This window comes from Stenotrophomonas riyadhensis, from assembly GCF_040256885.1.
GTDB lineage: Bacteria > Pseudomonadota > Gammaproteobacteria > Xanthomonadales > Xanthomonadaceae > Stenotrophomonas > Stenotrophomonas riyadhensis.
Genome location: NZ_CP155568.1, coordinates 895,611 through 951,609 on the forward strand (window position 1 = coordinate 895,611; position 55,999 = coordinate 951,609).

43 protein-coding genes, 12 tRNA genes, 1 other RNA gene and 1 pseudogene (1 of these 57 running past the window's edge) are annotated in these 55,999 nt (G+C 65.2%); 41 read left to right on the forward strand and 16 right to left on the reverse strand.

Annotation, left to right across the window (positions count from 1 at the left end):
* The 5 genes from ppx to SriyCCGPB3_RS04130 all read right to left on the reverse strand — a co-directional run.
* On the reverse strand, positions 1 to 1,045 hold the 5' portion of the coding sequence (gene ppx / locus SriyCCGPB3_RS04110) for an exopolyphosphatase (RefSeq protein ID WP_110711208.1). It extends 482 nt beyond the left edge of the window; 1,045 of the gene's 1,527 nt are visible here — the first part of the coding sequence; the start codon lies at positions 1,043 to 1,045; its stop codon lies beyond the left edge, outside the window.
* 413 nt (positions 1,046 to 1,458) lie between these two features.
* Positions 1,459 to 3,546 (reverse strand): polyphosphate kinase 1, encoded by a 2,088-nt coding sequence (ppk1, locus tag SriyCCGPB3_RS04115; protein ID WP_153856557.1) that lies wholly within the window; start codon positions 3,544 to 3,546, stop codon positions 1,459 to 1,461.
* Between the two features lie 4 nt (positions 3,547 to 3,550).
* The gene (gene phoR, locus SriyCCGPB3_RS04120) at positions 3,551 to 4,882 is read right to left on the reverse strand and encodes a phosphate regulon sensor histidine kinase PhoR (protein ID WP_005412369.1); all 1,332 of its coding nucleotides are present in this window, start codon (positions 4,880 to 4,882) and stop codon (positions 3,551 to 3,553) included.
* Positions 4,883 to 4,988: 106 nt separating this feature from the next.
* Positions 4,989 to 5,678: a phosphate regulon transcriptional regulator PhoB gene (phoB, locus tag SriyCCGPB3_RS04125; RefSeq protein ID WP_005408258.1), complete on the reverse strand. Its 690-nt coding sequence runs from the start codon at positions 5,676 to 5,678 to the stop codon at positions 4,989 to 4,991.
* Between the two features lie 116 nt (positions 5,679 to 5,794).
* Positions 5,795 to 7,495 (reverse strand): M48 family metalloprotease, encoded by a 1,701-nt coding sequence (locus SriyCCGPB3_RS04130; RefSeq protein WP_194936657.1) that lies wholly within the window; start codon positions 7,493 to 7,495, stop codon positions 5,795 to 5,797.
* 88 nt (positions 7,496 to 7,583) lie between these two features.
* Here SriyCCGPB3_RS04130 and grxC point away from each other — a divergent pair, with 88 nt between their 5' ends.
* The 6 genes from grxC (at position 7,584) to SriyCCGPB3_RS04160 (ending at position 12,326) form a co-directional block, all read left to right on the forward strand.
* Positions 7,584 to 7,874: a glutaredoxin 3 gene (grxC, locus tag SriyCCGPB3_RS04135; RefSeq protein ID WP_004154541.1), complete on the forward strand. Its 291-nt coding sequence runs from the start codon at positions 7,584 to 7,586 to the stop codon at positions 7,872 to 7,874.
* On the forward strand, positions 7,871 to 8,263 hold the full coding sequence (locus SriyCCGPB3_RS04140) for a carboxymuconolactone decarboxylase family protein (RefSeq protein ID WP_032129080.1): 393 nt from the start codon (positions 7,871 to 7,873) through the stop codon (positions 8,261 to 8,263). The genes grxC and SriyCCGPB3_RS04140 overlap by 4 nt, the downstream gene beginning before the upstream one ends.
* A gap of 323 nt (positions 8,264 to 8,586) precedes the next feature.
* Entirely contained in the window at positions 8,587 to 9,591 is a 1,005-nt protein-coding gene (locus SriyCCGPB3_RS04145) for an isocitrate dehydrogenase (protein ID WP_014036138.1), read from the forward strand.
* Between the two features lie 254 nt (positions 9,592 to 9,845).
* Positions 9,846 to 10,589, forward strand: a complete 744-nt coding sequence (locus SriyCCGPB3_RS04150) for a cysteine hydrolase family protein (protein ID WP_049400917.1) — start codon at positions 9,846 to 9,848, stop codon at positions 10,587 to 10,589.
* A gap of 53 nt (positions 10,590 to 10,642) precedes the next feature.
* The gene (locus SriyCCGPB3_RS04155) at positions 10,643 to 11,551 is read left to right on the forward strand and encodes a LysR family transcriptional regulator (RefSeq protein WP_153856555.1); all 909 of its coding nucleotides are present in this window, start codon (positions 10,643 to 10,645) and stop codon (positions 11,549 to 11,551) included.
* 25 nt (positions 11,552 to 11,576) lie between these two features.
* The gene (locus SriyCCGPB3_RS04160) at positions 11,577 to 12,326 is read left to right on the forward strand and encodes a sulfite exporter TauE/SafE family protein (RefSeq protein WP_153856554.1); all 750 of its coding nucleotides are present in this window, start codon (positions 11,577 to 11,579) and stop codon (positions 12,324 to 12,326) included.
* Between the two features lie 59 nt (positions 12,327 to 12,385).
* Here the strand turns inward: SriyCCGPB3_RS04160 and SriyCCGPB3_RS04165 are convergent, their stop codons facing one another.
* On the reverse strand, positions 12,386 to 13,144 hold the full coding sequence (locus SriyCCGPB3_RS04165) for a Bax inhibitor-1/YccA family protein (protein ID WP_110711220.1): 759 nt from the start codon (positions 13,142 to 13,144) through the stop codon (positions 12,386 to 12,388).
* Positions 13,145 to 13,324: 180 nt separating this feature from the next.
* Here SriyCCGPB3_RS04165 and SriyCCGPB3_RS04170 point away from each other — a divergent pair.
* The 18 genes from SriyCCGPB3_RS04170 to SriyCCGPB3_RS04255 all read left to right on the forward strand — a co-directional run bounded on the left by SriyCCGPB3_RS04170 (position 13,325) and on the right by SriyCCGPB3_RS04255 (position 24,932).
* Positions 13,325 to 13,401: transfer RNA gene (locus tag SriyCCGPB3_RS04170), tRNA-Pro, on the forward strand.
* A gap of 39 nt (positions 13,402 to 13,440) precedes the next feature.
* Positions 13,441 to 13,517 (forward strand) — tRNA-Arg (locus SriyCCGPB3_RS04175).
* A 173-nt stretch (positions 13,518 to 13,690) separates the two neighbouring features.
* Positions 13,691 to 13,767: transfer RNA gene (locus SriyCCGPB3_RS04180), tRNA-His, on the forward strand.
* A gap of 79 nt (positions 13,768 to 13,846) precedes the next feature.
* Positions 13,847 to 13,922: transfer RNA gene (locus SriyCCGPB3_RS04185), tRNA-Lys, on the forward strand.
* Between the two features lie 196 nt (positions 13,923 to 14,118).
* A tRNA-Lys gene (locus SriyCCGPB3_RS04190) sits at positions 14,119 to 14,194 on the forward strand.
* A 612-nt stretch (positions 14,195 to 14,806) separates the two neighbouring features.
* Complete coding sequence (locus tag SriyCCGPB3_RS04195) at positions 14,807 to 15,175, forward strand: hypothetical protein (protein WP_350260355.1); 369 nt, start codon at positions 14,807 to 14,809, stop codon at positions 15,173 to 15,175.
* 139 nt (positions 15,176 to 15,314) lie between these two features.
* Positions 15,315 to 15,399, forward strand: a tRNA-Leu gene (locus SriyCCGPB3_RS04200).
* Positions 15,400 to 15,588: 189 nt separating this feature from the next.
* Positions 15,589 to 16,884 carry a trigger factor gene (tig, locus tag SriyCCGPB3_RS04205; RefSeq protein WP_049400909.1) on the forward strand — a complete coding sequence of 432 codons (1,296 nt, stop codon included), beginning with the start codon at positions 15,589 to 15,591 and terminating at the stop codon, positions 16,882 to 16,884.
* 76 nt (positions 16,885 to 16,960) lie between these two features.
* Complete coding sequence (clpP, locus tag SriyCCGPB3_RS04210; protein WP_004146318.1) at positions 16,961 to 17,587, forward strand: ATP-dependent Clp endopeptidase proteolytic subunit ClpP; 627 nt, start codon at positions 16,961 to 16,963, stop codon at positions 17,585 to 17,587.
* 126 nt (positions 17,588 to 17,713) lie between these two features.
* Positions 17,714 to 19,003 carry an ATP-dependent Clp protease ATP-binding subunit ClpX gene (clpX, locus tag SriyCCGPB3_RS04215; protein ID WP_004154600.1) on the forward strand — a complete coding sequence of 430 codons (1,290 nt, stop codon included), beginning with the start codon at positions 17,714 to 17,716 and terminating at the stop codon, positions 19,001 to 19,003.
* A 142-nt stretch (positions 19,004 to 19,145) separates the two neighbouring features.
* Positions 19,146 to 21,596, forward strand: a complete 2,451-nt coding sequence (gene lon, locus SriyCCGPB3_RS04220) for an endopeptidase La (RefSeq protein WP_049422624.1) — start codon at positions 19,146 to 19,148, stop codon at positions 21,594 to 21,596.
* 217 nt (positions 21,597 to 21,813) lie between these two features.
* Entirely contained in the window at positions 21,814 to 22,086 is a 273-nt protein-coding gene (locus SriyCCGPB3_RS04225) for an HU family DNA-binding protein (RefSeq protein WP_004146343.1), read from the forward strand.
* Positions 22,087 to 22,097: 11 nt separating this feature from the next.
* Positions 22,098 to 22,172, forward strand: a tRNA-Val gene (locus tag SriyCCGPB3_RS04230).
* A gap of 26 nt (positions 22,173 to 22,198) precedes the next feature.
* Positions 22,199 to 22,275: transfer RNA gene (locus SriyCCGPB3_RS04235), tRNA-Asp, on the forward strand.
* An 83-nt stretch (positions 22,276 to 22,358) separates the two neighbouring features.
* Positions 22,359 to 22,435 (forward strand) — tRNA-Asp (locus SriyCCGPB3_RS04240).
* Positions 22,436 to 22,522: 87 nt separating this feature from the next.
* Positions 22,523 to 22,599: transfer RNA gene (locus SriyCCGPB3_RS04245), tRNA-Asp, on the forward strand.
* Positions 22,600 to 22,705: 106 nt separating this feature from the next.
* Positions 22,706 to 22,782: transfer RNA gene (locus SriyCCGPB3_RS04250), tRNA-Asp, on the forward strand.
* Positions 22,783 to 22,976: 194 nt separating this feature from the next.
* Positions 22,977 to 24,932, forward strand: coding sequence for a peptidyl-prolyl cis-trans isomerase (locus tag SriyCCGPB3_RS04255; protein ID WP_350259893.1), 1,956 nt, complete (start codon positions 22,977 to 22,979; stop codon positions 24,930 to 24,932).
* A gap of 210 nt (positions 24,933 to 25,142) precedes the next feature.
* Here SriyCCGPB3_RS04255 and SriyCCGPB3_RS04260 read toward each other — a convergent pair whose 3' ends face one another.
* Positions 25,143 to 26,342 carry a lytic transglycosylase domain-containing protein gene (locus SriyCCGPB3_RS04260; protein WP_110711227.1) on the reverse strand — a complete coding sequence of 400 codons (1,200 nt, stop codon included), beginning with the start codon at positions 26,340 to 26,342 and terminating at the stop codon, positions 25,143 to 25,145.
* A complete protein-coding gene (gene gloB / locus SriyCCGPB3_RS04265; RefSeq protein ID WP_005412427.1) occupies positions 26,339 to 27,103 on the reverse strand; it encodes a hydroxyacylglutathione hydrolase in 765 nt (254 codons plus the stop codon). The genes SriyCCGPB3_RS04260 and gloB overlap by 4 nt, the downstream gene beginning before the upstream one ends.
* A gap of 11 nt (positions 27,104 to 27,114) precedes the next feature.
* Between gloB and SriyCCGPB3_RS04270 the strand changes: the two genes are divergently transcribed.
* The 3 genes from SriyCCGPB3_RS04270 to dnaQ are packed head-to-tail and all read left to right on the forward strand — an operon-like array spanning position 27,115 to position 28,960.
* Complete coding sequence (locus SriyCCGPB3_RS04270) at positions 27,115 to 27,759, forward strand: methyltransferase domain-containing protein (RefSeq protein WP_153856517.1); 645 nt, start codon at positions 27,115 to 27,117, stop codon at positions 27,757 to 27,759.
* A 12-nt stretch (positions 27,760 to 27,771) separates the two neighbouring features.
* On the forward strand, positions 27,772 to 28,224 hold the full coding sequence (rnhA, locus tag SriyCCGPB3_RS04275; protein WP_005408275.1) for a ribonuclease HI: 453 nt from the start codon (positions 27,772 to 27,774) through the stop codon (positions 28,222 to 28,224).
* Positions 28,225 to 28,228: 4 nt separating this feature from the next.
* Positions 28,229 to 28,960 (forward strand): DNA polymerase III subunit epsilon, encoded by a 732-nt coding sequence (gene dnaQ, locus SriyCCGPB3_RS04280; protein ID WP_110711231.1) that lies wholly within the window; start codon positions 28,229 to 28,231, stop codon positions 28,958 to 28,960.
* Between the two features lie 69 nt (positions 28,961 to 29,029).
* Here the strand turns inward: dnaQ and SriyCCGPB3_RS04285 are convergent, their stop codons facing one another.
* Positions 29,030 to 29,734: a PP2C family protein-serine/threonine phosphatase gene (locus SriyCCGPB3_RS04285; RefSeq protein WP_005408277.1), complete on the reverse strand. Its 705-nt coding sequence runs from the start codon at positions 29,732 to 29,734 to the stop codon at positions 29,030 to 29,032.
* A gap of 164 nt (positions 29,735 to 29,898) precedes the next feature.
* Here SriyCCGPB3_RS04285 and SriyCCGPB3_RS04290 point away from each other — a divergent pair.
* Both SriyCCGPB3_RS04290 and SriyCCGPB3_RS04295 read left to right on the forward strand, forming a co-directional pair.
* Positions 29,899 to 29,989: transfer RNA gene (locus SriyCCGPB3_RS04290), tRNA-Ser, on the forward strand.
* Positions 29,990 to 30,270: 281 nt separating this feature from the next.
* Positions 30,271 to 30,675, forward strand: coding sequence for a DUF6165 family protein (locus tag SriyCCGPB3_RS04295; RefSeq protein ID WP_010483869.1), 405 nt, complete (start codon positions 30,271 to 30,273; stop codon positions 30,673 to 30,675).
* A gap of 48 nt (positions 30,676 to 30,723) precedes the next feature.
* On the opposite strand, the gene SriyCCGPB3_RS04300 is transcribed toward SriyCCGPB3_RS04295, so the two are convergent.
* Positions 30,724 to 31,770, reverse strand: a complete 1,047-nt coding sequence (locus tag SriyCCGPB3_RS04300) for a glycosyltransferase family 9 protein (RefSeq protein WP_032127782.1) — start codon at positions 31,768 to 31,770, stop codon at positions 30,724 to 30,726.
* 20 nt (positions 31,771 to 31,790) lie between these two features.
* Between SriyCCGPB3_RS04300 and SriyCCGPB3_RS04305 the strand changes: the two genes are divergently transcribed.
* From SriyCCGPB3_RS04305 to SriyCCGPB3_RS04315, 3 genes are read left to right on the forward strand one after another with little or no spacing between them, the layout of a single operon-like run.
* Positions 31,791 to 32,540 carry a 3-deoxy-D-manno-octulosonic acid kinase gene (locus SriyCCGPB3_RS04305; RefSeq protein WP_110711233.1) on the forward strand — a complete coding sequence of 250 codons (750 nt, stop codon included), beginning with the start codon at positions 31,791 to 31,793 and terminating at the stop codon, positions 32,538 to 32,540.
* A complete protein-coding gene (locus SriyCCGPB3_RS04310; RefSeq protein WP_110711235.1) occupies positions 32,540 to 33,307 on the forward strand; it encodes an MBL fold metallo-hydrolase in 768 nt (255 codons plus the stop codon). The genes SriyCCGPB3_RS04305 and SriyCCGPB3_RS04310 overlap by 1 nt, the downstream gene beginning before the upstream one ends.
* Positions 33,304 to 33,693 (forward strand): DUF4440 domain-containing protein, encoded by a 390-nt coding sequence (locus SriyCCGPB3_RS04315; protein WP_164162447.1) that lies wholly within the window; start codon positions 33,304 to 33,306, stop codon positions 33,691 to 33,693. Before SriyCCGPB3_RS04310 ends, SriyCCGPB3_RS04315 begins: the two co-directional genes overlap by 4 nt.
* 93 nt (positions 33,694 to 33,786) lie before the next feature.
* Here the strand turns inward: SriyCCGPB3_RS04315 and ffs are convergent.
* An RNA gene (gene ffs / locus SriyCCGPB3_RS04320) (signal recognition particle sRNA small type) lies at positions 33,787 to 33,877 on the reverse strand.
* A gap of 302 nt (positions 33,878 to 34,179) precedes the next feature.
* Between ffs and SriyCCGPB3_RS04325 the strand changes: the two genes are divergently transcribed.
* Positions 34,180 to 34,497: a DMT family transporter gene (locus tag SriyCCGPB3_RS04325; RefSeq protein WP_005415486.1), complete on the forward strand. Its 318-nt coding sequence runs from the start codon at positions 34,180 to 34,182 to the stop codon at positions 34,495 to 34,497.
* 357 nt (positions 34,498 to 34,854) lie between these two features.
* Positions 34,855 to 45,759 carry an autotransporter-associated beta strand repeat-containing protein gene (locus SriyCCGPB3_RS04330; RefSeq protein ID WP_350259894.1) on the forward strand — a complete coding sequence of 3,635 codons (10,905 nt, stop codon included), beginning with the start codon at positions 34,855 to 34,857 and terminating at the stop codon, positions 45,757 to 45,759.
* A gap of 56 nt (positions 45,760 to 45,815) precedes the next feature.
* Here the strand turns inward: SriyCCGPB3_RS04330 and SriyCCGPB3_RS04335 are convergent, their stop codons facing one another.
* Positions 45,816 to 46,259, reverse strand: a complete 444-nt coding sequence (locus SriyCCGPB3_RS04335) for a GNAT family N-acetyltransferase (protein WP_153856516.1) — start codon at positions 46,257 to 46,259, stop codon at positions 45,816 to 45,818.
* 163 nt (positions 46,260 to 46,422) lie between these two features.
* Here SriyCCGPB3_RS04335 and SriyCCGPB3_RS04340 point away from each other — a divergent pair, with 163 nt between their 5' ends.
* Positions 46,423 to 46,797 (forward strand): DUF3592 domain-containing protein, encoded by a 375-nt coding sequence (locus SriyCCGPB3_RS04340; protein ID WP_350259895.1) that lies wholly within the window; start codon positions 46,423 to 46,425, stop codon positions 46,795 to 46,797.
* A 59-nt stretch (positions 46,798 to 46,856) separates the two neighbouring features.
* Here the strand turns inward: SriyCCGPB3_RS04340 and SriyCCGPB3_RS04345 are convergent, their stop codons facing one another.
* Positions 46,857 to 47,963: a DUF3667 domain-containing protein gene (locus tag SriyCCGPB3_RS04345; protein WP_164162444.1), complete on the reverse strand. Its 1,107-nt coding sequence runs from the start codon at positions 47,961 to 47,963 to the stop codon at positions 46,857 to 46,859.
* 1,156 nt (positions 47,964 to 49,119) lie between these two features.
* Here SriyCCGPB3_RS04345 and SriyCCGPB3_RS04350 point away from each other — a divergent pair.
* Together SriyCCGPB3_RS04350 and SriyCCGPB3_RS04355 are read left to right on the forward strand one after the other, a co-directional pair.
* Positions 49,120 to 50,082, forward strand: coding sequence for an RHS repeat domain-containing protein (locus SriyCCGPB3_RS04350; RefSeq protein WP_350259897.1), 963 nt, complete (start codon positions 49,120 to 49,122; stop codon positions 50,080 to 50,082).
* Positions 50,082 to 50,687: a hypothetical protein gene (locus SriyCCGPB3_RS04355; protein WP_350259898.1), complete on the forward strand. Its 606-nt coding sequence runs from the start codon at positions 50,082 to 50,084 to the stop codon at positions 50,685 to 50,687. Before SriyCCGPB3_RS04350 ends, SriyCCGPB3_RS04355 begins: the two co-directional genes overlap by 1 nt.
* On the opposite strand, the gene SriyCCGPB3_RS04360 is transcribed toward SriyCCGPB3_RS04355, so the two are convergent.
* A complete protein-coding gene (locus tag SriyCCGPB3_RS04360) occupies positions 50,681 to 51,844 on the reverse strand; it encodes an integrase (RefSeq protein ID WP_350259899.1) in 1,164 nt (387 codons plus the stop codon). The two genes, SriyCCGPB3_RS04355 and SriyCCGPB3_RS04360, sit on opposite strands and share 7 nt — an antisense overlap.
* 87 nt (positions 51,845 to 51,931) lie before the next feature.
* Between SriyCCGPB3_RS04360 and SriyCCGPB3_RS04365 the strand changes: the two genes are divergently transcribed.
* The 4 genes and pseudogenes from SriyCCGPB3_RS04365 to SriyCCGPB3_RS04380 all read left to right on the forward strand — a co-directional run.
* Positions 51,932 to 52,225 carry a transposase gene (locus SriyCCGPB3_RS04365; protein ID WP_110710651.1) on the forward strand — a complete coding sequence of 98 codons (294 nt, stop codon included), beginning with the start codon at positions 51,932 to 51,934 and terminating at the stop codon, positions 52,223 to 52,225.
* On the forward strand, positions 52,222 to 52,923 hold the full coding sequence (locus SriyCCGPB3_RS04370) for an IS3 family transposase (protein WP_350259900.1): 702 nt from the start codon (positions 52,222 to 52,224) through the stop codon (positions 52,921 to 52,923). The genes SriyCCGPB3_RS04365 and SriyCCGPB3_RS04370 overlap by 4 nt, the downstream gene beginning before the upstream one ends.
* Positions 52,895 to 53,113 (forward strand): integrase core domain-containing protein, encoded by a 219-nt coding sequence (locus SriyCCGPB3_RS04375; protein ID WP_350259901.1) that lies wholly within the window; start codon positions 52,895 to 52,897, stop codon positions 53,111 to 53,113. The genes SriyCCGPB3_RS04370 and SriyCCGPB3_RS04375 overlap by 29 nt, the downstream gene beginning before the upstream one ends.
* Positions 53,114 to 53,147: 34 nt before the next feature.
* A pseudogene (locus SriyCCGPB3_RS04380) lies at positions 53,148 to 53,435 on the forward strand (phage portal protein); the annotation flags it as partial.
* Positions 53,436 to 53,561: 126 nt separating this feature from the next.
* Here SriyCCGPB3_RS04380 and SriyCCGPB3_RS04385 read toward each other — a convergent pair.
* Positions 53,562 to 53,894 carry a hypothetical protein gene (locus SriyCCGPB3_RS04385; protein ID WP_239496522.1) on the reverse strand — a complete coding sequence of 111 codons (333 nt, stop codon included), beginning with the start codon at positions 53,892 to 53,894 and terminating at the stop codon, positions 53,562 to 53,564.
* Between the two features lie 8 nt (positions 53,895 to 53,902).
* Entirely contained in the window at positions 53,903 to 54,913 is a 1,011-nt protein-coding gene (locus tag SriyCCGPB3_RS04390; RefSeq protein ID WP_204353091.1) for an RHS repeat-associated core domain-containing protein, read from the reverse strand.
* Positions 54,914 to 55,999 lie beyond the last annotated feature (1,086 nt).

Here is a 55,999-nt window from a genome sequence, read left to right on the forward strand (position 1 = left end):
GTGACAGCGCGGTGTCCTGCACACGGTCGGCCTGCACGGTATCGATGCCGTAGCGCTGGCTGAGCGCGGACACCGATTCATCGCGCAAATCGTTCTCGCCAGCGCGGCCGACGATGTCGTAGAGGATGCCTTCGCGCATCGCGGCCTTGCTGACCAGCAGCTTCTGCAGGCCCAGCGCCTGGAAGGCGGCCTCCAGCACCAGGATGCCGCCGGCAATGATCGGGCGGCGGTCGCTGGACAGTCCTGGCAACTGGATGTCGTCGATCTTCTTGGCCTTCAGCAGTTCGTCGCGCAGTTGCGGCAGGGCCTCGGCGGTAATCGCGCCCTTGCTCAGCTTCATCGTCGCGCAGATCTCGCTGATCGCCTTGTGCGTGCCCGAAGAACCCAGCGCTTCCTGCCAGCCCAGCGCGCGGTACTTGCTGGCGAAGGGCTGGAACTCGCGACCGATCTCGGCCAGCGCGTCCTTCCAGCGCTTCTTGCTCAGCTTGCCGCCGGGGAAGAAACGCCGGGTGCTGGCAATGCAGCCGGCCTGCAGGCTTTCGCGCTCCAGGGTCTGCATGCCCATGCCGATGATGAACTCGGTGGAGCCGCCGCCGATGTCGATGACCAGCCGGCGCTGGCCGGGCTTGGGCGGTTGTGCATGGGCAACGCCCAGGTAGATCAGGCGCGCTTCTTCGCGGCCGCTGACCACTTCGATGGCGTGCCCGAGCGCGGTTTCGGCGGGAACCAGGAACGACTGCGGTGAACGCAGCTGGCGCACGGTGTTGGTGGCCAGTGCGCGCACCCGGTGCGGCGGTACATTGCGGATGCGCTGGCCGAAGCGGGCCAGGCATTCCAGCGCGCGCTGCCGGGCAGCGGAGGAGAGCCCGCCTTTGCCGTCCAGGCCGTCGGCCATGCGCACCGTCTCGCGCAGGCGGTCGATCACCCGCAGCTGGCCGAGCGTGTAGCGCGCGATGACCATGTGGAAACTATTGGAGCCAAGGTCGATGGCGGCCAGCAGGTCGCCATCCTGCAATGCGGGCGGAGTCGTGGTGGTGTGCGGCATGGACGAATGTTAGCCGAAGGGGCGGTGTGCTCGTCACCGCGCGACCTTCACATTTTGGAAGAGGGGAGTGCGGCAGGGCTGCGCCCTGCACCCGCAGAGGCCAGAGCAACGGCAACAGCAACAGCAACAGCAACAGCGGGCTATCCGTGGGATGGCGGGGCGGGTCCGATGGCAGGGGACGCCGTGAACCCGTCCATGGGGCTTGGTCGCGCTTGCTCGTGTGCGCTGTCGTGCGCACACGGCAAGACCGGGGTTGGGCGTCCTGCCCAACCCGCCCGAGGCATGCCTCGGGCCCATGGCGCTCACGCCCCCGCAACCGGACCCACCCCGCCTTCGACAGTTCTCTGCGATCCGCCGGGACGGCGTTCTGCGCGGCTGTTGGTGGGTGTCGACCTTGGTCGACACCTACCGGGTCAGAGACCCTGCATCAGTGCCATCTGCGCAGAATGCGGTGCCTCGTCGTGGGCAGGCGCACGCTTGTGGTAGATGCCGTCGGCATCCAGTTCCCAGGCGTTGAGGTTGTCGTCCAGGTAGTTCTGCAGGACTTCGCGGTAGACCCGCTTGGCCAGCTCCGGGTCGAGGATCGGGAAGCAGGTTTCGACCCGGCGCAGCAGGTTGCGTTCCAGCCAGTCGGCGCTGGCGCAGTACATCTCCGGTGCGCCGTCGTTGCCGAACCAGTAGACGCGGCTGTGCTCCAGGAAACGGCCGACGATCGAGCGTACCCGGATGTTGTCCGACACGCCTGGCACGCCCGGACGCAGGGTGCAGGCACCGCGGATGATCAGGTCGATCTGCACGCCGGCCTGCGAGGCGGCGTACAGCGCGCGCACCACCTGCGGTTCGTTCAGGGCGTTCATCTTGGCGATGATCCGCGCCGGGCGGCCGGCGGCGGCGATGCGCGTTTCGCGCTCGATGCGGCCGAGGATGCCGGTGTGCAGGGTGAAGGGTGACTGCAGCAGGCGCTTGAGCTTCATCTTCGACGCCAGCCCGGACAGCTGCTGGAACAGCAGGTGCACATCGTTGCCGATGTCCGCATCGGCGGTGATCAGGCTGATGTCGGTGTACGCACGGGCGGTGCCGCTGTGATAGTTGCCGGTGCCCAGGTGCACGTAGCGGCGCAGCTTGCGGCCCTCGCGGCGCACGATCAGCAGCATCTTGGCGTGGGTCTTGTAGCCGACCACGCCATACACCACCTGCACGCCGGCCTCCTGCAGGCGATCGGCCAGGCCCAGGTTGGCCTCCTCGTCGAAGCGCGCACGCAGTTCGACCACGACGGTCACGTCCTTGCCGTTGCGTGCGGCCTGGATCAGCGCGTCGACGATCAGCGAATCCTTGCCGGTGCGGTACAGGGTCTGCTTGATCGCCAGCACGTTCGGATCGATCGCTGCCTGCCGGATCAGGTCCAGCACCGCGGTGAAGGCATCGAACGGGTGGTGCAGCAGCAGGTCCTGGCGCGCCGTGGTCTCGAAGATGCCGTCGCTGTCGCGCAGGGTGCGCGGGGTCATCGGCGGGTACTTCAGGTCCGGCTGTGCGATCAGGTCGTACAGCTGGATGATGCGGTTGAGGTTGACCGGGCCGTCGATGCGGTACACCGCGTTCTCGGTCAGGCCGAAGTTCTGCAGCAGGGTGCGCACGATGTCGCGTGGCATGTCCTGCGCGATCTCCAGGCGCACCGCCGGCCGGTAGCCGCGGTCGACCAGTTCATCGCGCAGCGCCAGCGCCAGGTTCTCCACTTCCTCCTCGTCCACCACCAGCTCGGAATTGCGGGTGACGCGGAACTGGTAGGCACCCTGGACTTCCATGCCCGGGAACAGTTCATCGACGAACGTGGACAGCACCGAGGACAGGAACACGAAGTTCTGCGGACCGCCGAGTTTCTCCGGCAGCTGGATGATGCGCGGCAGCGAGCGCGGCGCACGCACGATGGCCAGGTGGCCGGCGCGGCCGAACGCGTCGGTGCCCTTCAGCACCACCACGATGTTCAGCGACTTGTTGAGGATCTTCGGGAACGGGTGCACCGGGTCCAGGCCCAGCGGCGACAGCACCGGCATGATCTCGTTGCGGAAGTACGCACGCAGCCAGCGCTTCTGGCGATCGGTCCAGGAATGGCGGCCGAGCACGCCGATGCCGGCCTCCATCAGCGCCGGGCGCAGCGTCTCGTTCCAGCAGCGGTACTGCTGGTCCACCAGTTCCGCGGCGCGGTCATGGATGGCGTTGAGGATGGCCTGCGGGCTCATCCCGTCCGGCGCCGGCGGCAGGCCGAATTCCTGCGCGTGGCGTACGGCGGCGGCGCGGATCTCGAAGAACTCGTCGAGGTTGGTGCAGGAGATGCACATGAAGCGCAGGCGCTCCAGCAGCGGCACCTGCGGGTCCATCGCCTGGGCCAGCACGCGGAAGTTGAAATCCAGCTGCGACAGCTCGCGGTTGATGTAGAGCGCCGGGTCGCGCAACGGATCGTTGTCCGGGCTCACGGGGAGGGGGAGGGATCCGAGGCTGCTCATGGCGTCATTCTTCGATGGAGGTCAGGGGGGCGGACTCGCGCGGGCGCACGTGGTCGGCATCGAAATGGCAGGAGAACACCGAGCCCTTGCCGACCTCGCTTTCAATCTCCAGCCGCGCGTGGTGCAGGCCGAGGATGTGCTTGACGATGGACAGGCCCAGGCCGGTACCGCCGCTTTCGCGGGAGCGGCTGCTGGAGACACGGTAGAAACGTTCGGTCAGGCGTGGCAGGTGGGAAGCCGGGATGCCGTAACCGGAATCGCGCACCGCCAGCACCGCGCCATCGCCTTCGCGACGGAACTCCACGGCGATGCGGCCACCGGCCGGCGTATAGCGCACGGCGTTGGTGACCAGGTTGGAGAAGGCGCTGTGCAGTTCCTTGGTCGAGCCCTGCAGGTCAACGCCGGCCAGGTCGTCGATGCTGATCTGGTGGCGGCCCTGGCTGTGCGCTTCGGCTTCGCGGCGCAGGGTCGCCAGCATCGGCTGCATGGCCACGGTCTCTTCCTCGCTGTGTTCCTGCGATTCGAGGCGCGACAGCGTCAGCAGGTCTTCCACCAGCTGGGCCATGCGCTGGCTCTGCTTGCGCATTTCTTCCAGCATCGGTCCGGTTCCCGGGAAATCCTCCGGGTCCATCATGTCCAGGTAGCCGTGCACCACGGTGAGCGGCGTGCGCAGTTCGTGTGAAACGTTGGCCACGAAATCGCGGCGCACCTGTTCCAGGCGCAGCAGCTTGCTGACGTCGCGGGCGATCAGCAGCCAGTAATCCGACGAATAGGGAATCAGGCGCAGGTTCAGGCGGATCGCCGGATCGACCGGCGAAGGCACGTCGAGGATTGGCTCGGCATTGCGGCCGCCGGCCAGCCAGTGCGCCAGCGGCATCGGCTGCAGGCGTTCGACCAGGGCTTCGCCGAGGTCGCCGGGATGGTGCAGGCCGAGCAGGGCGGTGGCCGCTTCGTTGAACCACTGCACGCGCTGGCTGTTGCGGTCCAGCACCACCACCGCATCGGGCAATGCGGCGGCCGCAGCGCGATAGCTGCGCAGCATGTCCAGCAGGCGGCGCTTGCGCACGCGCATTTCCACCTGGTTGCGGTACAGCAGGCGGTCCAGCTCGTTCCAGACGCCGGTGCCTTCCTCGGCGGTGTCCCAGCGCTGGCGGGCAGTCAGCCGGCGCAGCACGCTGCGCAGGCGCCAGTAATGCCAGGCCAGCGTGGCCAGTGCGCCAAGCGCGATGCACAACCACAGATGGCCCGTGAACCACCCCACCAGTCCGGAGAACAGCAGTACCGCGGCAACGGTGGCCAGGGTCTTCAACCAGGCAGAGCGGATGTGGCGGGGCATTGCGATCTCGTCGTTGAGGTGCGGCGGTTCACTGGGGTGAACCGAGGGTTATAGCAGAGTTGCCGGCGCCGGCACCCGCGGGTGCGTGGCGCCGGCACGACGAGACTCAGGTGGCAGTGGAGAAGCGGTAGCCGGCGCCGCGCACGGTCTGCACCATGTTCTCGGCGTTGAACGGTTCCAGCGTTTTGCGCAGGCGGCGGATGTGCACGTCGATGGTGCGCTCCTCCACGTACACGCTGCCGCCCCACACATGGTCCAGCAGCTGGGCGCGGGTGTAGACGCGCTCGGGGTGGGTCATGAAGAAGTGCAGCAGGCGATATTCGGTCGGGCCGATCGGCACCGGCTGGTCGTTGGCGAACACGCGGTGGGCGGCACCGTCGATGCGGATCGGGCCGACGGCCACGCTGCCGTCCTCGTCGTCCTCGCGGGCACGGCGCATGACCGCACGGATGCGGGCCAGCAGTTCGCGCGCCGAGAACGGCTTGACCACGTAGTCGTCGACGCCGGCTTCGAGGCCGCCGACGCGGTCGTTTTCTTCGCCACGGGCGGTCAGCATGATGATCGGCACTTCGCGGGTCAGCGTTTCCTTGCGCCAGCGGCGGGCCAGATCCAGGCCGCTGGTGCCGGGCAGCATCCAGTCCAGCAGGATCAGATCGGGAACCCGGTCGGCGATCGCGGTCTGGGCCTCACGGGCGTCGCCGGCGTGGACCGGTTCGTAATCGCCCTTGCGAAGGGCGAAGGCGACCATTTCACGGATCGCGGGCTCGTCATCGACGATCAGGATGCGTTTCTGCACGAGGACACCGTAGGGCTCGGTTACTGGAGTGGTGCCAGTAGACTACGGTTTGATGACATGTTTGTGACTACCTGGCCGGAACCGGTCGGGATTGCCATCGACCGGTCATGCAGCGCTCAGCGGCGGTCCAGATCCGGGTCCTGCACGCCCTGGCGGCGCAGCTCCAGCACGGTGGGGGTGATCGCTTCGATGCGCGCATCCACGCGGGCCCGGCCGACATAGTCCAGTGCCGGGTTGCGCTTGAGGGCCTGCAGCTGCATCAGTGACTGTTCGGGGCGGCCGCTGAGGAAGGCGGCCTCGGCATAGGCCTCGCTGGCCCGCACGCTGTCACCGGCCAGTTCGCTGGCGCGGGCGTATCGCTGCTGGAAGACTGGATCGTTACCACTTTGCGACAGCAGCGGCCGCAGCATCGCCTGCGCGCGCTGGCCGGCCTCGCGGCTGCCTTGTTCGTTCAGGATCTCGGCATAGGTCAGCGCCACCGGACGGCTGTTGGGGTGCTCGCGCAGCAGTTGCTCGAAGCGGTTGTTGGCCTGGGCGGCCTGGCCGGCGCGTGATTCGGCCTCGCCCAGGCCCAGTGCCAGCCACAGGTTGTCCGGTCGGGTCTGCAGCAGGCCCGCCAGGGTCTGCCGGGCCTGGGTGGCGCCGGCGCGACCACTGCGCATCACCGCCAGCGCCTGGCCATAGCGCTGGGCATCGTTCAGGCCGTCCTTCTGCCGCTTGGCCATGTCCGCATACTCGCGCTCCAGCTCGGGGGTGGAATCGGCGCTGAGCACGCGCAGGCGTTCACGCGCCCAGTCGAAATCACCGCTCGCTCCGCGGGTGAGCTGGCCCATCGGGATGCGCAGCACGCTGCTGGGCAGCAGCGGGTTGTTGCCGCGCAGCAGCGGCTCGGCCAGGCTGGGATCGGCCGGGTCGACCCGTTCCTTGCGCTCGCCGCTGGGGGTGCTGGTCGTGAGCAGCACCGTGTCCTTCTTCATCTGCTCGGCGCGGGCCTTGGCCTCGCTGATGCGGGTGATGTTGACCGGGTGGGTGCGCAGGAACTCCGGCACGCTGTAGCCGCCTTCGTTGCCACGCATCGCCGCCGACATCCGCTCGAAGAAGCCGGCCATGGCATCCACGTCGTAGCCACTACGCGCCAGGGTGCGGATGCCGAGGCGGTCGGCCTCGGATTCGTTGGAGCGGGTGTAGTTGATCTGCCGCTGCTGCATCAGGCCCATGCCCGAGCTGATCGCGGCCATCGTCGCGTTGCCGGAGGAGGTGCTGTTGCTGGCCTGCGCGGCCACCACCGCCGCCAGCATGCCGAGCAGGATCGGAATCTGGTCACGCTGGGCACGCTCGACACCGCGCAGTACATGCTGCTGGGTAACGTGGGCGATTTCGTGCGACAGCACCGCAGCGACCTCATCCTCGCGCTCGGCGGTCAGCACCAGGCCGGCATTGACCCCGATGTAGCCGCCCAGCGTGGCGAAGGCGTTGATCTGGCGGTCCTTCATGACAAAGAACGTGTAGGGCTGCCGCGGCTGGTCACTGTTGGAGCCGAGCCGGGTACCCATGGTCTGCAGCCAGTCGTTGACCAGCGGGTCATCCAGCAGGTAGCCGTAGTTGCGCAGCTCGCGCAGCATCATCGCGCCGTACTCGGCCTGGCGGGCCGGGGTCAGCAGCTCACCGGCCGAGGAGCCGATGTCGGGCAGCTTCTCCTGGGCCTGGGCCAGCGGCATGGCCAGGGCCAGGGTGACGGCGGTAGTCAGCAGCAGGGCTCGCAAGCAGGAGGTCCTCGGGCAGGGCGCGCCAAGCGTGGCAGGGTGGGGGGCAACCATTCGTTAATCCACAGTGTTGCGGCCGTGGCGTGGAAATTCCAGCGCACCGGTACCATATGTAGACCGTCGATCCATCGTGGAGTTTCCCGTGACAGCCCAGACCGCCGGCGGTGCCCCCGCCATCACCATCTATTCCACCGCCGTCTGCCCGTACTGCGTGGCCGCCAAGAACTTCCTTAAGAGCAAGGGCCAGCAGTGGACCGAGGTCCGCATCGACCTGGACCCGGCCGAGCGCGAGAAGATGATGGCGCTGACCCGCCGCACCAGCGTGCCGCAGATCTTCGTCGGCGACGTCCATGTCGGCGGCTACGACGACATGATGGCCCTGCACCGTGAAGGCAAACTCGAGCCGCTGCTGGCCGGGCAGGGCCAGGCATGAGCGCAGCCGACGACGGCAGCAAGGACCGCATCGCCGAGTTCACCGAGTTCCGCAAGCGCATGAACGAGCGGATCCTGGGCGAGCCGAACCAGGTGGTGCGCCGCTTCTTCGCGCTGGACACGCAGACCTACCAGGCCGGCGCGCTGGATGTGAAGACCAAGGAACTGCTGGGCCTGGTGGCCTCGATGGTGCTGCGCTGCGACGACTGCATCAGCTACCACGTCGCCCAGTGCAAGGACGCCGGGGTGACCCGTGAAGAGTTCTTCGAGACCTTCTCGGTCGGCCTGGTGGTCGGCGGTTCCATCGTGATCCCGCACCTGCGCCGCGCGGTCGATTTCCTCGACCAGCTCGAGGGCGGCGCGGCGGCCCCGGAAGCGCACGCGCACTGAGGGTAGTGCCGGCCGCTGGCCGGCATACCCTGAACCCGGAATGGCCGAGGTTGCCGGCCAGCGGCCGGCACTACCCGGCCTGCGAGGGGCCTTCCCCGCAATCCAACAGCCCAGAAGCCCCCTTGTTGTTCAAGGGGGCGCGCCGACAGGCGCGGGGATAAGGTGGGATGCGCGGGCAATTCTGCCTGAGCCGGGTACTGGGACCATGGTCTATTTGGGACCTCGGCCCCGGCTCAGGCATAATTGCTGGTGAAACTTCCTTTGCGCCGGCGTTTCCGGGCACGTCCGGACGGCGTTTTTCCCCCTGTTCGGAACATCGATCAATGACGCAGAAAATTACGGTCATCCGCGGCGACGGCATTGGCCCGGAAATCATGGACGCCACCCTGTTCGTGCTCGACCAGCTCAAGACTGGCCTGGAGTACGAAGACGCCGACGCCGGCCTGGTGGCCCTGGAAAAGCACGGCGACCTGATGCCGGCGGTGACCCTGGAATCGATCGCGCGCAACAAGGTCGCGCTGAAGAGCCCGCTGACCACCCCGGTCGGTGGTGGCTTCACCTCGATCAACGTCAGCCTGCGCCGTCACTTCGACCTGTACGCCAACGTGCGTCCGGCCCATACCTTCCCGAACACCAAGTCGCGTTTCGACAACGTCGACCTGATCACCGTGCGTGAGAACACCGAAGGTGCCTACCTGGCCGAAGGCCAGGAAGTGTCGGCCGACGGCGAGACCGCCTTCTCCGGCACCCGCATCACCCGCAAGGGCTCCGAGCGCATCGTGCGCTACGCCTTCGAGCTGGCCAAGAGCACCGGCCGCAAGAAGGTCACCGCCGTGCACAAGGCCAACATCATCAAGTCGACCTCGGGCCTGTTCCTGAATGTCGCCCGTGAAGTCGCCGCGCAGTACCCGGAGATCGAGTTCCAGGAAATGATCGTCGACAACTGCTGCATGCAGCTGGTGATGCGTCCGGAACAGTTCGATGTGATCGTCACCACCAACCTGTTCGGCGACATCATCTCCGACCTGTGCGCCGGCCTCGTCGGCGGCCTGGGCCTGGCCCCGGGTGCCAACATCGGCAAGGACGCGGCAATCTTCGAAGCCGTGCACGGCACCGCGCCGGACATCGCCGGCCAGGGCAAGGCCAATCCGTGCGCGCTGCTGCTGGCAGCGGCGCAGATGCTGGACCATGTCGGCCAGCCGGAAAACGCCGAGCGCCTGCGCAAGGCCATCGTGGCGACCATGGAAGCCAAGGATTCGCTGACCGGCGACCTGGGCGGCACCGGCACCACCATGAGCTTTGCCCAGGCCATCGCCAGCCGCCTGTAAGCGGCCGGACGATTTCGCTTGGATCCACAGCGGGGCGCCTTCGGGCGCCCCGTTGCGTTTTCCCGCGCTTGTAGCGTCGAGCCATGCTCGACGGCTCTTCGATCGGGGCACCCGTGGAAAGCCGTCGAGCATGGCTCGACCCTACAATGCCAGTCTGTGCACGATTCGCACAGATCATGTGCTGATACACGGCTGGTTCGTGCGCCATGCGATCGGCATCCTGTGCCCACTTTCCACCGCACAGGAGCTTGAACATGAACCTCACCGCCTTTGGTCTGGCCAGCCTGATCGGCATGGCCACCGTTACCCCCGTCACCGCTGCCGAACCGGCCCATCCCACCATCCGCCACATGGCTGGCGCACCCGTTGTGGCTTCGCTGGATGCGGCGAAGACCGCCGTGCTGGTGATCGACTTCCAGAACGAATACTTCGACGGCAGCGCTGCGCCGGGCTTCGCCGGTGGCCGCATGGTCATTCCCGATGGCGTGGCCGCACTGCGGCAGGCGAAGCGGGTGGTCGAGTTCGCCGATGCCCACGGCATCCGCGTGATCCATGTACAGCACGTGCTGCCGGCGGGTGCGCCGCTGTTCGCGCAGGGCAGCGTCAATGCCGCCTTCCATCGCGACCTGCAGCCGCGCAAGGGCGAGACCGTGGTGCAGAAGGACAACGTCAGCGTGTTCGCCGGTGACTCGGCCGCAGTGCTCGACCAGGTGCTGAAGGATGCCGGCATCGACACCCTGATCGTCACCGGCCTGCAGACCCATGCCTGCGTGGCAGGTGCCGCCCGCGATGCCGCAGCGGCACCGCGTGGCTACCGCGTCATCGTGTCGTCCGATGCAACTGCCAGCCGTGATCTGGATCTTGCCGGAGGCCAGCGCATCGGTCATCGCGCGCTGCATGACGCCTCGCTGGCGCAGATTGAGGACACCTTCGGCGATGTCATGGCGACTGACGCGATCCTGGCACTGCCGGTGCGCAAGGCCGGCGACGGCGCTTGATAAGCTGACGGGGCCCGCACGCCGCGGGCCCCGCCACCTGGAGCTGCCCGCCGATGGACCATTTCGCCGCCCTGCGTGCGCTGCGCGCCATCGTCGATGCAGGCAGTTTCACCGCCGCCGCCGAACGACTGGGTACCACCCATTCGGCGATGTCACGGCAACTGCGGCAGCTGGAAGAGCACCTGCAGGTTCGACTGCTCGATCGCAACAGCCGTCGGCTGTCACTGACGGAAGCCGGTCGCGACTACTACCGCGAGGCGGCAGCGCTGCTGGATCGCCTGCAGGAAGCGGATGACCGCGCACGCGCAGGGCAGGCGCAGCCCAGTGGCATCGTGCGGATCAGCGTGCCGCAGGTGGTCGCCAGCCAGGAGTTGCCGCATTGGCTGCCGTCGTTCCTGCAGCGCTACCCGCAGGTCGCGCTTGACCTGTCGGCGGATGATCAACTGGTCGATGTCGTCGGTGGCGGCTTCGACCTGGCGCTGCGCATCGCGCCTTCCTTGCCGGACAGCCAGCTGGTCGCCCGCGAGCTGGCCAGCTGCCCACGCATCCTGGTCGCCGCACCGGCCTATCTGGTGCGGCACGGTCTGCCCCGGCAGGCTTCGGACCTCGCACAGCACACGCTGCTGGGTTTCAGTCCCACAGCGGCGATGTCGCCCTGGCAGCTGCAGGGACCACGCGGTGCCGCCGCGAGCATCGAGGCGGGGCAGCGCCTGCGGGTGGATGCGACGCCAGCGTTGTATGCCGCTGCGTTGGCTGGCATGGGCATCAGCCTGTTCACTGCGCTGACCGTGCAGGAGGACCTGCGTGCCGGCCGCCTGATCCGTGTGCTGCCCGCCTGGCACGCCGGACAGCGGCGCTACTTCGCGCTGTATCCGCACGCGCGGGCGCTGGCGCCGAAGGTGCGTGCGCTGGTCGAGCACCTTGCGGCGCACTACGCTGCACAGGTGGGCGCGGCGGGGTAGTCGCGCGGCAGCAACCGAGGTGGTGATGGCGTCGGTGTATCTGCTGGTCGCGCTGGGCGCGATCGTCGCCGGATTCGTGCAGGGCCTGTCCGGCTTCGCCTTTGGCATGGTGGCGATGTCGTTCTGGGCATGGGGACTGGAGCCGCGGCTGGCGGCGACGCTGTCGGTGTTTGGTGCGCTGGTCGGGCAGCTGGTCGCGGTGTTCACCGTGCGCCGCGGCTTCAATCTGCGCCTGCTGCTGCCGTTCGTGCTGGGTGGGCTGGCCGGCATTCCGCTGGGCGTGATGGTGTTGCCGCAGCTGGATATGGACTGGTTCAAGGCCCTGCTGGGCGGCTTCCTGGCGCTATGGTGCCCGGTGATGCTGATGGCGCGCTCGTTGCCCCCGGTCCGCGTTGGCGGCCGTATCGGTGATGCGATCGCTGGCATGGCCGGGGGTGTGCTCAGTGGCATCGGCGGTTTCGCCGGACCGGTACCTACGCTGTGGAGCACCCTGCGTGGCTTCGGCAAGGACGAGCAACGTGCGGTCATCCAGAACTTCAACCTGGCGATGCTGGCGGTGACCATGGCCACTTATGTCGGCAGTGGCCTGGTGAGCCGGCAGATGCTGCCGTACTTCGCCATCGTGGCGCCGGCAATGCTGGTGCCGGCCCTGCTGGGCGCGCGGGTCTACATCGGCATCAGCGAGGCGCGCTTCCGGCAGCTCGTACTGAGCCTGTTGACCGCTTCCGGCATCGCACTGCTGGCCTCGTCGTTGCCTGTGCTGCTGGCACGCTGACGGAAGAAAGGCAAAGGGCGCCATCAAGGCGCCCTTTGTCGTCTACGGCATGTTTCGGCTCAGCGCTGCTGGATTTTCGACAGCAGGCGCAGGAATTCAACGTACAGCCAGACCAGGGTCACCATCAGGCCGAATGCGCCATACCACTCCATGTACTTCGGCGCGCGCTGGGCCACGCCGGTCTCGATGAAGTCGAAGTCCAGTACCAGGTTCAGTGCGGCCACGACCACCACGAACAGGCTGAAAGCGATGCCCAGCCAGCTGGAGTCATGGATCACCGGCACGTTGATGTTGAAAAAGCCCAGCACGAACGATGCCAGGTAGAGCAGGGCGATGCCGCCGGTGGCTGCGACCACGCCCATCTTGAAGTTCTCGGTGGCCTTGATCACGCCGCTGCGGTACGCGACCAGCAGTGCGGCCAGCGTGCCGAAGGTCAGCAGCACGGCCTGGAACACGATGCCCGGGTACTTCATGTTGAACAGCGCCGAGACGGCGCCCAGGAACAGGCCCTCGACCAGTGCGTACATCGGTGCGGTGACCGGCGACCATTCCTTCTTGAAAATGGTGACCAGCGCCAGCACCAGGCCGCCGATCGCGCCGCCCATGGCATACAGCTTGGCCCCGGCCATGACCTGGCCGTACTCGTCCACGGACTGGTTCCAGGCGAAGGCCGCGGTCAGGACGGTCAACAACAGCAGGATGCCGGTCTTGTTGGCGGTGCCGTTGAGGGTCATCACCTGGTCGGGGCTGGTCACCACCGAGCCGCTGGCGAGGTCGAGGAAGGTCGACTCGGAAAGAGCTGGGTTGCCGCTGCGCATGCGAGTTCTCCGTGCGAATGAAGGTCGGGACGGCCATCCGGCCGATGACCGCGAGCATAGCCGATGACCACGCATGGCGCCGTGGCAGGTTCATGACCGGTCTCGCCTGCGTTGACAGTTCGCGATGTGCTTGGCCACAATGAACGACTCCCCGGGCCCGGCCCGAGGGGATTGCAAGACCGGGGTATAGCGCAGTCTGGTAGCGCGCCTGCTTTGGGAGCAGGATGTCGGGGGTTCGAATCCCTCTACCCCGACCAATCCCACGCCACGTCGGATTGGACACCGTTCCGGTTCGGGCGCCCGTAGCTCAACTGGATAGAGCACCGGCCTTCTAAGCCGGCGGTTACAGGTTCGATTCCTGTCGGGCGCGCCATTGGCGAGCACCGGGATCGCATCGGCGGATGTGAAGAAGTGCTTGCAAAAGGGTAAAGACTCCACCAGAATATCGGACTCGCTTCGGCGGACCGGAACTTCGGTGACAGTCTCCAGGCAAAGGTTTGAGGTTCCAGCGTCAGCGGTATCGGCGATGGAGCAAAAGTTTCAGTGGTGGCTGTAGCTCAGTTGGTTAGAGTACCGGATTGTGATTCCGGTGGTCGGGGGTTCGAATCCCCTCAGCCACCCCACTGATTCAACCGCATCGGCGCAGCCGAAACGGTATTGCAATAAACAGAAAGCACGCTACAATGTGCGTCTGAGTTTCATGGGCCGTTAGCTCAGTTGGTAGAGCAGTTGACTCTTAATCAATAGGTCCAAGGTTCGAATCCTTGACGGCCCACCAAGACGGAAGCCACCTGGTACGCCAGGTGGCTTTTTTCTTATTAGTGTGACCCTTTCGTTTCGATGGATCACAGGTTGCAGAGCCCTGCCTGGCGTGGATCTGCAACGCAGCGGGATCGCAGTGCTGGTTTCAACGATGTTGAAGAAAGTGCTTGCACCCTCCGAGCGGATCGGGTCATAATTCGCGCCCCGATTTCGGGCTGTTAGCTCAGTTGGTAGAGCAGTTGACTCTTAATCAATAGGTCCAAGGTTCGAATCCTTGACAGCCCACCAGACGAAAGCCACTTGGTTCGCCAAGTGGCTTTTTTCTTGCCTGTACGCCGGGTTGAGCGTGCGGATGCCAGTGCGCTGGCTGGTGTGGAGCCCCCTTGAGTCAAGGGGGCGCGGCGAAGCCGCGGGGATGTGGGGGCTGATGAAGTGGGGCCCGCGCTTTGCCGCGCAAAGCGTGGGGCTGCGGCGCGAATGCGCGGCAGCTTCCCACTTGGTTCGCCAAGTGGCTTTTTTCTTGCCTGCGCGCCGGGTTGAGCGTGCGGAAGTCAGTGCGCTGGCTGGTGTGGAGCCCCCTTGAGTCAAGGGGGCGCGGCGAAGCCGCGGGGATGTGGGGGCTGATGAAGTGGGGCCCGCGCTTTGCCGCGCAAAGCGTGGGGCTGCGGCGCGAATGCGCGGCAGCTTCCCACTGGGTTCGCCAAGTGGCTTTTTTCTTGCCTGTACGCCGGGTTGCGCGTCATCCACGCATGGCGTGGATCTGCTGAAGCGATACTGAAATCAGGGACATACGCGTCATCAGTGTTTTCAATGCTGTGCGCTGCTTCTCAGCGCATCGCGTCCTGCATCGCACCCAATGGATCTTCCGCGCCGATGGCGCATGCACGAAGGAAGATGTTGATGGCTGGTATCAATCGATTGCACCGCACGCTGTGGGTTCCCTTCGCGTTGATGGTGCTGGCTGCCTGCACGCCGGCCAATGATCCCGCGCGGACCGTCGAACGCGATGCTGGCACGGAGAGCACTCCGGCGCGCCCGGTGGGTGACGCCATGCAAATGCAGCCGGCTCAGCCTGCGGAAGGGGAGGTCCTGCCCGACGCGGTGGACGTGCAGCGCAATGCGGAGGGTTCGGTGGATGTGCGCAAGGCCGCGCCGGAGGCGGTGGCCCTGCGCCGTACCGACGACGGGGGCGTGGAGATCCGCAAGGTGGATCCTGCGGCCGGGCAGGGGGCCGATACGGCGCCTGCCGAGGCCAGGCCGCAGCACTGAACCACCGCCGCCCCGGCTGAGCGGGCGCTCGCCGGGGCGGTCCCAGCGCGCCAGTCGCGCGCGGATGACCATGTTCAGTTTTGTGCAGGTCTTCCGCTTCCAGCCCCTGCCTGCGACAATGAACGCCTGTGCCGGCCACGCGAAAGTGGCGGAATTGGTAGACGCCCTGGATTTAGGTTCCAGTGCCGCAAGGCGTGGGGGTTCGAGTCCCCCCTTTCGCACCAGTGCCGGCCTGTCCCCGCCCTGATCGGGCCATCTGCGCCCACTTGACCGGCACGCGCTGGCAGTGCAGGCCGAATTGGGCGAAACTAAAGGGCTGCGGCAAGCAGGCGCGTCCCAGACGTCGTGTCCTTACAACCGTTTCATCCCAATCATCGAGCCGGGGGCCTGGGCCACCGGTGGCAGGAGTCAACATGCAAGCTTCGATCGAATCCACCGGCAACCTGGAACGCCGCCTGAGCTTCTCGCTGCCGGAAGAGCGTCTGCAGAGCCACATCGTCGGCCGCCTGGGCGAAATCGCCCGTACCACCCGCATCAAGGGTTTCCGTCCGGGCAAGGTGCCGGCCAAGGTGATCGAGCAGCGCTTCGGCGCGCAGGTCCGTGGCGAGGCGCTGGACGGCCTGCTGCGCGAAACCTTCGATGCCGCCGTGCGCGAGCACGACCTGCGCATCGTCGGCAGCCCGCGCATCGACAAGGGCGACGAGGGTGAATTCTCCTTCGTGGCCACCGTGGAAGTGGTGCCGGACTTCGGCGATATCGACGTCAGCAAGCTGACCGTCGTGCGCCACAGCGCCGAGATCACCGACGCCGACATCGACCAGATGATCGAGAACCTGCAGAACCAGCGTCGTACTTGGGCCCCGGTCAGCCGTGGCGCGCAGGACGGTGACCTGGTCGCGGTGGAAACCTGGTCGCAGGCCGGCGAAGAGCGCCTGCCGGCCGAAGGCACCGAGAAGGGTTCGATCGTGCTCGGCCAGGGCATGATGTTCGACACCATCGAAAAGGGCCTGGTCGGCCTGGCCAAGGGTGAAGAGAAGACCCTGGACGTCGAGTTCCCGGCTGACTGGCGCGTGCCGGTGCTGGCGGGCAAGACCGTGCAGGTCACCGTCAAGGTCGCTGAAGTGTCCGAGCCGGTCGTGCCGGCGGTCGACGAAGCCTTCATCAAGAGCTTCGGCGTGAAGGGCGGCGACGTCGAGCAGTTCCGCAGTGACATCCGTGCCAACCTGGAGCGCGAGCTGAAGGGGGCCCTGATGAACCGCCTGCGCCGCGAAGTGGGCGAGCAGCTGATCGCCGCCTATTCGTCGGTGGAAATGCCGCCGCGCCTGGTCGAGAACGAAGCCCGCGCCATGCTGGCCCAGCAGGTCGAGCAGATCCGCCGCAACGGCCAGAACGTCGGCGAGATCCCGGCCGATGCCCATGAAGGTTTCAAGGAAGCGGCCGCCAAGCGCGTGCTGGTCGGCCTGCTGGTCGGTGAAGTGGCCCGCATCAACGACCTGCGCCTGGAAGCCAAGCGCCTGAACGAAACGATGCGCCTGATCGCTTCGACCTACGAAGAGCCGGAACAGGTCATTGAGATGTACCGCAACGACCCCCAGCTGATGTCTGGCCTGCAGAACCGCGTGATGGAAGAGCAGGTGATCGACTGGATCGCCGAGCGTGCCCAGCACACCGAAGAGAAGCTGTCGTTCCAGGACGCGATCCGCCAGTAAGCCCGGGCGGATCACCGGATGCCCCGCGCCTTTGCCGGCGCGGGGTTGTTGCCCCCCAAGATAGGTACCTCACGTAATGGACAACCGAACCAAAGCCCTGAACCTGGTTCCGATGGTGGTCGAGCAGACCAGCCGCGGCGAGCGTGCCTACGACATCTATTCGCGCCTGTTGAAGGAGCGCCTGATCTTCCTCGTGGGCCCGATCGACGATCACATGGCCAACGTGGTGGTGGCGCAGTTGCTGTTCCTGGAATCGGAGAACCCGGAAAAGGACATCAACATCTACATCAACTCGCCGGGTGGCGTGGTCACCGCCGGCATGGCGATCTACGACACCATGCAGTACATCAAGCCGAATGTGAGCACCACCTGCATCGGCCAGGCCGCCTCGATGGGCGCCCTGCTGCTGGCCGCGGGCGAAGCCGGCAAGCGCTATGCGCTGCCGAACTCGCGCGTGATGATCCACCAGCCGCTGGGTGGCTACCAGGGCCAGGCCACCGACATCGACATCCACGCGCGTGAGATCCTGACCCTGCGTTCGCGCCTGAACGAGGTGCTGGCCAAGCACACCGGCCAGTCGCTGGAGACGATCGCCCGCGACACCGAGCGCGACAACTTCAAGAGCGCCTTCGAGGCGCAGGCCTACGGTCTGGTCGACCAGGTCCTGGAGCGTCGTCCGGATGAGTCGATCCAGGCCGGCTGACCGGCCTTCACGGGGCCAGGGAGGCCCCGTTCCTGCAGGGTCGGGCGGGACTGGTGTCCCCTCGGCCCTGTGCTATTCTCGAATCGAACCCCCGTTCAGCGGGTGGGGTAACTGGGTAAGCGAAGCATGAGCGAAGACCGCCAAGGTCGTTCCACGGACACCGGCAAGATCCTCTACTGCTCTTTCTGCGGCAAGAGCCAGCATGAAGTGCGCAAGCTGATTGCGGGTCCGAGCGTATTCATCTGCGATGAGTGCGTGGAGCTGTGCAACGACATCATCCGTGAGGAACTTGAGGAAAAGGCGCAGTCGGCGCGCAGTTCGCTGCCCAAGCCGCGCGAGATCCTCGAGGTCCTCGACCAGTACGTGATCGGCCAGAACCGCGCCAAGCGCACGCTGGCCGTGGCCGTGTACAACCACTACAAGCGCATCGAGAGCCGGCAGAAGAACGACGACGTCGAACTGGCGAAGTCGAACATCCTGCTGGTCGGCCCGACCGGTTCGGGCAAGACGCTGCTGGCCGAGACCCTGGCCCGCCTGCTCAACGTGCCGTTCACCATGGCCGACGCCACCACGCTGACCGAAGCCGGTTACGTGGGCGAGGACGTGGAGAACATCATCCAGAAGCTGCTGCAGAAGTGCGACTACGACGTCGAGAAGGCACAGCAGGGCATCGTCTACATCGATGAAATCGACAAGATCTCGCGCAAGAGCGAGAACCCGTCGATCACCCGCGATGTGTCCGGCGAAGGCGTGCAGCAGGCCCTGCTGAAGCTGATCGAAGGCACCGTGGCCAGCGTTCCGCCGCAGGGCGGCCGCAAGCACCCGCAGCAGGAATTCCTGCAGGTGGACACCAAGAACATCCTGTTCATCTGCGGCGGCGCGTTCGCCGGGCTGGACAAGGTGATCCAGGCCCGTTCCACCGACGTCGGCAGCATCGGCTTCGGCGCCAAGGTCAAGAGCAGCGAGCGCAAGCAGGAAGTGGGCAAGGTGCTGGCCGAAGTCGAGCCGGAAGACCTGATCAAGTTCGGCCTGATTCCCGAGTTCGTCGGCCGCCTGCCGGTGGTGGCGACCCTGGAGGAGCTGGACGAGCCGGCCCTGATCAAGATCCTGACCGAGCCGAAGAACGCCATCACCAAGCAGTTCAAGAAGCTGTTCGAGATGGAGAACGTCGAGCTGGAGTTCCGTCCGGACGCGTTGTCGGCCATCGCCAGGAAGGCGCTCAAGCGCAAGACCGGTGCCCGTGGCCTGCGCACCATCGTCGAATCGGTCCTGCTGGACACCATGTATGACCTGCCGTCGCAGGAAAACGTCAGCAAGGTGGTGGTGGACGAGTCGGTGATCGAGCACAAGTCCGAGCCGTACCTGATCTACCAGACCCCGGCGGCCCCTGAACAGAAGGCCGCAGGCGCCGAGTGATCCTTCCAGGTTGTTGATTGGAAAGGATTTTCAAGGAATGCCTTGCATCTGAAAGCCGATGGCCCCATAACGGGGCCATCGGCTTTTTTTGTCTCCGGAAGATGCCCTCCCGGAGGCGGTTTTCCCCTTCCCTGGAGCCCCCATGGCCCGTTCCCCAAGTGAAACCCTCGACCTGCCGGTCCTGCCGCTGCGCGACGTAGTGGTGTTCCCGCACATGGTCATCCCGCTGTTCGTCGGCCGTGACAAGTCCATGCACGCGCTCGAACAGGCAATGGAAGCGGACAAGCGCATCCTGCTGCTGGCGCAGAAGTCGGCCGAGACCGACGACCCGCATGCGGCCGACCTCTACCAGGTCGGTACGCTGGCGCAGGTGCTGCAGCTGCTGAAGCTGCCCGACGGCACCATCAAGGTGCTGGTCGAAGGCCTGTCGCGCGTGCAGGTCACCCACGTCGACGAGCGCAACGGCTCGCTGCATGGCCAGGCCGTGGAGATCGACGCCACCGACGAGCGCGAAGCACGCGAGGTGGAGGCGATCGCCCGCTCGCTGATGTCGCTGTTCGAGCAGTACGTGAAGACCAACCGCAAGCTGCCGCCGGAGCTGCTGCAGACGCTGTCGGGCATCGATGAGCCGGCCCGCCTGGCCGACACCATCGCCGCGCACATCAGCGTGCGCCTGGCCGACAAGCAGCGCCTGCTGGAAACGCTGGCCGTGGGCGACCGCCTGGAGATGCTGGTCGGCCTGGTCGACGGCGAGATCGACGTGCAGCAGATGGAGAAGCGCATCCGCGGTCGCGTGAAGTCGCAGATGGAGAAGAGCCAGCGCGAGTACTACCTCAACGAACAGATGAAGGCCATCCAGAAGGAACTGGGTGACCTGGACGACGCGCCGGGCGAACTGGAAGAACTGGCCCGCAAGATCGCCGAAGCCGGCATGCCAAAGGCCGTTGAAGCGAAGGCGCGCAACGAACTGAACAAGCTCAAGCAGATGTCGCCGATGTCGGCGGAAGCGGCCGTCGTACGCAACTACCTGGAGTGGTTGCTGGGCGTGCCGTGGAAGAAGCGCAGCAAGGTGCGCAAGGACCTGAAGGCCGCGCAGGACACCCTCGATGCCGATCACTACGGCCTGGAGAAGGTCAAGGAACGCATCCTTGAGTACCTGGCGGTGCAGTCGCGCGTGAAGCAGATGAAGGGCCCGATCCTGTGCCTGGTCGGGCCGCCGGGCGTGGGCAAGACCTCGCTCGGCCAGTCCATCGCCAAGGCCACCAACCGCAAGTTCGTGCGCATGTCGCTGGGCGGCGTACGCGATGAGGCCGAGATCCGTGGCCACCGTCGTACCTACGTCGGTTCGATGCCGGGCCGCATCGTGCAGAACCTCAACAAGGTCGGCAGCAAGAACCCGCTGTTCGTGCTCGACGAGATCGACAAGATGTCGATGGACTTCCGTGGCGATCCGTCGTCGGCGCTGCTGGAGGTGCTCGACCCGGAGCAGAACAACGCGTTCAACGACCACTACCTGGAAGTGGACCTGGACCTGTCCGAAGTGATGTTCGTGGCCACCTCGAACTCGCTCAACATTCCGGGCCCGCTGCTGGACCGCATGGAAGTGATCCGCATCCCCGGCTACACCGAGGATGAGAAGCTCAACATCGCCACCCGCTACCTGGTGCCGAAGCAGATCAAGGCCAACGGCCTGCAGCCGGAAGAGCTGGAGATCGGCAGTGATGCGATCCAGGACATCGTGCGCTACTACACGCGCGAATCGGGCGTGCGCAACCTGGAACGCGAGATCGCCAAGATCTGCCGCAAGGTGGTGAAGGAGATCGCGCTGGCCGGCCCGCAGCCGGTGAAGGCGAAGAAGGGTGCGAAGAAGTCCAAGGCGCTGGTCAGTGTGTCCAGCAAGAACCTGGACAAGTACCTGGGCGTGCGTCGCTTCGACTTCGGCCGCGCCGAGGAAGAAAACGAGATCGGCCTGGTCACCGGCCTGGCCTGGACCGAAGTCGGTGGCGATCTGCTGCAGATCGAATCGACGCTGGTGCCGGGCAAGGGCCAGCTGATCCTGACCGGCCAGCTTGGCAACGTGATGAAGGAATCGGCGTCGGCGGCACTGTCGGTGGTACGTTCGCGCGCCGTGGGCTTTGGCATCGACAGCGACTTCCTGCAGAAGCACGACGTGCACCTGCACGTGCCCGATGGCGCCACTCCGAAGGACGGCCCGAGTGCCGGCGCGGCGATGGTCACCTCGCTGGTGTCGATGCTGACCAAGGTGCCGGTGCGCGCCGATGTGGCGATGACCGGCGAGATCACCCTGCGTGGTCGCGTCACCGCCATCGGCGGGTTGAAGGAGAAGCTGCTGGCCGCACTGCGTGGCGGCATCCGCACGGTCATCATCCCGGAAGAGAACCGCAAGGACCTGGCCGACATTCCGGCCAACGTCACCCGCGATCTGGAGATCGTGCCGGTGAAGTACATCGAAGAAGTCCTGGACCTGGCGCTGGAGCGTCCGCTGGCACCGAAGAAGGCGCGCAAGAGTGCGCAACGTGTCACGGTGCGCAGCAAGGCCAAACCGAGTGGAAGCGCGCGCGTCAAGCATTGACGCGCGCTGTCCAATGGCCCGAAACCCGCGTCGTTGCTGGCTTTTCACCTTGCGTGGGGGTAGGGCCGCTGGTATAAAAGCAGCACTCGCGAATGAGTGATCGCTGTCAGCGATCACTGAATCGGCGAACCGTTTCCACATGGCGGCCGCATGCAGAACGCGTGCGGTTGCTTCCCTGTCGAATAAGCGGAACCCACCGCCAAAGGAGTTGTAGAGAATGAACAAGACCGAATTGATCGATGCCGTTGCTGAAGCTGCCGACCTGACCAAGGCCGAGTCCAGCCGCGCTGTCGATGCCGTCGTTGCTGCCGTCACCAAGGCGCTGAAGGACGGCGATGCGGTCACCCTGGTTGGCTTCGGTACCTTCCAGGTCCGCGACCGTGCTGCCCGCACCGGCCGCAACCCGAAGACCGGCGACACCATCAAGATCGCTGCTTCGAAGAATCCGTCGTTCAAGGCTGGCAAGGCCCTGAAGGATGCTGTAAACTAAGCGGCTCGCTGGGGTGCTTAGCTCAGCGGTAGAGCGTCTCCTTTACACGGAGAGGGTCGGGGGTTCGAAACCCTCAGCACCCACCACAGCACCGCGGTAAAAGTTTGAGTGTGGAGCGGTAGTTCAGCTGGTTAGAATGCTGGCCTGTCACGCCGGAGGTCGCGGGTTCGAGTCCCGTCCGCTCCGCCATTCAACGAGGCCTCCGGCCAAAAGCTGGAGGCTTTGTTTTCTTCCCGGTCCAGGCCGGTGGAAAACAAGCAAGGTAACAATGCGGAGCGGTAGTTCAGCTGGTTAGAATGCTGGCCTGTCACGCCGGAGGTCGCGGGTTCGAGTCCCGTCCGCTCCGCCATTACATCGAGGCCCCCGGCCTAAAGCTGGGGGCCTTGTCTTCTCACCGACAGGCTCGGGAAGAAGACGAAAGGGTTTTTGCAAGAACGGAGCGGTAGTTCAGCTGGTTAGAATGCTGGCCTGTCACGCCGGAGGTCGCGGGTTCGAGTCCCGTCCGCTCCGCCATTGCAGAATTCTTAAGTCCCTGTGAAAAAACTTTGAAAAAAGTGTTCATCGGGCTGGGTTTCCAGGAAGTCTTCGGATATACTGGGCGCCTGCAAAGTTTCAGCGCGGAGCGGTAGTTCAGCTGGTTAGAATGCTGGCCTGTCACGCCGGAGGTCGCGGGTTCGAGTCCCGTCCGCTCCGCCAACTTTTAAAAGCCCTCGGCGCAAGCCGGGGGCTTTTTCTTTGTGTCGTTCGCGCGGTCGGACGTGAGGCATGCATCTACCAGTGACGCGTTGCTGCAAGGATGCGGCGCAGGCCGCGCCGGCGCTGCTTTTGGTCCCTGCGGCGAAGCGGGTTACACTGCCGGGCTCGCCAATCAGGCCTTGTGATTCCTCACCATGCTGCAGAAACTCCGCGACAAGACCTCAGGCTGGATCGTCACCGTGATCCTGGGGCTGCTGATGATTCCGTTCCTGTTCGTGATCGACAACAGCTACCTCGGTGGCGTTGGCGCACAGAACGTGGCCAAGGTTTCCGCGCCTCCGACTTGGTGGCGTTCGGCACCGTCGTGGTGGCCGGTGCGCATGCTGTGGCAGCACCACGAGATCAGCGCGCAGGATTTCCGCACGCGTTTCGAGCAGGAGCGCATGCGTGAGCGCCAGCAGCAGGGCGAGAACTTCGACCCGCGCGCGTTCGAAAGCACTGAGAACAAGCTGGCCGTGCTCGATCAGCTGATCGACGAGCAGGTCGTGCGCCTGGTCGGTGAACAGGCGGGCGTGGTGATCGGGGACGGCGCGGTGCGCGAGTACATCGCGACCATGCCGGCGTTCCTCGATTCGAACGGCAAGTTCAACGAGAACAACTACCGCCTGGCCCTGGCCGGTGGCAATCCGCCGCGCACCCCGACCCAGTTCCAGGAGCTGGTGCGCGAGAGCCTGCAGCAGTCGGTGATCCCGTCGGGCCTGCAGAACTCCGGCTTCGTCACCCAGTCCGAGACCGAGCGTCTGCTGAAGCTGCTGGGCGAAACCCGTGACGTCGAGCTGGCCGCGCTGCCGGAAGTGCCGGCCGATACCGCGCCGGTCACCGATGCGCAGATCAAGCAGTGGTACGACGGCCACGGCAAGGATTTCCGCCAGGCCGAGAGCGTGTCGCTGGAATACGTCGAGATCAATGGCGCCAACCTGCCGGCACCGACCGCGGCTGACGAAGCGACCCTGCGCAAGCGCTATGAAGACGAGAAGGCGAAGTTCACCTCGCCGGAACAGCGCCAGGCTGCCCATATCCTGATCACCGGTGACGGTGCCGAAGCCAAGGCGAACAAGCTCGCTGCCGAAGCCAAGGCGGCGGGTGCCGACTTCGCGGCGCTGGCCAAGGCCAACTCGGAAGACCCGGGTTCGAAGGACCAGGGCGGTGATCTGGGCTGGGTCGAGCGTGGCGCGATGGTCAAGCCGTTCGAAGACGCCCTGTTCGCCGCCAAGGCGGGTGACGTGATCGGCCCGGTGAAGACCGACTTCGGCTACCACATCATCAAGGTCGCCGCGGTGCGTGGTGGCCAGGGCAAGTCGTTCGAGGAAGTGCGTGACACGCTGGCCGCCGAGCAGCTGAAGGCCGATGGCGAGCGCGGCTTCAACGAGCTGGCCGGCCACCTGGTCGATGCCATCAACAAGAGCCCGAGCGACCTGGCCGCTGCCGCCAAGGAAGTGAACCTGCCGCTGCAGACCCTGGGCCCGATCACCCGCGCGACCGCCAGTGGCATCGCCGCTGATCCGGCCGTGCTGCGCGCCGCCTTCTCCGAAGTGCTGGTGCAGGACGGTACCGCCAGCGATCCGATCGCCCTGGGCGGTGCCACCAACCACAGCGTGGTCATCCGCGTTGCCGCGCATACCCCGGAACAGGCGATGCCGCTGGACAAGGCCCGCGAGCAGGTGATCGCTGCGATCCGCGCCGACCGCCAGCGCCAGGCCAGCGACAAGGCCGCTGACGCCGTGCTGGCCAAGCTGAAGGCGGGCGCCACCCTGCAGTCGCTGGCTGCCAGCGAGAAGCTGCAGCTGAGCCCGTTGCCGGGCCTGCCGCGCAGCCAGCCGGTGCCGACCCCGGAAATCAACCGCGCGATCTTCAGCGCGCCGGTGCCGGCCGAGGGCAAGCCGAGCTACGGCAAGGTCGACGTCAATGGCCACGCGCTGCTGTTCGCGGTGAACAAGGTGAACCCGGGCGACGTGAAGGAAGTGACCGCCGAGCAGCAGAAGCAGCTGAAGGACCAGCTGAGCCAGATCGATGGCATGGCCGCGGCCAAAGCCTACATCGAGGCGATGCGCAAGAAGTTCGTGATCCAGACCACCGAAGCGAACCTGTAAGCCCACCGGCTGCAGGTACGAAAAGGCCCGGCAATGCCGGGCCTTTTTTTGTGCCTTCGCCTCGTTTGTGGCGCGCTTGAGCTCTGGTAGTGGTCGAGCTTGCTCGACCGCCTTTTGTAGAGTCGAGCCGTGCTCGACTGCAGCTGCCGGGCGCAGGCATGAAAAAGCCGAGCATGGGCTCGGCTTTACAGGGAGGGCCTGGCTGGCGCGTCAGTCCTCGACGCGCAGTACCGCACCAGGCTTCAGCACGCTGCTGCCACTCAGGCCGTTCAGCGACAGCAGGGCCTTCACCGGCATGCCGTAGCGGCGGGCGATGGTCCAGGCCGATTCGCCATCACGCACCGTGTGGCGTCGGCTGCGCGGACGATCGGCGATCGCGGCGACGGTCTTGGCCACCTGCGGCGTCGGTGCGGCGGTGGCGACCGGCGCAGCGCTGGCGACCAGGGCCGTTGCGGTGTCCGCCACCGTCGCATTGGCGGCCGAGACCGGGGCCAGCACGCGGGTGGTGCCAGAGGCACGGCTGCCAGAGGCCAGCGCTGGGTTCAGGCGGGCGATCTTCGCCGGGTCCAGGGCGCGCTGTGCGGCCCACTGCTGGACGCTGGTGCCGGCCGGCAGGGTGTGGTCCTTCAGTACCGGCACGGTGCGGTCCAGCGAGGCCATCACGCCGGGCTGGTCTTCCACGTCTTCCAGCACGCAGGCCAGGGCATGCAGCTTCTCGACGTAGGCATGGGTCACCGGCGACAGGCCGGGCAGAGCCGACGGCTTGGCGTTCTGCGCGTTCATGCCGGCCTTGCGCATGGACTGCAGCACCCGGTATTCGCCGGCGTTGTAGGCCATGGTGGCCAGGCGCCAGTCGCCGCCGAACATGCCGTGCAGGGTCTTCAGGTAACGCACCGCGGCCTGGGTCGAATCGACCGCCGACAGGCGGCCGTCATAGCCGTTGGCCATCGGCACGCGGTGGTTGCGCGCCGTGGTGGCGATGAACTGCCACAGGCCGGTCGGGCCACTGCCGTTGCGGGCATTGGGCCGATAGCCGCTTTCCACGAACGGAATCAGCGCGAATTCGGTGGGCAGGTGGGCTTTGCGCAGCTCTTCGACCACGTAGCCGAACAGCACCAGCGCATCGTCATCCTGGTTGGCCAGGCGCGAGGGGGCATGGGCGAACTGCTTCTGCCAGCGCGGGCTGGTGGCCTCGGCGTCGCAGCTGGGCTCGGCCAGGCCGTCGCGGAAGCTGGTGAAGATCTCCTGGCCGTTGCGCACCGAAGCGGCGGGCAGCGCAGCCGGATCCAGCGGCAAGGCCGCAGCGGCGGTCAGGTTCTGGCTGATGCCGGCGCCCAGCGACTGCGCGCCCGCGGTTCCGGCCAACCCCAGGACAAGGCCCAGGGCCAGCGGCAGACTTCGGCGCATCATGCGCGGAAGCCGTCTTTCCAATGCCGGAGACCGGCCATCACGTCGACGTCGTCCACGACGTCACGGCCCAGGTGTGCAGACACCGACGCACGGATCGGCGCCGCGTGCACACGCAGGAAGGGATTGCAGTCGAATTCGTTGGCCAGGGTTACCGGCAGGGTGGAACGGTCATCGCGGCGCATGGCCAAAGCCTCCTCTTGGCGCTGCCACAGGGCAGCGTTGGCGGGGTCGACATGCCGCGCGAAGACGGCATTTGACACGGTGTACTCATGAGCGCAACAAAGCAGCAGTTGCGCGGGCAAGGTACCCAGCTTGCGCATCGATGCCAGCAGCTGGGACGGCGTACCTTCGAACAGACGTCCACAGCCCAGGCTGAACAACGAATCTCCGCTGAAAAGATGTTCGGCAGTGTGAAACGCGATGTGGCTGCGGGTATGCCCGGGCACGGATAGTACGTGGAACGTCCGGCCCAGTGCCTGAACGCGTTCACCTTCGCCGACCCGCTCGGTGGCCGTGGGGATGCGCTCTTCGACCGGCGCGATGACCCGTACACCGGGAAAACGTGCCTGCAGTGCGGGCACGCCACCGATGTGGTCGTCGTGGTGGTGGGTGAGCAGGATCGTGTCCACGCGCAGGCCCTGATCGGCCAGCGCGAGCACTGGCGCGGCATCGCCGGGGTCGACGACCACGGCAGTGCCATCGTCGGCGATCAGCGTCCAGATGTAGTTATCCGCAAATGCGGGCAGGGCAGTCAGTCGCATAGAATTGGACCATGCCCGCGCTGCAGAGCACCCGTCAAGCGAGCCAGACCCCGTGGTTCGACAGTGAACCGGCGGCAGCCTTGCGCGTGCTGGAGCGGCAATTGCTGCTGCCGCAGTTGTCATTGCTGCCAGCGCAGCCCTGGTTGTGGATCGCGCCGAGTGCGGCCTGGCTGGATGACGCGCAGCTCGGTGGACGCGGTCTGCGCCTGTATCGGCAGGGGCAGGGCTATGCAGGCGATACCCGCTGTGCGCTGCCGCTGCCGCTGGCCAATGAGAGTGTCAATGCGATCGTGCTGCAGCATGTCACTGCGGCCGACGCTGATCGGCTGCTCGACGAGTGCGAGCGCGTACTGATGCCGGGCGGCCATCTGTGGCTGAGCAGCCTCAATCCGTTCAGCCCGTATCGCACGCGCTGGCGCCAGCATGGACTGGTGGTGCGTACGCCACAGCGGATCCGTCTGCTGCTCGGCCGGCATGGGCTGGAGTGCGACGATATGCGTTACCTCGGTCCACTCTGGCGCGGGGCTGGCAGCCGCCGTGCCGATGGCTGGGCGCCACTGCGCGCGGCCTGCCTGTTCCATGCGGAAAAACGCACGCTGGCCCTGCCCGGGCCGAAACCGTTGCCGGTGCGTTGGCACGGCACCGTTGCTACCTGATCTGGAGTTGTATTGAAAACCATCGAAATCCACACCGACGGATCCTGCCTCGGCAATCCCGGCCCCGGCGGCTGGGCTGCGTTGCTGCGTTACAAGGGGCATGAGCGCGAACTGAGCGGTGGCGAAGCGCACACCACCAACAACCGGATGGAGCTGATGGCGGCCATTTCGGGGCTGGAGACGCTGACCGAGCCGTGCAACATCGTGCTCTACACCGATTCGCAGTACGTGCGGCAGGGCCTGACCCAGTGGATGCCGGGTTGGATCCGCAAGAACTGGAAGACCGCTGGCGGTGATCCGGTGAAGAACCGTGAGCTTTGGGAGCGGTTGCACGCGGCCACGCTGCGGCACCAGATCGACTGGCGCTGGGTGAAGGGTCATTCCGGCGACCCCGACAATGAACGCGTGGATACCCTGGCGCGCAACGCGGCGATCCAGATCCGCGACGCCAGCCCGGTAAACTGAGCCCATGCGTCAGATCATCCTCGATACCGAAACCACCGGCCTGGAGTGGAAGAAGGGCAACCGCATCGTCGAAATCGGCTGCGTGGAGCTGTTCAAGCGCCGCCCGACCGGCAACAACTACCACCAGTACATCAAGCCGGACTGCGAGTTCGAACAGGGCGCGCAGGAAGTCACCGGCCTGACCCTGGAGTTCCTGGCTGACAAGCCGGACTTCGCACAGATTGCCGACGAGTTCCTGGCGTTCATCGACGGCGCCGAGCTGATCATCCACAACGCGGCGTTCGACCTGGGCTTCCTCGACAACGAGCTGTCGCTGCTTGGGCCACAGTACGGCAGGATCACCGACCGCTGCACGGTGATCGATACCCTGGTGATGGCGCGCGAGCGCTTCCCGGGCCAGCGCAATTCGCTGGATGCGCTGTGCAAGCGACTGGGCGTGGACAACTCGCACCGTGCGCTGCACGGCGGCCTGCTCGATGCGCAGATCCTGGGCGACGTCTACATCGCACTGACCTCGGGTCAGGAAGAGATCGGCTTCGGATTGGGTGACGAAGAGGGGGGCGGTGCCGGTGCGGCGCTGCAGGCCTTCGACACCAGCAAGCTGCTGCCACGCCCGCGTGTGGTCGCCACGCCGTCCGAGTTGGAAGCGCATGCGGCGCGACTGGAGCGGCTGCGCAAGAAGGCCGGCCATGCGCTGTGGGATGGCCCGAAGGTGGAAGAGCCCGCCAGCGCGTAATGCCTGGGATGGGGGAGTGCCGGCCGCTGGCCGGCAGCGCCGCATCCACGCATGGCGTGGATCTACGGGTTAATGGCAGCGCACCAGGATCACGCTGATGTTGTCGCGGCCACCGCCGTCGAGCGCGGCCGCGACCAGCGTGTCCACGCATTCCTGTGCGCTGGCATCCTCAAAGGCGAGGGTGCGGGCAATGCCGCGGTCGTCCACTTCCTCGGTGAGGCCGTCACTGCACAGCAGCAGCTGCATGCCCGGGCGCAGCTCACCACTGGTGGTGGCCACGTTCAGATGCGCCGGATCGGTCACGCCCAGTGCCTGGGTGACCACGTTGCGATGCGGATGCGCGCGTGCCTGTTCGGCAGTCAGGTTGCCCTGGGCGACCAGCTCCTGCACCACGCTGTGGTCCTGGCTGAGCTGCGCCAGCTGGCCATCGCGCCACAGGTAGGCGCGGCTGTCGCCGACCCACGCCACTTCATAACGGTTGCCCTGTACCCGTGCGGCGACCACGGTGGTGCCCATCGGCAGCGTGTCGTTGCGCCGGCGCGAGGCGCGGATGATCTCTTCGTCGGCGGTGCGGATGGCCTGCGCCAGCGGCGCGCCACGGCGGATCTCGCGCACGATGGTTTCGCGCGCCAGCGCGCTGGCCACTTCGCCGCAGGCGTGCCCGCCCATGCCATCGGCCACCAGCCACAGGGCCAGCTCACTGTCACCGTAGTAGGTGTCCTCGTTGAGCTCGCGGCGCATGCCGGGGTGGGTGAGGTGTCCGAATTCGATCATGGGGGCTGTGGCGGGGTATTGCTGGGGAGATAGGCATCATCGGGTGGCTGCAGGCATCCGGCAAGGCATGCGCTCAGGAAATTTTCACTTCGTTGGCCGGAATGACTTGTCGTCGGCCCCACTTCCTCGTATGATGCGCGTCCCCGGTCCGCCGGGGACCACCCGGAGAGGTGGCAGAGTGGTTGAATGTACCTGACTCGAAATCAGGCAGGCGTTTATAGCGCCTCGGGGGTTCGAATCCCCCCCTCTCCGCCAGATTAAAGAAAAAGGGCTGCCGAAAGGCAGCCCTTTTTCTTTAATCTGGCGTGGGACGCGCCGCGCGTTTCGTGCGTCGCCCCACACGTTGCTGCGCAACCTGTGGGCCCCTCCCTTTGCCGGCCTCTCCCCGCCCCTGTCGGGGCAGGTGCATCAGTAGATCCACGCCATGCGTGGATGCTGTTCCTGCCGAGCTGAACCATCCACGCATGGCGTGGATCTACCCATTCCATCGTGAGCTGCGGGTTAAACTGCCTGCATCACCTGCTGGAGCTTTCCCCATGACCGCTGAAATCCTCGTCCCCGTTTCTTTCGGCGAGTTGCTGGACAAGATCTCGATCCTGCAGATCAAGTCCGAGCGCATCAGTGACGAAGGGAAGCTGGCCAACGTTCGCAAGGAGCTGTCGGCGCTGGAGCAGACCTGGATGGCACACCCGGCGGCGGTGAAGGACATCGCCAAGCTGCGGGCCGAGCTGAAGACGGTCAACGAGCAGCTGTGGGACATCGAAGACGACATCCGCCTGAAGGAAAAGGCGCAGGCATTCGACCAGGGCTTCATCGACCTGGCGCGCAGCGTCTACCTGCGCAACGACGAGCGCGCGCGCATCAAGAAGGCGATCAACCTGGCGCTGGGTTCGGCGTACGTGGAAGAGAAGTCCTACCAGGATTACGCGCAGCGCGCGTAATCCCGGCCAAGGGGTTGATCCACGCCATGCGTGGATGGGGACTGCCGCTCAGCCCAGGTGGTCGGCCACGTAACGCTCGAACGCAGCGATACCGTCTTCCACGGTGATCAGTTCCATCACGTCGTCGAACTCGATCTTGGTCCCCCACTTCAGATCGGTGGCCTGTTTGGCCAGATACTTGCGCGCGGCATCGTCATAGCGGTCCACGCAGTAACGGCGGTCCGAGTACGGGCCACTGCGGTTCGGATTGCTGGCCGCATGCAGGCCCAGTACCTTGGCACCCATTGCATTGGCGATGTGCATCGGGCCCGAGTCCGGCGTCATCACCAGATTGGCGCGGGCCAGCAGCGCGGGCAGTTGCTTCAAGGTGTCCTTGCCGACCAGATCCAGTGCCGGGGTACGCAACTGCGCCTGGATGGCGTCGGCCATGCTGCGTTCGAGTTCACTGCGGCCACCGCACAGCACCACCCGCCAGCCACGCGTGAGCGCGTGGTTGGCCACGGCGGCATAGCGGTCGGCGTACCAGTTGCGGCGTACATGGCTGGAGCACGGCGAGATCATCAGCACCGGGCGGCCATCGTCCTGCCACTGCGCGGCGGCCCACTCATACGCAGACGGTGGCACCGCCAGATCCCAGCTGACCTCGGTCTGGCGCAGGCCCAGCGGCTCGCAGAAGCTGCCGATGGCATCGAGCACGTGGATGCCGGGACGATCTGGGATGCGCTCGTTGATGAAGAGACCGTGCAGGTCCTTCGATCGGCTGCGGTCGTAGCCGATGCGACGCTCTGCGGGAATGAAGGCCGACAGCAGGTTGGCACGGAACGCCACCTGCATCTGCAGCAGCGCTTCGAAGCGCCCCGGTGGCAGCTGCCGGCGCAGCTCCTTGACCCCGGCCATGCCGCTCTTCTTGTCGTAGGCATGGAAGGTGACACCGGGCAGGCCGTCGAGCAGCTTGTGGCCGGCCTTGTCGATGATCCAGTGGATCGGCGTATCCGGGCGCGCAGCCTGCAGGGTGCGCACCAGGGGCACCACATGGGTGACATCGCCGAGTGCGGACAGGCGCAGGAGGCACAAGGAGGAGGACGCTGATGCCATGTGTTGTTAGACTCAATGAAATGGTCGCATTCGACGCCAATGAAGCGCTGACGCCATGCCGCGAGGGTCGCGGCATCGGGGCCATTCTGTTCGACCGCGAGCGGCTGCGGCAAGCCGAGATCGGCCTGTTCTCGCCCCAGCACTGGGGCAGCAGGGCCCGGCCGGTAGGGGACGGTGGTCGTGGCAGCGCCTGGTTCATCGATGCGCCGTTCGGCGCCAGCGTGCTTCGCCACTACCTGCGCGGCGGCATGGCGGCCAGGATCAGCCACGACCAGTACCTCTGGCGCGGCGCGGACCGGACCCGCAGTTTCGCCGAATTCCGGCTGATGCGCGCCCTGCGCGAGAAAAAGCTGCCGGTGCCCCGGCCACTGGCGGCGTTCTACATGCGCGAGGGCCTGCGCTACCGGGCCGCGATCCTGATGGAGCGGATCGAGGGTGTCCGTTCGCTGGCCGACCGCGCGCTGGTCGCCGGCCGCGGCGCGCCCTGGGAGGAGACCGGACGGCTGATCGCCCGCTTCCACCGTGCCGGCCTGGACCATGCCGACCTCAACGCGCACAACATCCTGTTCGATGGCAACGGCCACGGCTGGCTGATCGACTTCGACCGCGGGGTGATCCGCATTCCGGCGACCGCCTGGCGCGAACGCAACCTCAAGCGCCTGCTGCGCTCGCTGGTCAAGCTGCGCGGCGAGCGCAGCGTGGAAGACGTGCAGAAGGACTACGCGCGGCTGCGCCGCGCCTATGACATGGCCTGGAACCGGGGCACCTGATGGACTGGTCGTTGCGTTTCCTCGGCGTCGGCAATGCGTCGGCGGTCGAGCTGGGGTCGCCGATGTCGGTGATCGAACGGGACGGTCGGCCGTGGCTGACCATCGACTGTGGCGGCGAAGGCCTGACCGCGTTCAAGGCGCACTACGGGCACATGCCGCAGGCGCTGTTCGTCACCCATGTGCACCTGGACCACGTGGCCGGCTTCGAGCGCCTGTTCGTGGACACCTTCTTCAATGCGCACCGGCGCGGCAAGGTACGCCTGTACGTGCCCGCCACGGTGGTGCCGCTGCTGCACAAGCGCATCGGTGACTATCCGAACGTGCTGGCCGAGGGCGGTGCCAACTTCTGGGATGCGTTCCAGCTGGTCGTGGTGGGCGAGGCGTTCTGGCACGAGGGCGTGCGCCTGGAAGTGTTCCCGGTGCGCCACCACTGGCCGGAGACGGCCTATGGCCTGCGCCTGCAGGGCGCGCTGACCTGGAGCGGCGATACCCGGCCGATTCCGGAGATGCTGGCCCGCTTCGCCAACGACAATGAACTGATCGCCCACGACTGCGGCCTGCACGGCAACCCGTCGCACACCGGCGTGGACGACCTGGAACGTGAGTACAGTGCCGAACTGCAGGCGCGGATGATGCTCTACCACTACGCCAGCGAGGCCGACGGCCAGGCGCTGGCCGCGCGTGGGCACCGCGTGGCGCAGCCGGGGCAGTGCGTGCCGTTGGCTGACCCGACCGCGCCGCACGTACTGGCGCAGGATCCACCGTGAGCGGAACCGGCCGGCCCGTCGATACGGCGCTGGCCGCCGAGCTGGAAACGCTGGAGCGCGCGCTGCATGCATCACCGGTGCGTGTCGACCGTGAGCGTCTTGCTGCATTGCTGGATGAGGATTTCAGCGAGATCGGAAGTTCCGGCCAGTGCTATGGCCGTGATGCGGCGTTGCAGGAGATCCCGCTGGAGCGCGCGCAGGTGCTGATCGAGTCCGATCAGTACGCGGTATGGCTGTTGGCCGAGGGTCTGGCCCAGGTGCGCTACCGCAGCCGCCATCACCTCGATGGCCATGCGCAACGCTGGGTGCTGCGCAGCTCGCTGTGGCGCCGTCACGGGGACGAATGGCGCATGGTGTTCCACCAGGGCACGCCGGAAGCGCAGTAGCTTGGGGCCATGTCCGGTGCGAACGGCATAAGGGTCAGAGCCCTTTGCCGGGCAAAGGGATCTGACCCCAGTGCAGGAAAGGCGGTGGCCCCGCCGGCTGGCCTCGGCGCCCGCGTCGATCGATACCGTTGCTGCCTTCCGGCCCTGGCGGGGTTTTCGACCTAGCGTCGCGAGGGGCCGACGGGGCCACCATAGAGACGTTGGCCGCCCAAGGGGCGGCCAGTTCACGGATCAGGGGAAGCAGCGCGTGTCGCGCCGGAGACCACAGCCGGACTGCACATCGGCTGGCCGATGGCAGACCGCAACTATAGCGCAGGCAGGTACATCGACGCCAGCTTCGTGCACTGAATCGGCTGTAACCCGCGTCTCCCGACAACGCCCCGTGCCGACCGGCGTTGCTAGAATGCCGGCCAGGAGGAACGACCTCCCCCACATCGGGAATCAATGACCAGGACGGCCTGGCCCTACCAAGAGGAGGGCCGTGCCATGGCCTGGATCTATCTGTTGTTTGCCGGCCTGCTGGAAATCGTCTGGGCCGTGTCCATGAAGCAGTCCGAAGGCTTCACCAGGCTCACCCCCACCGTGGTCACCATCATCGGCATGATCGCCAGCTTCTGGCTGCTGGCGGTGGCCATGCGCAGCCTGCCACTGGGCACCGCCTATACGATCTGGACCGGCATCGGTGCGGTTGGCGCGTTCGTGGTCGGCATTGTGTTCCTCGGTGAGCAGGTCAGCCCGATGCGGATCGGTGCGGCGGTGCTGATCGTTTCCGGCCTGGTGCTGATGAAACTCTCCAGCAGCTGAATGCATTTAGTTGAGCGGGGAATGGATTCCCCGCGTCCTGCAGGTATATGCATTTTCGGCAAAACCATTTTGTCCGCCCGTTTTATTTGACGCACGTCATGAAAATAATGAGCGTGATTCACATGCCGCTGGCGCCATCGGTCGCACAGTGCCGCCATTCGTCATGCGAAACCGGGGAGTTTTCGCCTTGACGGACACGCCGGCGCACCTTTTCCAAGGGGCGTCGCGTGAAGATGTGAAGATTTTCAGGAGTTAATGCCGCCACGCCTTGTTTCCGTATCGGGAGCCGGGATGGGCCGCATCGTCTTCAAGAAACCTGCCCGCAGTGCCATCCGGTCTTTTCATGGAGATTCACCGATGAACCGCATTTACCGTCTGGTTTTCAATCGCGCCCTCGGCGTAATGCAGGTTGCATCGGAGGTCGCCCAGAATCCTGGCGGAAGTGCGATTACCGCGAAGCGGCCACCGCGATTGCGGGCGCATCAGCTGGCGGTTGCACTGGCGGCCACCCTGGCCAGCGGTTCGGCGTTCGCAGCGTGCACTACCGCAGGCACCACGGTGACCTGCGCGACTGGCTCCAATACCAATTCGCTGGCCAACAGCATCAATGGCGTGACGCTGGATATCCAGACCGGCGCTGTGCTCAGCGTGCCGCCGATCATTGGCGGAAGTGCCGTGAATTTGAGCGGTAACGGCATCACCGTGAACAACCAGGGCACGATCGATCCCACCCTCAACGGTGGCCTGAGCCTGGCGGCGTCGGGCATGGTGCTGGGTAACAACTCCGTCGGTGGAAACACGATCAACGTCAACAACCAGGCGGGCGGGGCGATCAAAGGCCTGGTCAATATCGGCTCCATCCTCGGTTTCGGTGGACAGGCGCTGGTGGTGCAGAACGCTTCCGGCGGTGTCAGCAACATCGTCAACGCCGGCAATGTGGACATGTCGATTCTTGGCGCAGGCCTGTTGACCACGGCCGATGCGGCATCGATCGTCAGCTACGGTGGTGCGCAGACCAATCTCAACAACACCGGCACCATTACCGGCCGCATAGGGTTCCAGGGTTCGGCCACGGCGGGGGCCGGCAATACCTTCCTCAATGCGGGAACCATCAACGGCAGCGTGAACCTGGGCAGTTCGGTCACCGGCAACACCTTCACCGCCGTGTCTGGTTCCAGCGTCAATACCGCCGGTATCGGCGTGGCTGGGCAGGTCGGCGCGCTTGCGGTGAATCTGGCCGCGGCCGGCATCGTCGACGGTGGTTCGGCGTCCAACAACAGCCTGGTGCTGCAGAACAGCCCAACCGGCCCGGGCAGCGGTACCGGTGGGGCGGTGACCACGCTGGGCTGGAACCAGTACATCAACTTCCAGAAGCTCACCGTCAACAGCGGTACCTGGAACCTGCAGGGTGCGTGGGCTGGCGCAGGTACGACCACGCTCAATGATGGTCTGATCAATTTCAACAATGCCGGTTCCTTCGGCACAGGGCTGTTCACCGCCAATGGCGGTGCCATCGCCTCCTCCACGGCCGGTCTGAACCTGGCCAACGCTTTCAGCCTCGGTGGCAATCTATCCTTGGCAGGGACCAATGCGTTCGGCCTGGGCGGCGTGCTGTCCGGTACTGGTGGGCTGACGGTCAACAACACCGGCATCGTTACTCTCGGCGGCGCAAACCTGTTCTCCGGCGGCGTCAACCTCAATGCCGGCGGCCTGGTACTGGGTAATGCCGGTGCACTGGGCAGCGGCAACCTGACCGTCGGTGGCAGCGCTTCGCTGGATACGACGGCGGGCTTTACCCTGGGCAACAATCTGGTGATCAATGGCGGGGGCTCGCTGAACCTCGTGGGCAGCAATGCGTTGTCATTGAACGGCTCGATCTCCGGTGCCGGCAACCTGACCAAGAACGGCGCCGGCACGCTGACCTTGAACGGCGCCAATTCGCTGACCGGCAATTTCAACCTGGTCGGGGGCGCGTTGGCGCTGGGCGCGGGCGGCAGCCTGTCGCCCACCGGTGCGATCACGGTCGGCGTCGGTACCACCCTGAACCTGTCGGCGGCCGCCGACCAGACCATCGGTTCGCTGGCGGGCCTCGGCGGTTCGGTCGACCTTGGCAGCCATACGCTCACTCTCGCCGGGCTGGGCGATACCAGCTACAGCGGCACGTTCGCCGCAGGCACGGGTGGCCTGGTCAAGCTGGGCACCGGCGTGCAGACCTTGTCGGGCGTGAACAATCTCAGTGGCGGCGTGGCACTCAACGCCGGTGGCCTGCTGCTGGGCAATGCTGCTGCGCTGGGCAGCGGTACGCTCTCTGTTGGGGGCAGCACCACACTCGACGGCACGACGGCGCTGGCGCTGACCAATACAGTCAACCTCGGTTCGGGTGCCAGCCTCAATCTGCTCGGCAACCAGGCGCTGACGTTCAACGGCGTGATCGGTGGCACCGGCAGCCTCGCCAAGAATGGTGCGAGCACGCTGACACTCAACGGTGCAAATACCTTTGGTGGTGGGCTGGCGCTCAATGGCGGTGGCCTGGTCCTGGGCAATGCCGGCGCGCTCGGAACCGGCGCGTTGACTGTTGGCGGTGTGACAACGCTCGATGCCAGCGCGGCGCTGAGCGTGGGCAATGGCATCAACCTCGGTGCGGGTGGCCTGCTGAATGTACTGGGCAGCAATGCACTGACGCTGGGCGGCGCCATCGGCGGCACCGGCAGCCTGGTCAAGAACGGTGCCGCCACGCTGACGCTGGGTGGCGCGAATACCTTCACCGGCGGCCTGGCGATCAATGCCGGCAAGGTTGCGGTGAGCAGCGGTGGAAGCCTGTCGGCCGGCGGTGCGGTCAACCTGGCCGGCGCTGGCGCGGACCTGGACATCTCGCTCGGCGGCAACCAGACCATCGGCGCGCTGTCCGGTATCGCCAGCAGCACGGTGACGCTGGGCAGCAGCACGCTCACCTTCGGTGATGCCACCAACCAGACGTTCGCGGGCGTGATCGGTGGTACCGGCGGCCTGGTCAAGCAGGGGACGGGCATCCAGACCCTGAGCGGCGCCAACAGCTTCAGTGGCGGCGTGAATCTGACAGCGGGCGGCCTGCTGCTGGGCAACAACAGTGCGATCGGCAGCGGGGCGCTGACGATCAGCGGCAACAGTTCGCTTGATGGCAGCGCTGCACTGAACCTGGCCAATGCCATCAATCTGGGCGCGGCGTTGACCTTGCCGGGCAGCCAGAACCTCACCCTCGGCGGCAACATCACCGGCACCGGCAGCCTGACCAAGAACGGTGCCTCGCTGCTGACCCTGAATGGCACCAACACCTTCAGCGGAGGACTGAATCTCAACGCGGGTGGGTTGCTGCTTGGCAATGGCGGCGCGCTTGGCACTGGTGCCCTGAACGTGAGCGGCAGTGCGTCGCTCGATGGCAGCGCGGCGCTGAGCCTGGCCAACAATGTGACCCTGGGCAGTGGGGCCGTGTTGTCGCTGCCGGGTTCGCAGGCGATCACGCTCGGCGGTGTGGTTTCCGGCGCGGGCGGCCTGGTCAAGAACGGTGCCAGCACGCTCACGCTCAACGGTGCCAATGCATTCACCGGCGGCCTGGTGCTCAATGGTGGCGGCCTGATGCTGGGCAATGCCGGCGCGCTGGGAACCGGACTGCTTGCAGTCGGTGCAAACGCCACCCTCGACAGTTCGGTGGCATTGAACCTGGGCAACGCCATCGATCTCGACACCGGTGCGCAGCTGAGCCTGGTGAGCAACCAGAACGTCACGCTGGGCGGACTGATCACCGGCACCGGTGGCCTGGTCAAGACCGGTAGCGGTGTTCTGTCATTGAACAACAGCAATACCTTCAGTGGTGGCCTTGCGTTGAACGCGGGCAGTGTGTCGGTGGGCGCCAACGGTGCGCTCGGTACGGGGGCGCTGAACATCGGCAGCAATGTTTCGCTCGATGCGGGCGCAGCGGTTTCGCTGTTCAATGCGGTGAACCTGGGCGCCAACACGCTGACCCTGCCGGGCAGCAACAACCTCACCCTGACCGGTGTGGTGGGAGGAACCGGTGGCCTGATCAAGAACGGCGCCTCGACGCTGACGCTGTCCGGTGCGAACACCTTCCTGGGCGGTGCCACGGTCAATGCCGGCACGCTCGCGCTTGGCGCCGGTGGCAGCCTTGCCGCAACCGGTGCGGTGGACCTCGCCGGTGTCGGCGCGACGCTGGACATCTCCGCGGCGGGGGCCGGTCAGACCATCGGTGCATTGAACGGCATCGCCGGCAGCCATGTGGCGCTGGGTACGCAGACGCTGACCTTCGGCGGCGCCGGCAACGGCAGCTTTGCCGGCCTCATCGATGGCAGTGGTGGATTGATCAAGGCTGGCGCGGGCGTGCAGACGCTGTCCGGAGCCAATACCTTCAGTGGCGGCGTCGCGCTCAATGCCGGCGGCCTGGTCCTCGGCAATGCCGGGGCGTTGGGTACGGGGGCGCTGGGCATTGGCGGCAACGTCAGCCTGGACACGACGGCTGCGCTGGATCTGGCCAATGCGGTGAACTTCGGCGCGGGTTCGCAGCTGACGCTGGGCGGCAGCAATGACCTCAGCCTGGCGGGCGTGCTGGCCGGTGGCGGCAGCCTGGTCAAGAACGGTACGGGCCTGCTGACCCTCAATAACACCAATACCTTCGGTGGCGGCCTGACCTTGAACGGTGGTGGCCTGGTGGTCGGCGCCAATGGTGCGCTCGGTACCGGCTCGCTGGCGGTGAATGCCAGCACCACGCTGGACGCGAGTGCTGGAGTGACACTGGGCAATGCGGTCACGCTGGGCTCGGGCGTTGCACTGACGTTGCCGGGCAGCAACGCGCTGACGCTGTCGGGTCCGATCACTGGCAACGGCAGCCTGATCAAGAATGGTGCGACGACGCTGACGCTGTCCGGCGCCAATCTCTACAACGGTGGCACCACCATCAATGCCGGTACGCTGGCACTCGGTGCGGGTGGCAGCCTTGCCGCAGCGGGTGATGTCACTCTCGCCAACGCTGGTGCGGTCTTCGATATCTCTGCTGCAGGCGGCAGCCAGACCATCGGCGCGCTCAACGGCGTGGGTGGCACCACACTGGCCCTGGGCGGAAACTCGCTGACCTTCGGTACAGCGACGAACGCCGCGTTCGACGGCGTGATCAGTGGCGGCGGCGGTCTGGTCAAAGTGGGCGCGGGCGTGCAGACGTTGTCCGGTGCCAACACGTTTGGCGGCGGCGTGACGCTCAACGCAGGCGGGCTGGTGCTCGGCAATGACGCGGCGCTGGGCACGGGTGCATTGACCGTCGGCGGTGCCGCCACGCTGGATACCACCGGCCTGGCAACGCTGGCCAACAACATCGCGCTCAATGCCGGGCTGACCGTGCTCGGCAGCAATGCGCTGACACTCAACGGTGTCCTTTCCGGGGCTGGCAGCCTGACCAAGAATGGCGTCGCGACGCTGACCTTGAACGGGATCAACACCTACACCGGTGGCACCAACATCAACGCCGGCACGCTGGCGCTGGGTGCCGGTGCCAGCCTGGCGGCGAGCGGTACCGTGAACCTCGCCACCGGCGCCACCCTGGATCTGTCTGCCGGCAGCGGCACGCAGGTGTTCGGCACCCTGGTCGGCAACGGTACGGTGAACCTGGGTGCCAACTCGATCGCAGTCGGCGGGGCCACCAATGGCACGTTCAGTGGCTCGATCGCAGGCACGGGTGGCCTGACCAAGGTCGGTTCGGGCATTGAAACGCTGACCGGCACCAATACCTATACCGGCGGCACCTTCATCAACGCCGGCACGCTGGCGATTGGTCCGGGTGGCAGCCTTGCCGCGACCGGGGCGGTGAACGTGGCTGCACCCGGTGCGGGCTTCGACATCTCGGCCTCCGGTGCCAACCAGACCATCGGTTCGCTGTCCGGCGTGGCCGGTGCGACGGTCAGCCTGGGGGCCAACTCGCTGACCCTTGGCGGTGCCGGCAGCAGTACCTTCGACGGTGCGATTTCCGGCACCGGTGGCCTGGTCAAGAACGGTGCCGGCATCCTGACCCTGGGTGGCGCCAATCTGTTCAGCGGTGGCATTGCACTCAATGGCGGTGGCCTGGTGGTCGGCAACAACGCTGCGCTCGGCAGCGGTGCGCTGACGGTGGGCGGCAACGCGACGCTGGATGCATCGACAGGCGTCAACCTGGCCAACAACATCGGGCTTGCAGCGGGTGCCAACCTCGACCTGCTGGGCAGCCAGGCGCTGACACTGGGTGGCGTGATTTCCGGTGCCGGCGGCTTGATCAAGGACGGTGCGGCCACCGTTACCCTGAGCGGTGCCAACACCTACACCGGTGGTACCACCATCAACAACGGCACGCTGGCGATCGGCGCCGGTGGCAGCCTGGCGTCGACCGGCGCGGTGAACCTGGCAGGTGCCGGTACCCTCGATATCTCCGCGGGCAACCAGGCCATCGGTTCGCTGGCCGGCGTGGTCGGCAGCACGGTGGCACTCGGTGGCAGCACGCTGACCCTGGGCGGCACGGTGGACAGCAGCTTCAACGGTGCGATCAGCGGCAACGGCGGCCTGATCAAGAACGGCGCCGGCGTGCAGACGCTCAATGGCGCCAGTACCTTCAGCGGTGGGGTAACGCTCAATGCCGGTGGCCTGGTGGTCGGCAACAATGCTGCGCTGGGCACCGGCGCGGTCACGGTGGGGGGCAATGCCACGCTCGATTCGAACACTGCGGTGACGCTGGCCAACAACTTCATCCTCAACAACGGGTTGACTGTACTCGGCAGCAACAACCTCACCCTCAACGGCAGCCTGAGTGGCACCGGCAGCTTGACCAAGGAGGGTGCCGCAACGCTGACCTTGAACGGCGTCAACACCTATACCGGTGGCACCAACATCAACGCCGGCACGTTGGCATTGGGCGCGGGCGCGAGCCTGCACGCCAGCGGCGTCGTCAACCTGGCTTCGGGGGCGACCTTCGACCTGTCGGCGGGCAGCGGCACGCAGCAGTTCGGCACCCTGATCGGCAACGGTACGGTGAACCTGGGCGCCAACACGCTGACGATCGGTGATGCCAGCAACGGCACGTTCAGTGGTTCGGTGGCCGGCTCCGGCGGCCTGGTCAAGGAAGGATCGGGGACCCAGACGCTGACAGGCACCAACACGTTCACCGGGGGTACCACCATCAATGCCGGTACGCTGGCGATCGGTGCAGGCGGCAGCCTGGCGGCAACCGGCGCGGTGAACCTGGCCAATGCCGGTACCGCCTTCGACATCAGCGCGGGCGGCGCACAGACGATCGGCTCACTGGAGGGCGTGGCCGGCTCGGCCGTGGCGCTGGGCACCAGCACGCTCACCCTCGGCGGCGTTGGCAATACGACGTTCGCCGGCACCATCGGGGGGACCGGTGGCCTGGTGAAGAACGGTGCAGGTGTGCAGACCCTGAGTGGCAGCAATACCTTCAGCGGCGGCGTGGCATTCAACGCCGGTGGCCTAGCCCTGGGCGACAACGCTGCACTGGGCACCGGCACGCTGACCGTGGGCGGCGACGCCAGCCTGGACGCCACCAGCGCGCTGACGCTGGCCAACACTGTGCAGTTGAGCAGCGGCACGCTGACCCTGGCGGGCAGCAATCCGCTGACGTTGAATGGTGCAATCAGCGGTGCCGGCGGCCTGCTCAAGGACGGTCCGGCGACGGTTACCCTGGGCGGTGCCAGCACGTATACCGGCACCACCACCATCAACAGCGGCACATTGGCGGTGGCGGCCGGTGGCAGCCTGTCCGCTGCCAGCACGGTCAACCTGACCGGTGCCAGTACGCTGGATATCAGCGCAGGCGGCAGCCAGAGCATCGGCGGCCTGGCCGGTGTGACCGGATCCAGCGTGGTGCTGGGCGGTGCAACCCTGACCACCGGCGGCAACAATGGCAACACCGTCTTCGGCGGCGTGCTCAGTGGCACCGGCGGCCTGGTGCAGAGCGGTACCGGCACGCTGACCCTGAGCGGCGCCAACGTCTACACCGGCGGCACCACCATCAACGGTGGCAGCACGCTGCAGATCGGCAACGGTGGCAGCACCGGTTCGGTGCTGGGCGACATCACCAACAACGGCAACCTGGTCTACAACCTCGGCACCACGGCAACCGTGGGCGGCGTGGTCAGTGGCAGCGGTGGCCTGACCCAGGCCGGCAGCGGCACGCTGGTGCTGACCGGCAACAACACCTATACCGGCGGTACCACCATCAATGCCGGCGGTACGCTGCAGATCGGCAATGGCGGTGCGACCGGTGCGATCGTTGGCGACATCACCAACAATGGCGCGCTGGTATCCAACGTGGCCGGCAACACCACGCTGGGTGGCACCATCAGCGGCAGCGGTGGCCTGACCCAGGCCGGCGCCGGCACGCTGACCCTGACCGGCAACAACACCTATACCGGCGGCACCACCATCAATACCGGTGGCACGCTGCAGGTCGGCAATGGCGGCGCCACCGGTGCCATCACCGGCAACGTCGCCAACAACGGCAGCCTGGTCTTCGACGTGGCGGGCAACACCACTGTCGGTGGCGCGATCAGTGGCAGTGGTGGCCTGACCCAGGCGGGTAGCGGCGTGCTGACCCTGGTCGGCAACAACAGTTACACCGGCGGTACCACCATCAATGCCGGCGGCACGCTGCAGGTCGGCAACGGCGGGGCAACCGGCGCCATCGCCGGCGACATCACCAACAACGGTGCGTTGATTTCCAACGTGGCCGGCAACACCGCGCTGGGCGGCACCATCAGCGGCACTGGCGGCCTGACCCAGGCCGGTAGCGGTACGCTGCTGCTGACCGGCACCAACACCTATACCGGCGGCACCACCATCAATGCCGGCGGCACGCTGCAGTTGGGCAACGGCGGTGCGACGGGCTCGATCGTCGGCGATGTCACCAACAATGGCACGCTGCTGTCCAACGTGGCCGGCAACACCACGCTGGGCGGCACCATCAGCGGCAGTGGCGGCCTGACCCAGGCCGGCAGCGGCACGCTGACCGTGACCGGCAACAACACCTATACCGGCCCGACCACCATCAACGCCGGCGGTACCCTGCAGGTCGGCAATGGCGGCGCCACCGGTGCGATCGGCGGTAGTGTGACCAACAACGGCAGCCTGGTGTTCAACGTGGGTGGCAACACCACCGTCGGCGGCGCCATCAGTGGCAGCGGCGGCCTGACCCAGGCCGGCAGCGGCACGCTGATCCTGGGCGGCAACAACACCTACACCGGCGGCACCACCATCAATACCGGTGGCACGCTGCAGGTCGGCAATGGCGGCGCCACCGGTGCCATCACCGGCAACGTCGCCAACAACGGCAGCCTGGTCTTCGACGTGGCGGGCAACACCACTGTCGGTGGCGCGATCAGTGGCAGTGGTGGCCTGACCCAGGCTGGCAACGGCACCATTACGCTTACCGGAAACAACACCTACACCGGCGGCACCACCATCAATGCGGGCGGCACCGTGCAGGTGGGCAACGGTGGGGCCAGCGGTTCCATCACCGGCAACATCACCAACAACGGTGGCCTGGTCATCAACACTGGTGGCACCACCACGCTGGGCGGCACCATCAGCGGTGGCGGCAGCATTGTGCAGGCAGGTCCGGGCGGGCTGAATCTCGGCGGCAACAGCGGTGGTTTCAGCGGCACCGGCCAGGTCACCGGCGGTGGTCTGAATGTCACCGGCACTATCGGCGGCCAGTGGACCATCGGCAGCGGAACCACGCTGTCCGGCACCGGCACCATTGGTGGCACAGGCGGCGGGGTGACGGTGTCCAGCGGCGGCGTGCTGTCGCCGGGCAATGGCCCAGGCAACGGCAGTGGTGCGGGCAACGGCACCGGTACGATCACCGTGGGTGGCAATCTCACCCTGTCGCCGGGCAGCACGCTGGGCATCGATCTGGGCGCCACCGGCAGCGATACGGTGCAAGTGGGGGGCAGTGCCAACGTGGGTGGCAGCAGCGTGCAGGTGAACACGATTTCGCCGAGTACCAGCTACCAGCAGGGCCAGCAGTACACCGTGGTCAATGCGGGCGGTGGTGTAAGCGGGCAGTTCGCCTCGGCGACCTCGCCGTCGGCCTTCCTGACCATCACCCCGGTCTACACCGCCAACACCGCCAACCTGCAGATCGACGTGGCGCAGACGGCGGCGTTCACCACGGTGGCCAACACGCGCAACCAGTACAACACCGCTGCAGCGCTGGACAGCCTGCCGCAGAGTGGTCCGGCGCTGGGCCTGTACAACACGGTGCTGATGTATGACGCCGGCACCGCGCGCAGCGCATTCGACCAGCTGTCCGGTGAAGTGCATGCGGCCAGCCGCGCGGTGCTGCTGTACGACAACTACCTGGAAGAGGGCATCCGCCAGCGCCTGGGTAGTGAGCTGCCGACCGTGCGTGGTGAGCGCGCCTCGGCCTGGTTGGCCGGCAGCGGCAAGGTGTTCAAGCAGGATGGCGATGGCAACGGCGATGAGATCCGCTCCAACCGCAATGCGCTGATGGCCGGCGTGGACTGGCAGCTGGGCGAGCACGTGGTGCTGGGTGCAGCGGCCGGCAATGAACGGCTGGATACGCGCCTGTACGATCGCAGCTCGCGGGCGCGCCTGCGTGGCAACACCTTCGGTGTCTACGCACAGGGCCAGTGGAACAACGGCTTTGCGGTCGGTGGCAGCGTATCGCGCGGTGACTACCGCACGCGCACCACGCGAGAGGTGCCGCTGCTGGGCCAGACCCTGTACAGCCGCCAGGATTCGGATGTGACCATCGCGCAGGTGGAGGGCAGCTGGACCTGGACCCACGGCAGGACCCAACTGCAGCCGTACGTGCAGTTCACCAAGCACTGGGTCGACAGCGATCGCGCTGTGGAGCAGGGCGGCACTGCTGCGCTGGAGCTGGAAGGCGGCAAGGACACGCTCAATGTCAGCACCGTGGGCGTTCGCGGGCGCTGGGACGTGGGCAGCGGCGAGCGCTTCCCGGCACAACTGACCGTCGGCCTCGGCTGGCAGCATGCTTCGGGTGACACCGATGTGGCCAGCCGCAACCGCTTCGCGGTCGGCGGCAATGCCTTCGACGTCTACAGTGCAGTGATGGCGCGCAATGCACTGGTCAGCCAGGTGGGCGTGGCAGTGGGACTTGGCCGCAACAGCCAGCTGTCGATGTTCGTGCAGGGCCAGCACGGCGATGGTCGCCGCGATGTCGGTGGCCAGATCAATCTGCGCGTGGGCTTCTGAGCAGGGGAGGCCAGCGGTAGATCCACGCCCCGCGTGGATCTACCTGCTGCGCGAGGCTACAGCACCCGTTCCATGTCCACGGCGTCGATTCCGGCGCCATGGCCATCGCTCACCACGCGCGTCACCTGGAAGCCCAGGCCGGCATAGAAGCCCTGGGTGTGCTGGCTGGTACTGAGCGTGACGCGATCGATCGATGGATCGCCTTCAGCCTGGCGCAGGCGCGCCAGCGCCAGTTCGCGTCCCAGACCGTGCCGGTGCAGCGCGCGCTGCACCATGCCCCAACAGAAGCCGGCGCTGCCGTCGCCACGGCGCGACAGGCCGCCGCAGGCCACGACGCGGTGATCGCGCTCGATCACCTGGAAGGCGCAGTCCATGGCCTGCTCGCGCAGGAAGCGTTCGAAGTCGTTGCGTTCTTCAGGCGCGAAGTAGGTGGGCACGTTGCTGTCGAAGATCGACAGGCAGGCGGGTGCGTCGGCGGGCTGGTAAACGCGAAGGCTCATGCGATCACCATAGCGTGCTGCGGGACCTGGTTGCATCTGGGCTATGCTGTCGGGCGACGGGAGTGACCGTGCGGGAGGAACCCGCCGCCCCCGTTTGTCTTGCCCTACGCAAAGGAGTTGGCCAGTGGTACCGGAAATTCCCCTGTCCCGGACCGGTGAGATCGTGCGCGGTCTGCTGTTCGGCATGGTCGGTGTACTGATGCTCGTCGTTGTCGCCTTCGAGTTGAACCATCGTCTTGAATTCCTGCAGGTCGCGCAGAGTGCCGATGGCCATGTCGAGCACTTGAACGCGGGTGGCTCACATCCGGAGGTGGCGTTCACCACCGACAAGGGCGAACAGGTCTCCTATCCGCAAGGGGGCATGATCTTCGGATACAAGCCCGGGCAGGCGGTACGCGTGTTGTATCGACCTGCGCAACCGGCTCTGGAGCCGGTGATCGATACCTTCGGCGCGCTGTGGGGGATGACGCTCATGGTGGCGGTGATCGGGCTGACGTTTGTCTGTATATGCGTGCGGGCACTGATCAAGCGCAGGTGATCGGTACCCGGCTGAGTGCTGCCACCCGACGGGGCGGTCATTGGCGACAGGCCCCGCACTCAGGCTGAAATGCCCGCCAGCACCGCATACATCACCACGAAGCTCACCAGGAACAGGTAGACGCCGCCGATGGCGAGGTAGCGCAGCACCGTCAGTGCCTTGTTGCCGCCGTACACGCGTTGCTGCATCCACAGCAGGTAGACCGGAACCGCCAACCACAGCAGTGCATACAGCCATTGGCTGGCGGCGGCGAAGGCGGGAGATGCGAGCGCGCTGTTGATGCCCGCGACGAGAAAGGTTGCCAGCAGCACCATCATCAGCCAGCAATGGCTGTACAGCGCCACCACCAGATGTTCCAGATAGCCGATTGGCCGCGGGACGTAGGCGATGCGCAGCACCAGCGCGAACACCGGCATCAGGAAGAACAGGGCACCCGGCAGTGCAGTCAGGATCGCCTGCATGTACAGGTCGGTCTTGCCGCCCATGCGCTGGATGTTGGCGTTGCCGTTCTGCAGGCGCTTGTTGAGCCAGTTGTTGGCGAACTGTGGCCAGCCGTTGAGGACGATGGGATTGCTGTTCGCGTCCCACGGCTTGCCGTTGACGGTGTGGCTGAAGAAGGTGCCGGGCTCGGTTGCGGTGGCGTCCTTGCGGGTGCCGGTGAGCTCGGCCCTGCGCTGTGCTGCCGCCGCGTTCACCGCAGCCCTGGCCATCGCGAAGCCGGCGTTGCCGGTGGCGGGTGAGCTGGCCTGCTGTTGGTCGATCATCATCAGCTGTTGCGTGCGTGCGGCTTCGACCTGTTCAACCGTCGTGGCCTTGGCGTACAGCGAATCGCCGCCGCCCATGCGGATGTCGTCGACGTGCACGAACAGCTTGCCGATGAAGAACGTAAACAGGGTGAGGATGACGAACAGCCGCAAGGGCTGCACGTATCCGACCCGGCGGCCCTTGAGGTAGTTCTGCGTGATGCGGCCGGGCACCCAGAGATCGCGCAGCGTGCGGAAGATGCGCCCATCCAGATGCCAGAACGATTCGAACACTTCCTCGATGGCGTGGCCCACGTGCTTGAGCGGGTTGTGCGCCGATTGCCCGCAGCGATGGCAGTAGTGGCCCTGCAGGGCGGTGTTGCAGTTCTCGCAGTCGGCGTGAGCGCTGTCGGTCGAGCTCATGGGCAATGGGCCAAGCGTCGGTTGAAGGCGCCTACCATAGCGAATTTTCAGGTTTCGTTCAGTTTTGTTTTGGAGTGCCTGGAGCGTGCGGAAGCCGATCAAAAGCATCCCCGCATGGCGTGGGTCTACTGATCGGTCTGCGACAGCGTCGAAGGGGGGGATTGTCGGCCGTGCATCCATGCATGTCGCGCATCTGGAGGAACAAGCCCCTCTGTTGAGGGGCTGCCCCGACAGGGGCGGGGAGAGGCCGGCAAAGGGGGGGGGCCCAAAGGTTGCGCAGCAACGTTTGGGGCGAAGCGCGCGCAGCGCACTTCGCGTCCCGCGCCAGATAACTGAAAAAGGCCGCCCCCAAGGGCAGCCTTTTTCAGCTATCTGGCGGGGAGGGGGATTGTCGGGCGCATCCATGCACCCGATCCCGGCGCGCGTTGCACCCCGGGATCCGCCTGCGGCGGTCTGCCCGCGCATGTCGCGCCCCTGTCGGGGCAGCCCCTCTGTTGAGGGGCTGCCCCGACAGGGGCGGGGAGAGGCCGGCAAAGGGAGGGGCCCAAAGGTTGCGCAGCAACGTTTGGGGCGAAGCGCGCGCAGCGCACTTCGCGTCCCGCGCCAGATAACTGAAAAAGGCCGCCCTCAAGGGCAGCCTTTTTCAGTTATCTGGCGGAGAGAGGGGGATTGTCGGGTGCATCCATGCACCCGATCCCGATGCGCGTTGCGCCTCGGGACCAGCCTGCGGCTGTCCGGTTCTGCTCCTGCAGAACCGTCGAACCCCGGCGGGGCTTCTCACCACCCATCCCATCCGCCAGACAAACGCAAAAGGGCCACCCTGTGGGCGGCCCTTTTGCGTTTGTCTGGCGGAGAGAGGGGGATCCAGTTGAAACCGATCCAACCCCTTGAACCGCTTGGCATTCACAAACCGGGAGTGTGCCCTGTTTTGTGCCCCGGGCATTGTAGCCGTTCGCTTCACCGAATGGCGCCTTGAGTTCTGTGCCCTACCGCGGCAGTGAATCTTTGGAGGCGCCTAGGTCGGACGGGCCTGGTCGAGGTGTGCAGGGAACACTGGTAACGACTGTGCCATCAGCGGTCCAGCGATACCTGACCAGCTCATTCCTGTGCTTTCAATGCAAAGCCTTGCTGGAAGGCTCTTTCAGGGAGTGGAAGGATGCGCAGGTTCGGAGCGGCAGGTGGGGGGCTTACCCACGTCAGGGAATGGAAGAAGTATTTTCGGCAGCTGACGGCCCTAGGTGCCTGGCTTTGCTGTGTGCTGTTGGTGGGGCTGGCCACGGTGCCGCCCGTAAGCGCGCAGACCGTCACTTACATTCATACCGATGCGCTTGGTTCTGTTGTTGCAGAGACCGATGCCAATGGCAAGGTGATCAAGCGCTATGACTATGAGCCCTATGGGGCGGTGGTCGGTGGCCACGTCACGGATGGGCCTGGATACACAGGACATGTGAGTGATGCGGCTACCGGGCTAAGTTACATGCAGCAGCGGTATATGGATCCGCAGTTGGGTGTCTTCCTGTCCGTAGACCCGGTGACGGCGTATGAGCAGCCTGTGGGGCAGTTCAATCGGTATCGGTATGCGAACGGAAATCCATACAAATTCAAAGATCCGGACGGTCGCATTGTCGAAACCGTGTGGGATGTTGCGAACATAACCTTGGGGGCAACCAGCGCCTACTCAAACTTTAGCGAAGGCAATATTGGTGCAGGTGTCGTTGATTCGATTGGCGTGGCCGTCGATTCTCTGGCAGCTGCTGTCCCATTTGTGCCAGGCGGCGCCGGGGCAACGATCAAGGCCGTCAGGATGGCCGAGAACGCGGCGCAAGGCGCTCGGGCTGAAAAGGTTGTAGCCCAAGCGCTTGGTGAAAAGGTGGCAGGGCAGCGCGTTACACTGGAAGCATCTACCGGTCAACGAAGCGTGGCGGACATCGTGACGAAGGATAAGGGCGTTGTGGAAGTAAAGAGCGGTGGTGCTCAACTAAGTTCGGGGCAAAAGGCCATCAAGGCTGATGTCGATGCAGGTCGTCCGGTGACGCCTAGGGGAGCGAACGCGGAAAAAGCGGGGCTTGAGCCAGGAAAGCCGACGCAAATGAAGTGCTATGACGTGAAGCGTTGCTGATGAGTGCTACTGGACATTGCGATGCGGCCTTCAGGAAGGCTGTTCTACTCAAGTGCTATGAGGCGCTTGAGGTGGAAGGATTTACGCGCTATCGAATGCAGGATGTGGACTGGCCGATGGAACATGGCTTCCATTGCTGGGTTGGGCTCAATACTGGCTTGGAAAGAGAGTATCTCGATATCAATCCATTCGTCGGCGTTCATGTGGTGCCGATCATGAAACTTTATACATCCCTTGAGGGGCGGAAATACAGCCGAAGCACATCCACCTATGCGGTTCACATGGGAGAGCTGGCACCCAAGGAGCAGGCTTTTCGTTTTACTCGGGAAACTGATGTTGCAGCGCAAGCGGCTCGGTTGGCGCGTTTGTATTCGGATGCCGGCTTGTCATATGCGTTGTCCATCGGCACCTATGAACGACTACTTCCCTTGTTGCAAGAGCGTGTGCCTATGCTCGGTGCTTATCCGGAACGGGTGGCATCTTGCCTGTATCTGATGGGCCGTAAGGAAGAAGCGAGGCTGTTCGTTGAAGAGTTCTTGCAGGGTCATCGAGATTACTTTGAAGGCTTTGCAGTTCCGTTCTTGAGGATTTTAGATGGTCAATGACAACACCTGGCCGGATCTGGTAAGCGCGGGCCGCACGCCTGCATGTCCGACGGAATGCAATTTGAGGTGCGCTGGAGTGAAGCGACGGGGATGTCCCTGTATTGTGGGTAGCGCCTTGTAGGCGGTTGACGCAGTAGCCGAATGCTTTGCTGATCCAGTTTCCGGCGCCGTTCTTGGCGTTGGTGGCCGCCTGAGGGAAAAGGGCGGGTATCGCCACGATCCCGCAACCGCTGCACGTAGTCCAGAAAGCCCAACGCCACAAGGCCGGCGTGAATGGGCACCACCCTTTTTGAAGCCTCGCTTTTAGGCCGCTGGTTCTCGCCTTCGTCGGTCACGTGGAGGACGGGCACGCCGTCGGCCTCGACCACGTCCGTCAGCAGCAGTTGCCCCACTTCGCCTGCCCGGGCACCGGTGTAGAGGCCCAGCAGTGCGGCCCAGGGCCCGCCGGGGGAAAGCCGGGCGAACTGCTCGGGGGCGAAATGCGCTTGGATCCGGGACATGGTGAATGCCCGGAAGTCGAGTTTTTTCGCTGACGCTTTTCCTTCGCCGTGTAACGCACGTGGCCTTGCTGGATTGTCCACAGCGAGGTAGTGGCCGGAGTTGGTTGCCCAGTCAAAAAATCCGCCTGCACCGCCGAGGTAGGACTGTTTGTTGTAGATTGAAGGCGCGCTGTTACCCTTGTCACGCAGGTGTTGATAGAAGCGCGTCATGTCAGGTCGGCCGATGGTGTGCATCTGACGGTTGCTGCCGATGTAGTCCACCAGCATGTTGATGGCCGTGCCCTTGATGGTCAGGGTCTGGGGCGTGGTGGACCCCTCAAGGCTTTTCAACCACGCGTCGCGCGCCTCGCCCACGGAAATGGCTTCCGCCATAAGGCTGGGCGGAGAAGGCATACGTGCCGGTGCCGGAGGGCGATCCGGGGGCTCGTAGCCGTCCAGCATGGCCATGAGTGGATTCTTTTCATACAGCGCCGCCAACTCGGCCTGTCGACCGCGTGGGGCGGTGGCCTGACGATAAAGCTCGACGTCATCGTCATTGTCGATTTGCCAGCGCTCGACGACGGTGCCGTCGGCGAGCTGCGTGCGCTCCAACGTCAGTTCTGGCAATCGGCCCTTGCGCAGTCGTGCAATCAGCGCCTCTGCGTCTTCCTTGCTCATCCCCATTTCCTGCATGGCGGTGAGTGATCTGGCTCCCCGTCAGCGGACGCCAAGAAGCGATACTTTGATCGCACTTGGAGGTCCTTTATGTCCCGTATTACCCGCCGTAGCTATACCGATGAGTTCAAGCACCAGGCCGTGGAGTTGGCCGAATCGCTTGGCCCAGCCGCAGCGGCCCGCCAGCTGGAAATGTCCGTCAAGACGCTGGCAAATTGGATTGACGCGGTCCGTGCTGGGCGCTCGTTGACGTCTGAGGCTCGCAGGCCGGCCACTGACCTGGAAAGCGAGATCAGCCGCCTTCGGGCCGAGAACGCCAATCTGAGGATGGAGCGAGAAATCCTAAAAAAAGCGGCGGCGTTCTTTGCCAAAGAGTCCAAGTGAGGTACGCCTTCGTCGCCCGTCATAGGACTCGTTACCCGACTCGGGTGCTGTGTCGTGTTCTCGGCGTATCGGTCTCTGGTTTCCATGATTATCTGCACCGACAGTCCGCCCGAACCGATGATGCCGATGCCGTTCTTCGTACTGAGCTGCGGGCCATTCATGCGGCCAGCAATCGCAGTTACGGCCGACATCGGCTGGTCAGGGCCCTGCGCGCCCGAAATCATGCCGTTGGCCACAAGCGGGTGGCTCGGTTAATGGCCGAGGAGCGCATCCAAGGCAAGATCAAGGGACGCTCCCGGCGCAAAACCCCTGCCGCAGGTTCGGCCCAGCTCGCCCCAAACCTACTGGATCGACAATTCACTCCCGGCACGGGTCCATCGGCGTGGGTCGGCGATATCACCTATGTGGCCACTCGCCAGGGCTGGCTGCATTTGGCCGTGGTCATCAGCATCCAGACCCGGCAGGTGCTGGGCTACAGCGTCTCCGAGCGCATGACCGAGGACGTAGTGCTGAAAGCCTTTGCCAATGCCTGGGCGCTTCATCCCCAACCACAATGCCTGGGCGCTTCATCCCCAACCACCCGGCCTGATCTTCCATTCGGATCGAGGCGGGCAGTACTGGGGCAACGAGTATCGCCAGCTCTTGGAGTCCTGCGGGGTGGTTCAAAGCATGAGCCGCCCAGGCAACTGCTGGGATAACGCGGTGGCCGAGAGCTTTTTTGCCACGCTCAAGGCCGAAGCGGCTGCTGATCCATACGTGAGCCGGGAACAGGCCCGCCAGTCCATTGCGGCCTACATCCACGGTTTCTACAATCCCGCCCGGCTACACTCGGCGCTGGGCTATCAGTCGCCCAACACCTATGCCCGGCAGCTCAAAGCCGCCGCCTGAAACGGCTTCATGGCGTCCGTTTTCAGGGAGCCAGATCAGGTTGCAGCTGATCCCGATCAGCGAAGTGGCCGCCAAGGATGAATTCACCGGTATCAAGCGCGTGACTCGCGATGACATTCTGGCCGCGCTGCGCATACCGCCGCAGCTGCTCGGCATCGTGCCTCAGAATGCTGGCGGCTTCGGCTCGATTCGGGATGCGGCTACCGTGTGGGCGTCGATGGAACTGGCACCACTGCAATCGCGGCTGGCCATGGTCAACGAATGGATCGGGGAACAGGTCATCACTTTTGCCCCCTTCGAAATAGAACGTTCAGCGAACTGAGTGCCTATCCCTGAAAGGGCGAGGTCAAGCTACTGCTTCAGTCGAAACAGGGGCGACAGGGACAAGGTCAATACCTGTCGCCCTTGGGGGGCGATCCCAGTGTGAGTAGCCGCGGCTGGATCGAACTTAATTCCAGATCACGATGGTTCCATCTGGACTATTCAACTGCATCGCCTCTGGACCAGAGTAGCCGTCGTCACTTAGGTCGACCGTGAGTGAGGCCCCGCTAGAAAACTGCGCAACCATTGTCTGGCGATCGAACCGGCAATCCTGCAGCACCAAGCTCAGCGTTGAGGGCGGGGGGGGCTCCGCAATGCCATCGCAGTGAAGGCTGAAGGAGTTGTAGATATGCAGTTCCCAGCCATCGTCCGTACCGATGGTGGCCATGCCGTCTTCCATTCGCAGTTTCACATTTTTCCCGATCAATGGCCGGAGGGTTTCCGCCTGGTGGTCGATCATGTTCAGGCCTATCTGACTGGGAAGTGAGACTTCGAATTAGGGAGCGTTTTCCCGGAGAGCGGATCTACGCCTTGCTTTCCAGCATTCTCGTACTTGATATAGCCAGCTGGATATCCAGGACTGTTTCCCCTGGGAGGGGTTGGGTCCATCATCCGCATGGTGGCTACTTGCCCATTACTGCCTCCGGCACCCCCAGTAAATGCGACGCCGGTCTGTTTTCCTGCGGGGTTGATGACCGGAGTTGGTCCGCTCGCCCCTGTGGGCACCGGAAATGCTGTCCCGTTCGACGAGATGACGTAGCTCGGGCCAGAAGGTGTCGTCGGGGCAGCGGCAGGAGTTGGCGCAGAGGGCGCTGCTGGTGCTGGTGCTGGCAGGGCCAGTGGTTGCGCCGAATTAATGGAGCCAGATATTGCTGATGCAGCAGCAGGCCCAACAACTGGCGTCGCGCGCACAATCGCTGTTGTTACGGCAAGTGCTGCGGGGCCGAACGTATCATATGCCGAGGGTGTGTTCGCCACCGAGTCGGCATGTCTTTCCGCCGCCCGTTCCTGGCGACCATCAGGATCGACGAACCTATAGGGATTGCCCGCAGCGTAACGATAGCGGTTGAAGGCGGAGCCCGGTTTGTCGTTTGGTGAGACGGGATCTACAGAGAGAAAGAGTCCTAGTTGGGGGTCGTAGTAGCGCTGCTGCATGTAGCTCAGCCCCGTGGCAGCATCGCTCACGTGCCCCGTGTAGCCAGGCCCATCCGTAACCGGTCCGTCCACGACGCCCCCGTAGGGCTCGTAGTCATACCGTTTGATCACGTTGCCACTTTCATCGGTTTCGGCAACGACCGAGCCAAGTGCATCAGTGTGGATGTAGGTGACCGTCTGAGCAGTTGCGATTGGCGGCAGTGCCAAGCCCACCAACAGCAGCCAGCAGAGCCAGACGCCCAAGGCGCTCAGCTTGCCGAAATGCGTTCTCATCCCCTTTCGGCGGGCCGACGCGCGGCACGCAATTCTCTCAAGCCGTTCCATCCTTCCAATCCCTGAAAGAGCCTTCCAGCAAGGCCTTGCCTTCATATCACAGTCCCCGTCGGCGTGACGACCGAAGTCGGCGCCAAGGGTGGGTGGGCAGGTCTTCAGGGTTCGTCGCGGCGGGTAGGCTGTAACACCGGTAACACTTGTGCTACACCTTGGTCGAGATCGGTGGTGGCATAACCATTTGATTTAAATGGAATGTTCGGCTGGCGTAACACCTGTCACACTTGTAACACTGAAAAATATCAATGTCGGAAACTGTTGCTGGAATGTGGGTGTCAATCTGACGGCAGAGATGGCGGGAAAGCGCTGTGCCACAAGGCATTCCAAGGAAATAGTTGGCAAATCTGCTGGTGCGATGCCTGATACACGTTTTCTGTTACAGACCCTCAATTCATAGCGTTCCTGAAACATTGTAAGTAGTGGGTGTTTTCTTCTTGGACACTATTGGATGCCTCGTTTTCGCCACTACCTGTCCACTGCAAATCTGGCCTCCATCTGGCCGCTCAGTGCTCCGTCAAATACCCCCTTTGGTGCAGGGATTCGCGGGGTTCGGCATGCCCTCTCAATGCCCCCGACAGCCATGCTGGGCCTGTTCTTGCCCCGTGTGCAGGTAGTGCAGAAAAAGCACCCTATGAAGTGCGCAGGCGTGGCGGGGAGACGAGTGCGCACGCCGGGGTACGCACGGCGCTGGGCCTCTGCGCCCTCCTATCTGCTCCACTGCCTCTCAACCGCTTCTACTGGCCGCTGACGCGCAGCGCGCAGCAGCTCCTGGCGGTTGGTGGCTTGCCTGGGCGCTGATGCTGCTACGCGCGCTCATGGCCTTGCGCACGCGCCTCCTCATTTCGTTACGGCTGTCAGAGGCGGTGGCGTGGGAGCGGCGTACTTCCCAATGCACGCAGGCTGGTCATCTGGAACTGCTTGCGTGCACCGTCACGTCCCCAGGTGCTGCCCTCTTGCGACTGCCGTAAGCGGCACTCATACGCGCAGGTCGCGCTGCTGATAGGCCAGCAATCAACGGATTGACGAAGTATGGGGCGAAGTATGGGGCTACATACGAACCCAAGAAAAAAGCCCCTGAAA

Bases quoted from the DNA above. Each gene is read 5' to 3' on its own strand.
- ppk1 (WP_153856557.1), bottom strand. From the start codon at position 3,546: ATGAGCAGCCTCGGATCCCTCCCCCTCCCCGTGAGCCCGGACAACGAT.
- phoR (WP_005412369.1), bottom strand. From the start codon at position 4,882: ATGCCCCGCCACATCCGCTCTGCCTGGTTGAAGACCCTGGCCACCGTT.
- SriyCCGPB3_RS04130 (WP_194936657.1), bottom strand. From the start codon at position 7,495: ATGGTTGCCCCCCACCCTGCCACGCTTGGCGCGCCCTGCCCGAGGACC.
- SriyCCGPB3_RS04140 (WP_032129080.1), top strand. From the start codon at position 7,871: ATGAGCGCAGCCGACGACGGCAGCAAGGACCGCATCGCCGAGTTCACC.
- SriyCCGPB3_RS04145 (WP_014036138.1), top strand. From the start codon at position 8,587: ATGACGCAGAAAATTACGGTCATCCGCGGCGACGGCATTGGCCCGGAA.
- SriyCCGPB3_RS04150 (WP_049400917.1), top strand. From the start codon at position 9,846: ATGAACCTCACCGCCTTTGGTCTGGCCAGCCTGATCGGCATGGCCACC.
- SriyCCGPB3_RS04155 (WP_153856555.1), top strand. From the start codon at position 10,643: ATGGACCATTTCGCCGCCCTGCGTGCGCTGCGCGCCATCGTCGATGCA.
- SriyCCGPB3_RS04160 (WP_153856554.1), top strand. From the start codon at position 11,577: ATGGCGTCGGTGTATCTGCTGGTCGCGCTGGGCGCGATCGTCGCCGGA.
- SriyCCGPB3_RS04165 (WP_110711220.1), bottom strand. From the start codon at position 13,144: ATGCGCAGCGGCAACCCAGCTCTTTCCGAGTCGACCTTCCTCGACCTC.
- SriyCCGPB3_RS04195 (WP_350260355.1), top strand. From the start codon at position 14,807: ATGGCTGGTATCAATCGATTGCACCGCACGCTGTGGGTTCCCTTCGCG.
- tig (WP_049400909.1), top strand. From the start codon at position 15,589: ATGCAAGCTTCGATCGAATCCACCGGCAACCTGGAACGCCGCCTGAGC.
- clpP (WP_004146318.1), top strand. From the start codon at position 16,961: ATGGACAACCGAACCAAAGCCCTGAACCTGGTTCCGATGGTGGTCGAG.
- clpX (WP_004154600.1), top strand. From the start codon at position 17,714: ATGAGCGAAGACCGCCAAGGTCGTTCCACGGACACCGGCAAGATCCTC.
- lon (WP_049422624.1), top strand. From the start codon at position 19,146: ATGGCCCGTTCCCCAAGTGAAACCCTCGACCTGCCGGTCCTGCCGCTG.
- SriyCCGPB3_RS04225 (WP_004146343.1), top strand. From the start codon at position 21,814: ATGAACAAGACCGAATTGATCGATGCCGTTGCTGAAGCTGCCGACCTG.
- SriyCCGPB3_RS04255 (WP_350259893.1), top strand. From the start codon at position 22,977: ATGCTGCAGAAACTCCGCGACAAGACCTCAGGCTGGATCGTCACCGTG.
- SriyCCGPB3_RS04260 (WP_110711227.1), bottom strand. From the start codon at position 26,342: ATGATGCGCCGAAGTCTGCCGCTGGCCCTGGGCCTTGTCCTGGGGTTG.
- gloB (WP_005412427.1), bottom strand. From the start codon at position 27,103: ATGCGACTGACTGCCCTGCCCGCATTTGCGGATAACTACATCTGGACG.
- SriyCCGPB3_RS04270 (WP_153856517.1), top strand. From the start codon at position 27,115: ATGCCCGCGCTGCAGAGCACCCGTCAAGCGAGCCAGACCCCGTGGTTC.
- dnaQ (WP_110711231.1), top strand. From the start codon at position 28,229: ATGCGTCAGATCATCCTCGATACCGAAACCACCGGCCTGGAGTGGAAG.
- SriyCCGPB3_RS04285 (WP_005408277.1), bottom strand. From the start codon at position 29,734: ATGATCGAATTCGGACACCTCACCCACCCCGGCATGCGCCGCGAGCTC.
- SriyCCGPB3_RS04295 (WP_010483869.1), top strand. From the start codon at position 30,271: ATGACCGCTGAAATCCTCGTCCCCGTTTCTTTCGGCGAGTTGCTGGAC.
- SriyCCGPB3_RS04300 (WP_032127782.1), bottom strand. From the start codon at position 31,770: ATGGCATCAGCGTCCTCCTCCTTGTGCCTCCTGCGCCTGTCCGCACTC.
- SriyCCGPB3_RS04305 (WP_110711233.1), top strand. From the start codon at position 31,791: ATGGTCGCATTCGACGCCAATGAAGCGCTGACGCCATGCCGCGAGGGT.
- SriyCCGPB3_RS04310 (WP_110711235.1), top strand. From the start codon at position 32,540: ATGGACTGGTCGTTGCGTTTCCTCGGCGTCGGCAATGCGTCGGCGGTC.
- SriyCCGPB3_RS04325 (WP_005415486.1), top strand. From the start codon at position 34,180: ATGGCCTGGATCTATCTGTTGTTTGCCGGCCTGCTGGAAATCGTCTGG.
- SriyCCGPB3_RS04330 (WP_350259894.1), top strand. From the start codon at position 34,855: ATGAACCGCATTTACCGTCTGGTTTTCAATCGCGCCCTCGGCGTAATG.
- SriyCCGPB3_RS04335 (WP_153856516.1), bottom strand. From the start codon at position 46,259: ATGAGCCTTCGCGTTTACCAGCCCGCCGACGCACCCGCCTGCCTGTCG.
- SriyCCGPB3_RS04345 (WP_164162444.1), bottom strand. From the start codon at position 47,963: ATGAGCTCGACCGACAGCGCTCACGCCGACTGCGAGAACTGCAACACC.
- SriyCCGPB3_RS04350 (WP_350259897.1), top strand. From the start codon at position 49,120: ATGCGCAGGTTCGGAGCGGCAGGTGGGGGGCTTACCCACGTCAGGGAA.
- SriyCCGPB3_RS04355 (WP_350259898.1), top strand. From the start codon at position 50,082: ATGAGTGCTACTGGACATTGCGATGCGGCCTTCAGGAAGGCTGTTCTA.
- SriyCCGPB3_RS04360 (WP_350259899.1), bottom strand. From the start codon at position 51,844: ATGAGCAAGGAAGACGCAGAGGCGCTGATTGCACGACTGCGCAAGGGC.
- SriyCCGPB3_RS04365 (WP_110710651.1), top strand. From the start codon at position 51,932: ATGTCCCGTATTACCCGCCGTAGCTATACCGATGAGTTCAAGCACCAG.
- SriyCCGPB3_RS04375 (WP_350259901.1), top strand. From the start codon at position 52,895: ATGAGCCGCCCAGGCAACTGCTGGGATAACGCGGTGGCCGAGAGCTTT.
- SriyCCGPB3_RS04385 (WP_239496522.1), bottom strand. From the start codon at position 53,894: ATGATCGACCACCAGGCGGAAACCCTCCGGCCATTGATCGGGAAAAAT.
- SriyCCGPB3_RS04390 (WP_204353091.1), bottom strand. From the start codon at position 54,913: ATGGAACGGCTTGAGAGAATTGCGTGCCGCGCGTCGGCCCGCCGAAAG.